Annotated in this window: 48 protein-coding genes, 1 pseudogene and 1 riboswitch (1 of these 50 running past the window's edge); of the genes and pseudogenes, 22 read left to right on the top strand and 27 right to left on the bottom strand. The window is 72.1% G+C overall.

Annotated elements, in window-relative coordinates:
- The coding region (locus FMEAI12_RS00610) for a transposase (RefSeq protein ID WP_235013554.1) at nt 1-175 on the bottom strand (175 nt) is incomplete at its 3' end.
- A 158-nt stretch (nt 176-333) separates the two neighbouring features.
- Here FMEAI12_RS00610 and FMEAI12_RS00615 point away from each other — a divergent pair.
- Nucleotides 334-2,037 carry an HNH endonuclease signature motif containing protein gene (locus FMEAI12_RS00615; RefSeq protein ID WP_235013546.1) on the top strand — a complete coding sequence of 568 codons (1,704 nt, stop codon included), beginning with the start codon at nt 334-336 and terminating at the stop codon, nt 2,035-2,037.
- On the top strand, nt 1,967-3,154 hold the full coding sequence (locus tag FMEAI12_RS00620; RefSeq protein WP_071060264.1) for a PLP-dependent aminotransferase family protein: 1,188 nt from the start codon (nt 1,967-1,969) through the stop codon (nt 3,152-3,154). Before FMEAI12_RS00615 ends, FMEAI12_RS00620 begins: the two co-directional genes overlap by 71 nt.
- Before the next feature lie 25 nt (nt 3,155-3,179).
- Here FMEAI12_RS00620 and FMEAI12_RS39600 read toward each other — a convergent pair.
- Nucleotides 3,180-4,179: pseudogene (locus FMEAI12_RS39600) on the bottom strand (NAD(P)/FAD-dependent oxidoreductase).
- Nucleotides 4,180-4,291: 112 nt separating this feature from the next.
- Between FMEAI12_RS39600 and FMEAI12_RS00630 the strand changes: the two are divergent.
- Complete coding sequence (locus tag FMEAI12_RS00630; RefSeq protein WP_165938616.1) at nt 4,292-4,918, top strand: XRE family transcriptional regulator; 627 nt, start codon at nt 4,292-4,294, stop codon at nt 4,916-4,918.
- Here the strand turns inward: FMEAI12_RS00630 and FMEAI12_RS00635 are convergent.
- Complete coding sequence (locus FMEAI12_RS00635) at nt 4,905-6,896, bottom strand: ABC transporter ATP-binding protein (RefSeq protein WP_112104631.1); 1,992 nt, start codon at nt 6,894-6,896, stop codon at nt 4,905-4,907. The genes FMEAI12_RS00630 and FMEAI12_RS00635 overlap by 14 nt on opposite strands.
- A gap of 76 nt (nt 6,897-6,972) precedes the next feature.
- The gene (locus FMEAI12_RS00640) at nt 6,973-9,786 is read right to left on the bottom strand and encodes an alpha/beta fold hydrolase (RefSeq protein WP_112104600.1); all 2,814 of its coding nucleotides are present in this window, start codon (nt 9,784-9,786) and stop codon (nt 6,973-6,975) included.
- 208 nt (nt 9,787-9,994) lie between these two features.
- On the opposite strand from FMEAI12_RS00640, the gene FMEAI12_RS00645 reads away from it, so the two are divergent.
- Genes FMEAI12_RS00645 through FMEAI12_RS00655 form a run of 3 tightly spaced genes read left to right on the top strand, consistent with a single transcriptional unit; the run spans nt 9,995 to nt 13,061 of the window.
- Nucleotides 9,995-11,089, top strand: coding sequence for a 3-dehydroquinate synthase (locus FMEAI12_RS00645; RefSeq protein ID WP_112104601.1), 1,095 nt, complete (start codon nt 9,995-9,997; stop codon nt 11,087-11,089).
- A gap of 5 nt (nt 11,090-11,094) precedes the next feature.
- The gene (locus FMEAI12_RS00650) at nt 11,095-11,961 is read left to right on the top strand and encodes a shikimate dehydrogenase (RefSeq protein ID WP_235013555.1); all 867 of its coding nucleotides are present in this window, start codon (nt 11,095-11,097) and stop codon (nt 11,959-11,961) included.
- The gene (locus FMEAI12_RS00655) at nt 11,958-13,061 is read left to right on the top strand and encodes an ROK family protein (protein ID WP_112104603.1); all 1,104 of its coding nucleotides are present in this window, start codon (nt 11,958-11,960) and stop codon (nt 13,059-13,061) included. The genes FMEAI12_RS00650 and FMEAI12_RS00655 overlap by 4 nt, the downstream gene beginning before the upstream one ends.
- Nucleotides 13,062-13,149: 88 nt before the next feature.
- On the opposite strand, the gene FMEAI12_RS00660 is transcribed toward FMEAI12_RS00655, so the two are convergent.
- The 3 genes from FMEAI12_RS00660 to FMEAI12_RS00670 form a co-directional block, all read right to left on the bottom strand.
- Entirely contained in the window at nt 13,150-13,794 is a 645-nt protein-coding gene (locus tag FMEAI12_RS00660) for an HAD-IA family hydrolase (protein WP_020459272.1), read from the bottom strand.
- 51 nt (nt 13,795-13,845) lie between these two features.
- Nucleotides 13,846-14,940: a Gfo/Idh/MocA family protein gene (locus FMEAI12_RS00665; protein WP_112104632.1), complete on the bottom strand. Its 1,095-nt coding sequence runs from the start codon at nt 14,938-14,940 to the stop codon at nt 13,846-13,848.
- A 260-nt stretch (nt 14,941-15,200) separates the two neighbouring features.
- Nucleotides 15,201-16,367: a DegT/DnrJ/EryC1/StrS family aminotransferase gene (locus FMEAI12_RS00670; RefSeq protein WP_112104604.1), complete on the bottom strand. Its 1,167-nt coding sequence runs from the start codon at nt 16,365-16,367 to the stop codon at nt 15,201-15,203.
- Between the two features lie 337 nt (nt 16,368-16,704).
- Here FMEAI12_RS00670 and FMEAI12_RS00675 point away from each other — a divergent pair, with 337 nt between their 5' ends.
- The 3 genes from FMEAI12_RS00675 to FMEAI12_RS00685 all read left to right on the top strand — a co-directional run bounded on the left by FMEAI12_RS00675 (nt 16,705) and on the right by FMEAI12_RS00685 (nt 21,393).
- Entirely contained in the window at nt 16,705-17,142 is a 438-nt protein-coding gene (locus FMEAI12_RS00675; protein ID WP_071060259.1) for a type II 3-dehydroquinate dehydratase, read from the top strand.
- Between the two features lie 480 nt (nt 17,143-17,622).
- Entirely contained in the window at nt 17,623-19,074 is a 1,452-nt protein-coding gene (locus FMEAI12_RS00680) for a glycoside hydrolase family 6 protein (RefSeq protein ID WP_235013550.1), read from the top strand.
- 318 nt (nt 19,075-19,392) lie between these two features.
- Nucleotides 19,393-21,393 (top strand): DUF6461 domain-containing protein, encoded by a 2,001-nt coding sequence (locus FMEAI12_RS00685; RefSeq protein WP_235013551.1) that lies wholly within the window; start codon nt 19,393-19,395, stop codon nt 21,391-21,393.
- A 15-nt stretch (nt 21,394-21,408) separates the two neighbouring features.
- Here FMEAI12_RS00685 and FMEAI12_RS00690 read toward each other — a convergent pair whose 3' ends face one another.
- The gene (locus FMEAI12_RS00690; protein ID WP_112104607.1) at nt 21,409-23,838 is read right to left on the bottom strand and encodes an ABC transporter permease; all 2,430 of its coding nucleotides are present in this window, start codon (nt 23,836-23,838) and stop codon (nt 21,409-21,411) included.
- Nucleotides 23,835-24,623, bottom strand: a complete 789-nt coding sequence (locus tag FMEAI12_RS00695) for an ABC transporter ATP-binding protein (RefSeq protein ID WP_112104608.1) — start codon at nt 24,621-24,623, stop codon at nt 23,835-23,837. The genes FMEAI12_RS00690 and FMEAI12_RS00695 overlap by 4 nt, the downstream gene beginning before the upstream one ends.
- Before the next feature lie 311 nt (nt 24,624-24,934).
- Here FMEAI12_RS00695 and FMEAI12_RS00700 point away from each other — a divergent pair, with 311 nt between their 5' ends.
- A complete protein-coding gene (locus FMEAI12_RS00700; protein ID WP_235013552.1) occupies nt 24,935-26,350 on the top strand; it encodes a sensor histidine kinase in 1,416 nt (471 codons plus the stop codon).
- Complete coding sequence (locus FMEAI12_RS00705) at nt 26,347-27,015, top strand: response regulator transcription factor (protein WP_083390750.1); 669 nt, start codon at nt 26,347-26,349, stop codon at nt 27,013-27,015. The genes FMEAI12_RS00700 and FMEAI12_RS00705 overlap by 4 nt, the downstream gene beginning before the upstream one ends.
- Here the strand turns inward: FMEAI12_RS00705 and FMEAI12_RS00710 are convergent.
- Together FMEAI12_RS00710 and FMEAI12_RS00715 are read right to left on the bottom strand one after the other, a co-directional pair.
- A complete protein-coding gene (locus FMEAI12_RS00710; RefSeq protein WP_112104610.1) occupies nt 26,993-28,933 on the bottom strand; it encodes an MFS transporter in 1,941 nt (646 codons plus the stop codon). The genes FMEAI12_RS00705 and FMEAI12_RS00710 overlap by 23 nt on opposite strands.
- Nucleotides 28,933-29,412 (bottom strand): MarR family winged helix-turn-helix transcriptional regulator, encoded by a 480-nt coding sequence (locus tag FMEAI12_RS00715; protein WP_071060176.1) that lies wholly within the window; start codon nt 29,410-29,412, stop codon nt 28,933-28,935. Before FMEAI12_RS00715 ends, FMEAI12_RS00710 begins: the two co-directional genes overlap by 1 nt.
- A gap of 109 nt (nt 29,413-29,521) precedes the next feature.
- Between FMEAI12_RS00715 and FMEAI12_RS00720 the strand changes: the two genes are divergently transcribed.
- Nucleotides 29,522-30,205, top strand: coding sequence for an alpha/beta fold hydrolase (locus FMEAI12_RS00720; protein ID WP_112104611.1), 684 nt, complete (start codon nt 29,522-29,524; stop codon nt 30,203-30,205).
- A gap of 63 nt (nt 30,206-30,268) precedes the next feature.
- Here the strand turns inward: FMEAI12_RS00720 and FMEAI12_RS00725 are convergent, their stop codons facing one another.
- Nucleotides 30,269-31,507, bottom strand: coding sequence for a DUF2252 domain-containing protein (locus tag FMEAI12_RS00725; protein ID WP_368672039.1), 1,239 nt, complete (start codon nt 31,505-31,507; stop codon nt 30,269-30,271).
- A 35-nt stretch (nt 31,508-31,542) separates the two neighbouring features.
- Nucleotides 31,543-32,622, bottom strand: coding sequence for a YafY family protein (locus FMEAI12_RS00730; protein ID WP_112104613.1), 1,080 nt, complete (start codon nt 32,620-32,622; stop codon nt 31,543-31,545).
- A gap of 129 nt (nt 32,623-32,751) precedes the next feature.
- On the opposite strand from FMEAI12_RS00730, the gene FMEAI12_RS00735 reads away from it, so the two are divergent.
- From FMEAI12_RS00735 to metH, 4 genes are all read left to right on the top strand, one after another.
- The gene (locus FMEAI12_RS00735; RefSeq protein WP_112104614.1) at nt 32,752-33,168 is read left to right on the top strand and encodes a VOC family protein; all 417 of its coding nucleotides are present in this window, start codon (nt 32,752-32,754) and stop codon (nt 33,166-33,168) included.
- A 215-nt stretch (nt 33,169-33,383) separates the two neighbouring features.
- Nucleotides 33,384-35,252: a lytic transglycosylase domain-containing protein gene (locus tag FMEAI12_RS39430; RefSeq protein ID WP_304598609.1), complete on the top strand. Its 1,869-nt coding sequence runs from the start codon at nt 33,384-33,386 to the stop codon at nt 35,250-35,252.
- 218 nt (nt 35,253-35,470) lie between these two features.
- Nucleotides 35,471-36,301, top strand: coding sequence for an alpha/beta fold hydrolase (locus FMEAI12_RS00745; protein WP_071060282.1), 831 nt, complete (start codon nt 35,471-35,473; stop codon nt 36,299-36,301).
- A 61-nt stretch (nt 36,302-36,362) separates the two neighbouring features.
- Nucleotides 36,363-36,439: riboswitch (S-adenosyl-L-homocysteine riboswitch) on the top strand.
- Between the two features lie 16 nt (nt 36,440-36,455).
- Nucleotides 36,456-40,229, top strand: a complete 3,774-nt coding sequence (metH, locus tag FMEAI12_RS00750) for a methionine synthase (protein WP_112104616.1) — start codon at nt 36,456-36,458, stop codon at nt 40,227-40,229.
- A gap of 124 nt (nt 40,230-40,353) precedes the next feature.
- Here the strand turns inward: metH and FMEAI12_RS00755 are convergent, their stop codons facing one another.
- Both FMEAI12_RS00755 and FMEAI12_RS00760 read right to left on the bottom strand, forming a co-directional pair.
- Complete coding sequence (locus FMEAI12_RS00755; protein WP_112104617.1) at nt 40,354-41,739, bottom strand: permease prefix domain 1-containing protein; 1,386 nt, start codon at nt 41,737-41,739, stop codon at nt 40,354-40,356.
- Complete coding sequence (locus FMEAI12_RS00760) at nt 41,736-42,110, bottom strand: PadR family transcriptional regulator (RefSeq protein ID WP_071060168.1); 375 nt, start codon at nt 42,108-42,110, stop codon at nt 41,736-41,738. Before FMEAI12_RS00760 ends, FMEAI12_RS00755 begins: the two co-directional genes overlap by 4 nt.
- 251 nt (nt 42,111-42,361) lie before the next feature.
- On the opposite strand from FMEAI12_RS00760, the gene FMEAI12_RS36900 reads away from it, so the two are divergent.
- Together FMEAI12_RS36900 and FMEAI12_RS39605 are read left to right on the top strand one after the other, a co-directional pair.
- Nucleotides 42,362-42,847: a hypothetical protein gene (locus tag FMEAI12_RS36900; protein ID WP_200835118.1), complete on the top strand. Its 486-nt coding sequence runs from the start codon at nt 42,362-42,364 to the stop codon at nt 42,845-42,847.
- A 99-nt stretch (nt 42,848-42,946) separates the two neighbouring features.
- Nucleotides 42,947-43,195, top strand: coding sequence for a hypothetical protein (locus FMEAI12_RS39605; RefSeq protein WP_368672040.1), 249 nt, complete (start codon nt 42,947-42,949; stop codon nt 43,193-43,195).
- On the opposite strand, the gene FMEAI12_RS00770 is transcribed toward FMEAI12_RS39605, so the two are convergent.
- Nucleotides 43,173-43,508, bottom strand: coding sequence for an EthD family reductase (locus FMEAI12_RS00770; RefSeq protein WP_112104618.1), 336 nt, complete (start codon nt 43,506-43,508; stop codon nt 43,173-43,175). The two genes, FMEAI12_RS39605 and FMEAI12_RS00770, sit on opposite strands and share 23 nt — an antisense overlap.
- Nucleotides 43,509-43,564: 56 nt before the next feature.
- On the bottom strand, nt 43,565-44,386 hold the full coding sequence (locus tag FMEAI12_RS00775; protein ID WP_235013553.1) for an AraC family transcriptional regulator: 822 nt from the start codon (nt 44,384-44,386) through the stop codon (nt 43,565-43,567).
- A gap of 176 nt (nt 44,387-44,562) precedes the next feature.
- Here FMEAI12_RS00775 and FMEAI12_RS00780 point away from each other — a divergent pair, with 176 nt between their 5' ends.
- Nucleotides 44,563-45,039: a ferritin-like domain-containing protein gene (locus FMEAI12_RS00780; RefSeq protein WP_112104620.1), complete on the top strand. Its 477-nt coding sequence runs from the start codon at nt 44,563-44,565 to the stop codon at nt 45,037-45,039.
- A gap of 22 nt (nt 45,040-45,061) precedes the next feature.
- Here FMEAI12_RS00780 and FMEAI12_RS00785 read toward each other — a convergent pair whose 3' ends face one another.
- Nucleotides 45,062-46,612 carry an NAD(P)/FAD-dependent oxidoreductase gene (locus tag FMEAI12_RS00785; protein ID WP_112104621.1) on the bottom strand — a complete coding sequence of 517 codons (1,551 nt, stop codon included), beginning with the start codon at nt 46,610-46,612 and terminating at the stop codon, nt 45,062-45,064.
- Nucleotides 46,613-46,742: 130 nt separating this feature from the next.
- Between FMEAI12_RS00785 and FMEAI12_RS00790 the strand changes: the two genes are divergently transcribed.
- Nucleotides 46,743-47,423 carry a TetR/AcrR family transcriptional regulator gene (locus FMEAI12_RS00790; protein WP_112104622.1) on the top strand — a complete coding sequence of 227 codons (681 nt, stop codon included), beginning with the start codon at nt 46,743-46,745 and terminating at the stop codon, nt 47,421-47,423.
- 100 nt (nt 47,424-47,523) lie between these two features.
- Here FMEAI12_RS00790 and FMEAI12_RS00795 read toward each other — a convergent pair whose 3' ends face one another.
- From FMEAI12_RS00795 to FMEAI12_RS00815, 5 genes are all read right to left on the bottom strand, one after another.
- The gene (locus tag FMEAI12_RS00795) at nt 47,524-48,333 is read right to left on the bottom strand and encodes an adenylate cyclase (protein ID WP_112104623.1); all 810 of its coding nucleotides are present in this window, start codon (nt 48,331-48,333) and stop codon (nt 47,524-47,526) included.
- A gap of 228 nt (nt 48,334-48,561) precedes the next feature.
- Nucleotides 48,562-48,756 (bottom strand): ferredoxin, encoded by a 195-nt coding sequence (locus tag FMEAI12_RS00800; protein WP_071060280.1) that lies wholly within the window; start codon nt 48,754-48,756, stop codon nt 48,562-48,564.
- A 122-nt stretch (nt 48,757-48,878) separates the two neighbouring features.
- On the bottom strand, nt 48,879-49,712 hold the full coding sequence (locus FMEAI12_RS00805) for a TauD/TfdA family dioxygenase (RefSeq protein ID WP_071060161.1): 834 nt from the start codon (nt 49,710-49,712) through the stop codon (nt 48,879-48,881).
- 73 nt (nt 49,713-49,785) lie between these two features.
- A complete protein-coding gene (locus FMEAI12_RS00810) occupies nt 49,786-50,358 on the bottom strand; it encodes a carboxymuconolactone decarboxylase family protein (protein WP_112104624.1) in 573 nt (190 codons plus the stop codon).
- A gap of 562 nt (nt 50,359-50,920) precedes the next feature.
- A complete protein-coding gene (locus FMEAI12_RS00815) occupies nt 50,921-51,841 on the bottom strand; it encodes an NAD(P)-dependent oxidoreductase (protein ID WP_235013556.1) in 921 nt (306 codons plus the stop codon).
- Between the two features lie 259 nt (nt 51,842-52,100).
- Between FMEAI12_RS00815 and FMEAI12_RS00820 the strand changes: the two genes are divergently transcribed.
- Complete coding sequence (locus FMEAI12_RS00820) at nt 52,101-53,759, top strand: carotenoid oxygenase family protein (protein ID WP_112104625.1); 1,659 nt, start codon at nt 52,101-52,103, stop codon at nt 53,757-53,759.
- A gap of 13 nt (nt 53,760-53,772) precedes the next feature.
- On the opposite strand, the gene sigJ is transcribed toward FMEAI12_RS00820, so the two are convergent.
- Complete coding sequence (sigJ, locus tag FMEAI12_RS00825) at nt 53,773-54,675, bottom strand: RNA polymerase sigma factor SigJ (RefSeq protein WP_112104626.1); 903 nt, start codon at nt 54,673-54,675, stop codon at nt 53,773-53,775.
- Nucleotides 54,676-54,696: 21 nt separating this feature from the next.
- Nucleotides 54,697-55,392 (bottom strand): NAD(P)-dependent oxidoreductase, encoded by a 696-nt coding sequence (locus tag FMEAI12_RS00830; protein ID WP_112104627.1) that lies wholly within the window; start codon nt 55,390-55,392, stop codon nt 54,697-54,699.
- 277 nt (nt 55,393-55,669) lie between these two features.
- Between FMEAI12_RS00830 and FMEAI12_RS00835 the strand changes: the two genes are divergently transcribed.
- A complete protein-coding gene (locus FMEAI12_RS00835; RefSeq protein WP_112104628.1) occupies nt 55,670-55,888 on the top strand; it encodes a hypothetical protein in 219 nt (72 codons plus the stop codon).
- Nucleotides 55,889-55,999: 111 nt separating this feature from the next.
- On the opposite strand, the gene FMEAI12_RS00840 is transcribed toward FMEAI12_RS00835, so the two are convergent.
- Both FMEAI12_RS00840 and FMEAI12_RS00845 read right to left on the bottom strand, forming a co-directional pair.
- Nucleotides 56,000-57,268 (bottom strand): acyl-CoA dehydrogenase family protein, encoded by a 1,269-nt coding sequence (locus tag FMEAI12_RS00840; RefSeq protein ID WP_071060155.1) that lies wholly within the window; start codon nt 57,266-57,268, stop codon nt 56,000-56,002.
- Nucleotides 57,265-57,671: the final stretch of an acyl-CoA dehydrogenase family protein gene (locus FMEAI12_RS00845; protein ID WP_071060154.1), read on the bottom strand. Its footprint extends 733 nt past the window's final position; 407 of the gene's 1,140 nt are visible here — the last part of the coding sequence; its start codon lies off the right edge, out of view; the stop codon is at nt 57,265-57,267. Before FMEAI12_RS00845 ends, FMEAI12_RS00840 begins: the two co-directional genes overlap by 4 nt.

Genomic DNA, 57,671 nt, shown 5'->3' on the forward strand with positions numbered 1-57,671 from the left:
CATAGAGGATCGCGTCCACGATGTCACGCCGGTCGTGTTTCTCGGGCCGGCCGTCCTTCGACGCCGCCGGCAGCAGCGGCTGCACGTAGGCCCACTCCGCGTCCGTGAGATCCGAGGGATACCGAGGGATACCGAGGGATACCGAGGAGAACGTGCCATCTCCACGACCTACCAGCCCCACCGCCAACCCAAAACCTCCCACCCCCACGTCACTCTCCGCACAGAGAACCAAGATTCAGGACAGGTACTCAGACCTCTTGTCCTGCCCGCCCGCCAGCCATATCGTCGAACACACGTTCGATATTGACGACTTGGCGGACAGGCGGTGACACCATGACCTCCCTTCCCGGCTCGAGGCGTGGCGCATCGCCACGCGGGCAACGCACCGCCGCCAACGCGCCCGACGCCAAGATCGGATCCGCCGCCACATCCACCGGATCAGACGGCCGATCCACACCAGGGGATGAGACCGCCACCGTGGTCGGGAGTCCCCCGACGCACTCGACCAGCTCAGAAGAGGACTCGTGGGCAACCAACGGCGACACCCGCACCCGCGAGGCGCTCGACACGAAAGCCGACGATCTCTTCAGGGAGATCTCTCGCGTCGTCCGCACGATAGCGGCCGGCCACGCGGATCTACTGACCCTGCTGGCTCGGTTCGCGGCCCTCCTGCTCCCGCCAAGCGCCGAGCAATCACTCGTCTCCGACGAGTTCGCGCCCGAAGAGATAGCCACCGCGATGGCGGTCTCGCCCCAGTCGGCCTCCGCCCAGCTGACGTTCGCCTGCACCGTCGCCCGGCGCCTTCCGAACGCAGTCGACGCACTCAGGGCGGGAGTCCTGGATCTCCAACGACTGCAGTCACTGGAGAAAGCGGTCCACCCGCTCGACGACCGCACCGCAGCCAGAGTCGAAGCACACGTGCTCGCCGGAGGAGCACGACCTAACCGGCGCGCCTTCACCGATGCCTGCAGGCGCGCCGTAGCCAGGATCGACCCCGAAGGCACGGCAGACCGCGCGGAGACCCGACGCAAGGACCGACGGGTGTGGATCTCTCCCGACGAGGACGGGACAAGCGCGCTCACAGCCGTCCTTCCCACGGAGGACGCCGAGGCCTGCTACCAGCGGATCGATCAGGCTGCCCGTTCCATCAGTGCCAACAGATCCGACGGTGACGACCGGACCCGCGCCCAGATTCGTGCCGACGTGCTGGTCGATCTACTTACGGGCCGAGGCAGCCACGCCACGCCGATGCCGTGTGACATTCAAGTCGTCGTACCCGCGACGACCCTGATGGGCCTGTCCGACGACCCCGGTGAGATTCCGGGGTACGGCCCGATCCCCGCACGAATAGCCCGGGAGATGGCCAAACGGCCGGGCTCAACCTGGCGGCGCATTCTGACCGATCCACAAGGACATCTGATCGAGGTCGCCGACCGGCGTCTACCAAGCGCCGCACAGGTCCGCCATGTTCGTGCCCGCAACCGGACCTGTGTATTCACAGGCTGCACCCGGCCATCACGCCGCACGGATACCGATCACACCATCTCCTTCTCCGAGGATGGACGGACTCTGACCAAGAATCTCGGCCCGCTGTGCCGTCGACACCACCGGATGAAACATCGTGGCCACTGGCAGGTCACACAACCCCAGGAAGGAACCTTCGTGTGGACCAGCCCACTCGGGCGAACCAGTGTCACCACCCCCGACACATATCTCGAAGTCGATGTCTCACCCGGGACTACGGCCAAGAATCGGCACGCCGAGCACTTGAGGGAAGATCGCGGGCACACGCGATCCCGTCCGAAAACGCCGACCGGAGCGGGAAAGGATCCCGACTGGCAGATGCCATCCCAGACAAGGCCTGACGTGGCCCGGCGTGAGTCATCTGCTTGGCGTCAGGCAGGATCGGGGCGGGACCTGCGCCGGAGGGAACCGGGCGGCAGAGAAATCGAGGGAGTCAACCAACGTGAGGAACACAACCGCGCCTCCGGAGCTCGCGAGCCGAGTCGGATCCGTCCAGACCTCTCCGGTACGTGAGATTCTCGCGTTGACGGAACGACCAGAAGTGATCTCCTTTGCCGGTGGCCTGCCGGCGCCGGAGTTCTTCGACGCGGAGGGCATCCGGGCTGCCTACGACCGAGTGCTGAGTGAGGATCCGCGCCGGGTACTGCAGTACTCGTCGACCGAGGGCAGCCCGTTGCTGCGCGAGACGATCGCCGCACGGCTGGCTGGCCGGAGCCTACCCACTCATTCCGACGATCTTCTGATCACGACCGGCTCGCAGCAGGCGTTGACCCTCCTCATCACCGCGCTTCTCGAACCCGGGGACGCCGTTGTCGTGGAGGATCCGACCTATCTGGCTGTGCTGCAGTCGTTCGGCTACGCCGGCGCACGGGTCTACCCGGTCACCACCGACGAGCATGGCATCGTTCCCGACGCGCTCGCGGAGGTCGCGGCCCGCGAGAAGCCAAAGCTGATCTATCTCGTCCCGAACTTCCAGAACCCGACTGGTCGGACGGTCCCCGCGGAGCGCCGGTCCGCGATTGCCCGGGTCGCCGCCGAGTGCGGATTCTGGATCATCGAAGACGACCCGTACGGCGAGCTGCGGTTCGAGGGTGCCGCCGTGCCATGGATCGCGTCGATCGAGGACGCGGCGGACCGCACCATCCTGCTGGGAAGCTTCTCGAAGACGATGGCACCGGGGATGCGCCTCGGGTGGTTGCGGGCACCGGAAGTACTACGCCGCGCCTGCGTGATCGCCAAGCAGGCCGCGGACCTGCACACCTCAACGATCGACCAGGCGGCCGCGGCTCGGTATCTGATCGACAGCGACCTCGACGCGCACATCACCAGGGTCTGCGCGGCCTATCGGCCGAGGCGTGACGCGCTCCTGGCCGGGCTTCCCCGAGGGCTGCCGGCGGGCAGCACGTGGAACCGGCCGGAGGGCGGGATGTTCGTCTGGGCGCGGCTGCCCGATGGCTATGACGCCACGGCGCTCCTCTCGGCTGCGGTCAGGAGACAGGTGGCCTACGTTCCCGGAGCACCGTTCTACGCCGGGCCCGCGGATGCCGCGACGCTGCGGTTGTCCTTCACGACGCACAGCCCGGCGGAGATCGCGGAGGGGGTGACCAGGTTGGCCAAAGCACTCCGTTGAAGGCGGGTCAGCCGTTGAAGGCAGGTCAGCCGCTCGGAACGTAGCCCGTCCGCCGTGCCGCCACAGCGAGGCGAATCTCTTCGGCGATCAGGTCCGCGTTGAGGGCGGCGGCCTTCACGCCGGCGGCGGACGCCGTGATCACTGAGGCCACCACGTCTGCCACGTTTCCCGCGATCCACACCCCGGCGGCCTGGGTCGCGCCGGCGGGGTCCGACTGCACCTGTCGGCCGATCACGTGGCCGTTCAGGGCCAGGTCGGTTGATTCCAGGCCGAGCGCACCGAGTATCGCGGTGCGGGTGGTGAAGCGCGGCGCGACCGCCAGGGCCCGGCGGGGAACCACCTCCCCGTGGTGCAGTCGGACGGATTCGAGGCGGTCGTTCGCGGTCTCGAGGGCCTCGACGGCACCGGGCACGACTCGGATGCTGCGGGCGGCGAGCTGCTCGGCCTCCTCGGCCGTGGGGTCGGGACCGGTGTGGGTGAACAGGACGACGTCTTCGCTCCGCTGCCGCCAGAGAAGAGCCTGGTGTACCGCCATCGGTGAGCCGCCGAGAACGCCGATCGGCTGGTCACGGACCTTTCATCCGTGGCAGTACGGGCAGTGCAGGACGGCGTGCCCCCACAGGCCGGCGAGTCCGGGTATGTCCGGCAGCTCGTCCACCAGACCGGTGGTCACGAGCAGCCGGCGGGCTGTGGTGACGCGGCCATCGTCAAGCCCGACACGGAACTGGGGCGGTACTCCGGGTCCGTCAACGACGGTCGGTGTTGACGGGAGACGCTCGAGGGAGGTGACCGTGGCGGTGACGATCTCACCGCCGTAGCCGATGGCCTCGGCCCGTCCGGTTGCCAGGAGCTCACTCGGGGGGACGCCTTCCCGGCCCAGGTAGTTGTGCACGCCCGGGGCGGGCGTTGCGGAGCTCGCCCGCGTCGACCGCCAGGAGGGTCCGGCGTGCCCCGGCCAGGGTGAGTGCGCCGCTCAGACCGGCGGGCCCACCACCGACGACCATCACGTCGTAGATCTGCTTCATCCGGATACCGCCCTTCGACTGAGGAGTGTTCCGAGCCCGAATCTTCCACATCCAGGAGCGGGTTTGACAAACATCATTGCCAGAACAGCAACTTTAAGGCGAGCATGGTGGGGTGACTGTGGGAACCGAACAGGGTATCGAGGCCGTACTTGCCGCGGTCGGTCCCCGGCTGCGCGCGCTGCGCAAACAGAACGGGACAACTCTTCCCGCACTCTCCCGGGCCACCGGGATCTCGGTCAGCACGCTGTCGCGGCTGGAGTCCGGGCAACGCCGACTGACGCTGGAGCTGCTACTGCCCCTCGCGAAGGCCTACCAGGTCCCGCTCGACGAGCTCGTCGGCACGCCGCCGACAAGCGATCCACGGGTGCTCCCGCGGCCGTTCGAGCGCGACGGAATGACCGTCGTACCGCTGACGAGACGTCCGGGCGGACTGCGATCATTCAAGATGATCTTCCCGCCCGGGTGGCCGGCCTGTACGAGGGAACTGCAGACACACGAGGGCTACGAATGGATCTACGTGTTGTCCGGCCGGCTGCACCTGTTCCTGGGTGAGCGGGAGGTCGTCCTGACCGCCGGCGAGGTCGCCGAGTTCGACACGCACGTCCCGCATGCATTCAGCAATCCGAGCCCGGAGGCGGTGGAGGCCATCAGCCTGTTCGGGCCGCAGGGGGAACGCCTGCACGTGCGTGCCCGTCCGGCTGGATCCCGCGCGCGGGACGGCGGGCTCAGCCCACCGTGACCGGGCGGTACAGGCGGGCGTAGGCACCATCATCGGCGAGCAGCTCGCCGTGGGTGCCGTCCTCGACCACCCGGCCGTGGTCCATGACGTAGATGCGGTCGGCATCGATCACGGTGGAGAGCCGGTGCGCGATGACCAGGCAGGTCCGGCCGACCGAGAGCCGGTCGAGCGCGGCGCGGACGGCCGCCTCGGAGACGGTGTCAAGCGCCGAGGTGGCCTCGTCCAGGATCAGCACCTGAGGCGACTGCAGCAGGACCCGGGCGATGGCGAGCCGTTGACGCTCGCCGCCGGAAAGCCGGTAACCGCGAGCGCCGACACGGGTACGCAGCCCGTCCGGCAGCTGGTTGAGCAGCGCCGAGAGGTTGGCGGCGTCGAGCGCCTCGCGCAGCTCGTCGTCAGTGGCGTCGAGCCGTCCGTAGCGCAGGTTCGCCGCGATGGTGTCGTGGAACAGGTGCGGCTCCTGGGGAACGACCCCGATCAGCGAATGCAGCTCGGATGACGGAATGTCGTCCAAGGCCACGCCGCCGAGCCGGATGGTGCCGTGCTGGGGGCGGTGGATGCCGCTGGCGATGTAAGTGATGGTCGTCTTGCCGGCGCCGCTCGCCCCGACGACCGCGGTCGTCGCCCCCGGAGCAACCCGCAGGGTGACACCGCGCAGGTTCCACGCCGCGTTGTCGCGATCCGGTGTGGCGGGGCGATCCGGGGCGGTGAGGCGTGGGTCGGAGGTGGCGATGTCGTAGGAGAACCAGACGTCGTCAAGGGTGAGGTCCGGCGCCGAGGCGACGGGGACCCGCGGACGGTGCTCGAGCGTCGCAGGCTGTCGGTCCACCGGGCGCAGCTGGGCCGACGGACGCTGCTGGAGCGGCGGGCGTGCAGGGTCGACTGGGCGGGCTGTGGCCACCGGACGGGCCGCGGCCACTGGGAGGTCGAGCAGGGCGAAGATCCGGCGGAACGACGCACCGGCGCTGGAGAGCTCGGAGCGGAGCTCGACGGCGGAGGCGAGCGGGCCGAAGGAGACCAGGAGTGCGCCGCCGAGCGCGGCGACCGTCCCGAGCGAGGTGTGTCCCGTGGAGACCAGCCAGGCGCCGAGGGTAACGACCACCGTCATCGTCATGACGATGCCGAGGTTGACGACGAGGCGGACACGTGAGGTCAGCCGGGCCTGCTCACGGCTGGCGGCGAGCAGCTCGGCGGCGGCGGCGTCGAAGCGTTCGCATTCATGGTCCGCCCGGTCGAACAGCCGGACGTGCAGCGCGCCCGAGACCGAGGAGGTGTCCGCCACCTGGGCCATGAGCTGGCCGTCCAGCTCTCGTTGGCGGTGGGAGATGCCGGCGAGGCGGCGACGGCCGGACTTCATGATCAGCAGTGTGGCGGGGGCGAAGACCATGACCGCCAGGCTGAGCCGCCAGTCCAGCACGAAGACGACGGCGGTGCCGACGGCGATGTCAGCGACCCGGCAGATCACCGCCTGGACGACCGCGGAGACCGCGTACTGGGCGGTGATGACGTCGGTGGACATCACCGTCATCACCTCGCCCTGCTGGCTGCGGGGGAAGAAGCCGAACGGCAGGCGTTGCAGGTGGGCGTTGACGGCCTGCCGGGTCCGCACCGTGATCACGGCGCCGAGCCGGGCGATGAGCGCCATCCGGGTGGCGAGCACTGCCGACTCGAACACCAGCAGCGCGCACAGGAGGAGCACCGGGACGACGAGGTCGCCGACCTGTCCGGTCGGCAGGGAGTCGTCGATGAGGTGGCGCAGCAGGAACGGGCCGGCCGCGACCGCGACCGAGCCGATGACCGACAGGCCGACCAGGGTAATGATCACCCGGCCCTGGTCGGCGAAGAAGCGCAGGCTGCGGGCGGACTCGTCGACGCCGGTGAGCTTCGCCACCACCCGGGCGTGCAGGCGGGTCACCCTGGTCGACGGGACGTCCACCGGCCCGCCCGACAGACACGGGCCGGACACGGACTCAGGCATCACGCCGAGAGAGACTATGCCGCCCCCCGCGCGAACCGTACGGCCCGTCCCGGTCCGGTCTGGTCTGTCGTCCGGGCTAGAGCTGCATCGACTCTCCGAGGCGGGCACGCATGTCCGCGGCGAGCACCGAGACGTTCGGCTCGTTGAGCATCGTGTGGTGCTCGCCGGGGACGGTGACGATGGTGGAGTCACCGGTCAGGTGCGTGGGCCACTCGTCCCGACCGGACTCGGGGTTGTCCTCGGCGAGGTAGAGGACGGTCCGCCCGGCGTACGGCCGGACCCGGTACGACTGGGTGATGAACCGGGCCTGGTCGAAGAACACGTCGAACTGGACGAGCCCGGGGTAGCGGACGAGCCCGGTCAGCGGCAGGCGTGCCGCCTTGCGTAGCTTGGACGCGTTCGGCAGCGGGAGTCGGTCCGGCAGCAGCCGGGTGATGCGTCCCCCGCCACTGGGGTCGCCGCTGGGACGCGCGCCGCCGGCGGACTGAGCCGAGCGCGGCAGCGTGGTGTCGAGCAGCAGCAGCATCCCCACCTCCTCGCCGGCGGCGGCGAGCATGTGCGCCATCTCCAGGGCGACCAGCCCGCCGAACGAGAAGCCGGCGAGGTAGTAAGGGCCGGTCGGCTGGATCACGCGGAGCACGGCCAGGTGGCGCCGGGCGTGGCGCTCGACGCTCCAGTCGGGCAGCGCCCGGCTTTCCATTCCCTGCGCCTGCAGGCCGTAGACCCGCTGGTCGGAGCCGAGCAGGCGGGAGAGCCCTAGGAAGTTGATGGCGAGCCCGCCCGCGCCGGCGACGCAGAACAGCGGCGGACGCGAGCCGTCGACGTTGAGCGGCACGCAGGTCGGATGGGTCGGGATGCCCCGTTGGGAACCTGCCACCCGGGCCGCGAGGGCGGCGACGGTCGGCGCCTCCACCAGCACCGAGGTCGGCAGGGTCACGCCGAGACGGGTGGCGATCTCGCTGAGGAGCTGCTGGGCGAGCAGCGAGTCCCCGCCGAGCTCGAGGAAGTCGTCGTCGACGCCGACCTCATCGACCTTCAGGATCTGCGCGAACAGGTCACACAGCGCGAACTCCCAGTGGCTGCGCCCGGTGGGACGGCGGGCGGGCGGCCGGGGCGGCGGCGCCGGCAGCGCGGGCCGGTCGATCTTGCCGCGCTCGTTGCGGGGCAGCTCGTTGAGCAGGATCACCGAGGAGGGAACCATGTAGGCGGGCAGCTTCTCCCGCAGCAGGCCGCGGATCGCCACGGTCGCCGACTTCACCGCGGTGGCGCACACGACGTAGGCGACCAGCCGCGGAGGCTCGCCCTCGACGCGCTCGGCGACGACGACGGCCTCGAGGACGTCCGGCGAGGTGAGCAGGACGGTCTCGATCTCGGCGGGCTCGACCAGGTAACCACGGATCTTCACCGCGGCGTCAGCGCGGCCGAGTAGTTCGATGCACCCGTCCGGGCGTCGCCGGGCCAGATCCCCGCCGCGGTACACGACCTCGTGGGACCCGAGGTCACCGAGGACGATCTCACCGGTGACGGTGACGCCGGAGACGGGCAGGTCGTGGTCCGGGCCCGCGGAGTCCGCCGGGCTCGCCGGGCCCGTCAGGGCTTCGTCACCGGAAACCAGCGCACCGGAATCCCGCAGGCCGTCCGCCGGAGAATCGACACACAGGTGAACCGGCCGAAATCGCTGCGCGGTCATCTCGGGGGCGTTCCAGTAGCCGCCGGAAAGGTACCTTGACGTTACTGATATTTCGCCGGTGGCACCATCCGGTACGGGTTTGCCGTGCTCGTCGACGATCTCGATGTCCTTGCCGTCGACGGCCCATCCCGCCGGCAGTGGACCAGCCGGAATCTCGTCGCCGGATCCGACCGGGAAGAAGGCGAGCGAGGCGGTCTCGGTCGAGCCGGACCAGTTGTAGAACGTACACGTTGTAGGCAGCAGCTCGCGCAGAGCGGCGACATCCCGGCCGTACACGGCCTCACCGGAGCTGGTGACCGCGCGCAGGTCGCCCAGGATCAGCCCGGGCTCGGCGGCGCCGGCCAGCGCACGCATCAGCGACGGGGTCAGGTGCAGCGTGGTGATGCCGCGGTCGACGAGCCAGGCGGGCATCGCGCCGATCCCGCGGGCCCGCGGGTCGAACGGGTGCAGCGTGGCGCCGCAGAGCAGCCCCCAGAACATGACGGTGATGCCGGCGGCGAACGCGGTCGGCAGCACGAGGGCGATCTGGTCGGCGGCGTTCATCCCGACCCGCTCGATGCCCGCGTCCAGGTCCTTCATCACGGTCCGGTTCCGCCAGACGACGCCCTTCGGGACGCCGGTGGAGCCGGAGCTGAACACCAGGAAGGCCGGGTCGGTGGGCAGAGCCCGACGGCCCGGCAGCAGGTCGTCGTCGATCCCGGCGGTACCGACCGGCGGCCCGTCGTCAATGATCAGGGTGTACTCCGAGCCCGGCACCGTTCCGGGCTCGGGACCAGGCGTGGGACCGGTGTCGGCCGCTTCCAGCCGGGCGGCGGCGAGCAGCTCGGTGTGCGCGCTGTCGGTCACGCAGGTGGCGACCCCCGCCAGCCGCAGGATCTGCCCCAGCCGCGCCGCGGGGAGCATCGGATCGAGCGGCACGAACGGCCGCCCTGCCTTCAGCGCGCCCAGCATCGCGACGATCGCGGGCGCTCCCTGCCCCAGCAGGATCCCGATGTTGCTGTCGTCCCCCTCGACGACAAGCGAACGAGCCAGCGCGGATGAACGCGAGTCCAGCTCGGCATAGCTCAGTACAGTTTTCTCATCGCGTACCGCAATTACGTTGGCACGCGCTGTGACGATCCGAGAGAACCGCCCCACGATTGTCGGGTCGGGTTCCGCGAGATTCGCCGCCAGCACGGCCAACGGATGCGTTCCGACCATGTTTCGACCCCCCAGGCCGCTCTCGCTCCGTTTCTGGCTATCCGGAAGCATCGCCGATGATACGACCGGACAACTGCCGCCACTCCCCCACTCGGGCCATCAGAGATGCCAGGGTGGAGACTCGTCCCCGAATATCGCCACGTGACTCAGCCGGCGTGTCATGTCCCTGACATCCGTGTCCGGCAGAGCAGACACCGGAAGGACCGTGATGACGGCACCGTCCGCGACACCCGGGTACGACGACCGTGCCGGCGGGCCCGGGACGCACCGGGTGTGGGTCGAGCTCGGCGACCGCGGCTATCCCGTCGACATCGGGCCCGGCGTCCGGCGCACGCTGCCGGAGGTCGTCGCCCGGATCGACGCGTCCCGGGTCGTGATCGTCTCGGCCCGGCCAGAGGACGACGCGGTACCCGATCCCGGGGTCCCGGCGCTGCGCGTCGCCGCCCGCGACGGCGAGCCGGACAAGAACCTGGCCAACGTCCAGGCGCTCTGCGAGCGGTTCGCGGCGTTCGGCCTGACCCGCACGGACGCGGTGGTCTCCTGCGGCGGCGGGACGACGACCGACGTCGTCGGGCTCGCGGCGGCGCTCTACCACCGCGGTATCGCGGTCATCCACCTCCCGACGTCGCTGCTGGCGCAGGTCGACGCGAGCGTCGGCGGCAAGACGGCGGTGAACCTGCCGGCTGGCAAGAACCTGGTCGGCGCCTACTGGCAGCCCAGCGCCGTGCTGTGCGACACCGACTACCTGGCGACGCTGCCCGCGCGCGAGTGGACCAACGGCTACGGGGAGATCGCGCGGGCGCACTTCATCGGCGCCGGCGACCTGCGCGGACGTCCCGTCGAGGAGCAGATCGCGCGCAGCGTGGCGCTCAAGGCCTCGGTCGTGGCCCGGGACGAGCGCGACTCCGGCCTGCGTCACATCCTCAACTACGGGCACACCCTGGGCCACGCGCTGGAGATCGTCACCGGCTTCGAGATGCGGCATGGCGAGGGCGTAGCGGTCGGGACGGTCTTCGCCGGCCGGCTCGCCGCCGCGCTGGGCCTGATCGACGACCGGCGCGCCGACGAGCACTTCGAGGTGGTCTCGCACTACGGACTGCCGACGGCGCTGCCCGCCGGGGCCGACACGGCGGCGCTCGTCGCCGCCATGCGGCTGGACAAGAAGTCCACGAACACCGGCAAGTCCACGAACACCGGCCTCACCTTCGTCCTCGACTCGGTGGACGGCCCCCGGCTGGTTCCGGACGTCCCGGCCGACCTGGTGGTCGCGACGCTGGGCGCGATGGAACGCGAGGCGGCATGACCAGCATGGCGCGGGGGTCGGTGACGCTGGCCGCCCCGGATCCGGATCGGCGGGAGCCGGCGCGGCCGCGGGAGATCACCGGGACGACCCGGCTGTACGCCGTCGTCGGTGACCCTGTCGAGCAGGTCCAGGCGCCGATGCTGGTGAACCCGGTGTTCGCCGAGGCGGGCCTGGACGCCGTCCTGGTGCCCGTGCACGCGCGCCCGTGTGACTTCCCGACGGTGCTGGCCGGGCTGTGTGCCATGGCCAACCTGGACGGCATCCTGATCACGATCCCGCACAAGGTCGCAGCTGCGGAGCTGGCGGACGTCCGCTCCGCCGCGGCGCGGATAAGCGGCAGCGCGAACGCCCTGCGGCGCGAGCCGGACGGGCGGTGGCTGGCCGACAACTTCGATGGCGCCGGCTTCGTCCGCGGCCTGGCCCGCGCGGGGCATCGTGTGGCGGGGGCCCGGGTCCACCTGGCCGGTGCGGGCGGGGCCGGCAGCGCGATCGCGGTGGCGCTGCTCGAGGCCGGCTGTGCGAGCCTGGCCCTCCACGATCCCGACACCGCCCGTTCGGGCGAACTGCTGGGACGGCTGGACGCGCACTGGCCCGGTCGGGCTGGTGCGGCGGCGGCACCCACGCCGGCCGGGCAGGTCGATCTGATCGTGAACGCCACGCCGCTCGGGCTGCGACCGGCCGACCCGTTGCCGTTCGACCCCGCGATGCTGCCGGCGGGCTGCGTCGTGGCGGACATCATCATGAAGCCGGCGCGCACCCGGCTGCTGCAGGCGGCGGCCGAGCGCGGTCTGCCCGCCCATCCGGGCATCCACATGCTGGCCGAACAGGTCGACCTGTACCGCACCTTCTTCAGCCTGCCGGGCGCGCGGTGAGCCCCGCCGGCGCGGCCGACGCTGCCAGCCCGCCCAGCGCTGCCAGCCCAGCCGGCACGGTCTGCCATCTCGGCATCGACGTCGGTGGCACCAAGGCCGCGCTGCGGCTGGTGCCGGTCGGCGGCGCGCCCCGTGAGGCGAGCTTCCGGTGGTCGGCGGACGTGCCGGCCGAGACCGACCTGCGCGATCTCGGGGCGGGCGTGGCGGCGCTGCTCGGCGAGTGGGGCGGGCGGCTGGCCGGCGTCGGCGTCGCGATGCCGGCGACGGTCGACCCGTCCGGTCGGGTCACGGCCTGGCCGAGCCGGCCGTCGTGGACGGGCCTGGACCTCGGTCAGGCGGTTCGCGAGCTCGCCGCGGGCGCGCCGGTGGCCCTCGGCGACGACGGTGACCTCGCCGCGCTTGCCGAAGCGGACCATGCCGGCAGCGCGAACCTGGTCTACGTGGGGGTCGGCACGGGCATCGGCGGCGGCATCGTGCTCGACGGACGGCTCTGCCCCGGCACCGCGCGCGGCTCGTGCGAGATCGGCCATCTCATCGTGGCGCTGGACGGGCCGCGGTGCCGATGCGGGCGGGACGGCTGCCTGCAGGCCCTCGCGTCCGGACCGGCCACGCTGCGCCGGGCCACCGAACTACGCGCCACCGCCCGACCGGGCGCGTCAGACGAACCAGGCGCGTCAGACGAACCGGCCGCGGCCGCCGAGGTGACCTATCCGGAGCTGCGCGAGGCCTGGGTGGAGGGTGCGGGCTGGGCCCGCGCCGCGGTCGGGACGACGGCGCGCGCGATCGCGGGCGCGCTGGTCGGGCTGACCGAGCTGGTGCGGCCGGATCTCGCGGTGGTCGGCGGCGGGTTCGCGGACGGGCTGCCCGGGCTCGTCGACGCGATCACCGTGCAGGCCCAGGCGATGGCCCGGCCGGGCCATCCGCCGGTGCCCGTCCGGGCGGCGGCGCTGGGCGGGCTGTCATCGCTGGCGGGCGCGGTGATCCTCGCCCGCCACGCCGATGAGGGACGCGGCGACGGCCGCGACCTCGACCGGGAACGCCGCACCGACCACCTCGGTCTCGACCTCGACCCGGCCCGGAGCGTGCTCCGGACGGGGTGAGCCAGCCGGCGACCGGCGGGGCCCGACGCGAAAACCCGGGCCCCGCCGACGGCCATCCACACACCGCGCCGTCCGCACAGCGCAGCGTTCACACCGCGCGGTGGTCACCGAGCAGGCCGAGGAGCTCACGCGGGGAGCGCAGCACCGAGTCGGGGCCGGCCGCCAACAGCTCGGCCTCGTCGGTCTCCCCCCACATCGCGGCGACCGCCCGCACCCCGGCGCCGCGGGCGCTCTGGATGTCGGTCACCGCGTCGCCGATCATCATCGCCTCGCCGGGCGCGGCACCGAGCACGTCGAGGGCGAGCAGGACGATGTCCGGGGCCGGCTTGGGGTGGGCCACCTCGTCGGAGCCGATGACCCGTTCGAAGTAGTCAACGATCTCCAGCTCGGTGAGCAGCGCGCGGGCCCGCGGGCCGCTCTTGCCCGTCGCCACCGCGAGCCGCAGGCCGCGCTCGCGCAGGTCGCCGAGCAGCTCCCGGACGCCCTCGAAAAGCAGGACCTTGCGGGAGAGCCGATAGCTCTCCCGGACGAAGGGCTCCTCCATCTCGAGCGGCAGGCCCATGATCCGCATGATGTCCGGGAAGTACCGTCCGAGGTGGCGGTTGTACTCCTCGAACGGCGCGGGGCCTGGCCCGACCACCTCGGCATAGGCGATCATGAACGCCTCGCGCATGACGGCGTGGCTGTCGACGATCACACCGTCAAGGTCGAAAACGATCGCGTGGGTGCCCATCGGTTCCCCCCCAAGGCTCGGCGTTGCGGTCGGCGGTGGGTGCTCGCGGCGTCAGAACGCGACCCGGGCGGCCGGGATGGCGTGGTTCCGCGGTCGCGCGGAGTCGTAGACCCGCTCGATGGCGGCGATCGTCGACCGGGCCTGGGCGACGGCCCGGCCGCGCTGCCCGGCGTCGGCGAGCAGCGCCGGGAGCTCGTCGAGCTGGCGGCGGTACTCGGCGCCGATCGGCTCGGTGACGACGTCGACGGCGCTGTCCACGCCGTCCTTCGTCCAGGTCAGCGTGGACGCGGGATGCCGGTTCGGGCTGAAGCCGAAGGTGCAGCGCAGCTCGGCCGTGCCGGCGCTGCCCTCGACCCGGATCACCGTCGCGTCGAGCGCCTGGTGCGACGCCCAGCTCGCGCGCAGCGACACCGACACGCCACTGCCCGCGACGAGGAACGCGCGGACCGTGTCCTCAACGTCGCCTCCGGCCCGGGACTGGGCGGCGTCCTCGTGCCGCCAGGCCGCGCCCCAGGCGGCGTTGGCGACGAAGTCGCTGGAGACGGTCCCGACGGCCTGGACGAAGCCGTCCGTGCCCACGAACGGCGCGACCGCGTCGAGCAGGTGCCAGCCGAGGTCGACCAGCGCCCCGCCCCCGGCGAGGCTGCGCTGGGTGAACCAGCCGCCGGCGTCGGGAACACCGCGGGCGCGCACCCACGAGACGTCCACGTGCCGGATCTCACCGAGCCGCCCGGCGAGGTCGTAGAGCGCGCGGGTATCGGCCCGGAAGCGGGACGCGCTGCCGGCCAGCAGCATCGCCCCGCCGGCCAGCTCGGCGGCGGCCAGGGTGTCGGCCTCGGCGGTGCTGAGGCAGACGGGCTTCTCCAGGAAGACCGGAACCCCGACGTTTAGCAACCGTGCGGCTACAAAGCTGTGCAGGTGGTTGGGGACCGCCACGACGGCGAGGTCCACCTCGGCCCGCCGCAGCGCGTCGGGGTCGTCGAACAGCCCGACCGGTGCCTGGCCGTCCAGCGCCGCGGCCAGCTCGGCCCGGGCCGCCGCGTCGGGGTCGACCAGCGCGACCACGTCGTACGCGGCGTGCTCGCGCAGGCGGGGCAGCCAGATCGACCGCCCGGCCCAGCCGAGCCCGACCACGGCGACGCGCACCCGGCCCGGGGCCGCGGAGACCACGGTCACCGAGGACGCGACGGACGGCGGGGCCACCGGCGCCGCCAGGGCCTCAGCGGAGGCCAGAGCCTCCGATGCCACCAGAGCCTGCGACGCCACCAGAACCTCGGACGACGCCAGGGCGCTCGCGGAGACGAGGGCCTCCCCGGACCCGAGGGCCTCCGCGGGCACCGGGGCCGCCGACGGCGCCACAGGCGTACTCGGAGCGGCCGGAGCGGCCGGCGAGCTCACGGTCGTCGTCACGCGTCCGCCAGCGTCTCGGCGATGATCGCCGCGATGTCGTGCATCTGCTCCTCGGTGCCGAGCAGCGTGCGGTGGTGCAGCCAGATGCCGTCCGCGCTCAGCGCCTCGACGTTCGGGCAGCGCGCGGCGATCTGGTCCACGGTCTCGTCGGGCGCGCCGGTCTCCCAGAAGCCGTCCGAGCGGTAGATCGAGCGGAACGCCGCGAACGCCGGCAGGCCGCGCTCGATCAGCGCGTCGACGAGGGCGTTGCGCCGCTCCTCGCCGAAGCCGGGCACCCGGAACATCGCCATGTAGTGCGAGTTGCGGTCACAGCGCGGGTCGCGGCTCTGCGGGACCACGCCGGGGATCTCGGCGAGCAGGCCGGACAGCACCGGCCAGCGCTGCTCACGGGTGTCGATCTGGCCGCCGAGCCGGGCGAGCTGCGCGCGCAGCACGGATGCCGAGAACTCGTTCATCCGGAAGTTCGAGCCGGACGTCTGGTGGAAGTAGCGGCGATCCGTCCGCGGACGGCCACAGCTGTGCCGCAGGAACGCCTGCTCGTACAGTTCGGCATCCGGGAAGGTCACCGCACCGCCCTCGCCGGCCGTCATCAGCTTGCCGTTCTGGAAGCTGAAGGCCGCGACGCTGCCGTGCTCGCCGACCTTGCGGCCCTGCCACTGCGTGCCGTGGGCGTGCGCGGCGTCCTGGATGATCGGGACACCGGTGTTCGCGGAGATCTTGGCGAGCGCGTCCATGTCCGACAGGTGACCGGCCATGTGGACCGGCATGATCGCCTTCGTCCGCGGTGTGATCGCGGTCTCCACCGCCGCCGGGTCGATGCAGTAGGTGTCGAGGTCGACGTCGACCGGGACGGCGACGGCACCGAGCCGCTGGGCGGCCTGCGACGAGGAGATGAACGTGAACCCGGGGACGATGACCTCCGTGCCGGGGCCGACCCCGAGCACCTGCAGCGCCAGCTCGAGCGCGTGGGTGCCGTTCGTCACCGCGAGGGCGTAGGGCGAGCCGTGGTACTCGGCGAACTCCCGCTCGAACGCGTCGACCTCGCCACCGCCCATGCGCCACCACTGACCCTGTTCCAGCGCGCGGATCAGTCCGTCACGTTCCGCGCCGTCGAACTGCGGCCAGGCGGGAAACTCGGGCGCCGGGCGTCGACTGTCGCTCATATACCTAACCCTTCATGACGGATACAGATGCCTGCGAGGCTGCGGCGATGTCGACAGCCCCCCCATGCCGGCCTTCGGCGGACGAAATCCATCGAACCCGGTGCGCAAAGGACGGTACTACGGGAACACCAGGCAACCGGCAGCGCTCTCCCGGATGTCCGCGGACGACGCTGTCACCACCCCGACACCACGGGTCCCCACCACCATCGAGCTTGCGAATCCGGCCGAGAGCGGGTAGGAGCAGCGCCACAGAGCCGGACCCCGACCGGGAGAGAAGCGCGGGCCCTGTTATAAACACCGTGCCCGGACATCCGCTACACCCTTGCAGAGGTACGCTGTGAGCAATCTTCTCCTGCTGAACGGCCCGAACCTCGGGATTCTCGGCAGGCGCCAGCCCGAGATCTACGGAACGGCCACACTCCGCGACATTGAGGAGGCCATGGCCGCGCGGGTCGCCGCCCGGGGCTGGAAGATCGTGTCGGTCCAGCGCGAGTCCGAGGGCGAGCTGATCCACGCCATCCAGGACAACTACGACTCCGTGGGTGCGGTCGTCAACCCGGGTGCGCTCATGGTCGCCGGCTGGAGCCTGCGCGACGCGTTGGCCAACTACCCGCGGCCGTGGATCGAGGTGCACCTGTCGAACGTGTGGGCTCGTGAATCGTTCCGGCACGAATCGGTCATCTCGCCGCTGGCCGCCGGAATCATCGCCGGGCTCGGCCCGCTCGGCTACGAACTGGCCGCCGACGCGCTCATGAAGACCGTCACAGCACCCTGAATCTGCGGCACCGCCGGGATGCGGCGCAATGCGCCGATGCCTACTCGCGCAACAGGCGTCACTGTGACGGCTACCTCACGTTGAAGCTCACGCCCGGCATCGGCGGTGGGCGGACCGGTGCCGCCGCGAACCGCCCCGCCCGGCACCTACGGGCTACCCCCGGACGACGATTACCGGCGCAACGGAATTCGCTGTGGGCCGGCGGCCCACCCCGGTCGGACCAGACCTGGACCGGCCGCCGGGTATGAGCCAGACCAGCAGTCACGTAAGAGTGGATCCGTGCACGGGTACGAACCCGCCGGGCACCCACCGGTCGGGCACGTTGGGGCGGAATTGGATTTCCCGACACAGGCTGTTGCCTAATTCTCGATGAGCACGGTCATGTTCCCGCGCCCGGCACTGCTACAGTTCTGGGCGGGAGGGGACCCACCGAGGCAACGCATTGTGAAGACGGGAGGGCACGTGCCCGCGGCTCGCCCCATGAGGAATCCCGCCGCCCGGCCGCGCACCGTCGAATACGGCTTCGGCGACGACGCCGCCGCTGGCGCGGACACCGATCACCAGACGTCGATTCACCCGGTGACCACTCACCCGGAGACCAATCACCCGGCGAGCGCTCACCGGACCACGACTCGCCCGGCCACGAGTCACTCAACCGCGAGGCGCCCGGCCGCGGCACGCGCGACCGGCGCGCGCTCGAGCGGCGCGCACGGATCGCGGCGGCCGCCGCTCGATGGCCGGCTCGCCCGCACGGCGTTCGCGGTCACCGCGGCGCTGACGCTACTCGGTGGGGTCGGTCTCGGCCGGGGCCTCGCAGGCCCCGACGGCTCCGACTCCGCGGTGGACGCGCTCGCGGCGACCGGGGCCGGCCGCGTGCCCCCGCCCGCCGCCGTCCACACGACCGGGCCCACCGTCACCGCACCCGCGCGGCCGGCTGCCTCCGGGCTCACCGCGGTACAGGTGCCCACGGCCGCGCTCACGAGCGCTCCGCCGCCCGCCGCCGCGCAGGCCCTGCCGGTGGCGGCGCCGCCGGCGCCCGCCGCCGCGGCCGCGGGGAACCCGTTCGCCGGCGCCCGGTTCTACATCGATCCCGCGGACCAGGTCGCCGCCGCGATCAACGCGCTGCGCGGCGGGAATCCCTCCGCCATCGCGGCGCTGGAGAAGATTCTGCGTGGCGCGCACGCGGACTGGTTCGGATATGCCGATCCGGCCACGACCCAGCGCAAGGTGGCCGGCCGGGCCGGCACCATCAGGGGTAACGGCGCGCTGCCCGTCTTCGTGGCCTACGCGATTCCGAACCGCGACTGCGGAAGCTATTCCGCCGGCGGCGCCGGTGGCGCGCAGGGTTATCGCGACTGGATCGCCGGCTTTGCCGCCGGGATCGCCGGCGGGCCGGCCGCGGTCGTGCTCGAGCCCGACGCCATCGCCCAGATCGACTGCCTCTCCCCCGCCGACCAGCAGACGCGCTACGGGATGCTGTCGAACGCGGTCGACGTCCTGAACGCCGCCGGGGCGACCGTCTACCTCGACGCCGGCAACGCCGGCTGGCACAGCGCCGTCACCATCGCCGCCCGGCTGAAGTCGGCGGGCGTCGACCGGGCGCGCGGATTCGCACTGAACGTGTCGAACTTCGGTACCACCGCCAGCGAAGTCGCCTTCGGTGACGCGGTCAACGCCGCGCTGGGCGGCGGAGCCCACTTCGTCGTGGACACCAGTCGCAACGGCCTGGGCCCGGCGCCGGACAACGCCTGGTGCAACCCGCCCGGCCGCGCGCTCGGAACGCCGCCCACCGCCGCGACGGGCGACAGCGACGTCGACGCATTCTTCTGGGTGAAGATCCCCGGGGAGTCGGACGGCACCTGCAACGGCGGCCCCGCCGCCGGCCAGTTCTGGCCGGACTACGCCGTCGGCCTGGGCAGCCGGGCCGGCTGAGGAACGCTGATCAGGGCCGCTGCCTGGCCCGATGGTGGAACGGCCGGCGCCATGCCCGGTTGGGCACGGCGCCGGCGGCGGGCGGCGGCGGCGTTGTCGGTTTCCGCGCCGCCACAGTCCGGATCATTTCCGCGCCGTACCAGTTCAAGCAGGGTGCCACCTGCTTCGACACAAACATCTGACCGCGGCCACCGGTGTCAGAAATACGCGAGGCCCCGGTACCTGCGGCCGATCCCCACGAATGTGTGTTGCCTGATCGTCACGCTGTCAGAGCGCCGATCAAGCCGAAAAGAGCAGCCGGTCAGTAAAGTTTCGTGGGTGTTTCGACCGGACCTGGAAAGCCGTCAGATTTCCCTCCCCGAGCAGACCGTCGAGCTTCCGGCGGACCTCCTGGATCCGCTCGCGCACGTCGTCGCGGAGGTATTTCCGCAGCTGGTGGCCCATATTCCGCCCACCCCCGCGGCTGAGCTCGGCCGGCTCGGCGCGACGGCGCCCGCTCCGGTCCCGCTCCCACCCGCACCCGCCGGACCGGTGTTGACCGCGTTGCGTTCGGCCGGGCCGCGCCTACCGGAACGACTGCTCGGCGCGCTCGAGCTCGCCATCGACGAGCTTCCGCTGCGCGCCCCCCGCGGCCTGGCCAGGGGCCTGGTCGACGCCCCGCCGAACGGGCCGCGCGGCGGGAACGGATCGCGCGCGTCCGCGGCCGCCGCAGGCGAGTCCGAGGCGGTCCAGGCGGTCGCGATCCTGGATGAGGTCCATCCCGGGGTGTCCGATCTGATCCACAGCTACCTGCGCACGCTGGTCGAGCATCCCGCCGTGGCCCCGCTGCTGGCGGCGGACGACCCCGCCGCGGCCGGCCCGCTCGACGGCCGCGGCTCGGACGGCCGCCCGCTCGACGGCACCGCACTCGGCAGCACCGCGAACGGCGAATCCGCGAACGGCGGGTCCGCGTTCGGCGGGAGCCTGTTCGGGCCGCCGGACGAGCTGGCCGACGAGCCCACCCTGGCCGCCCGGCACGGGGCCGCCCACCTGGCACTCGCGGTCACCGTCGCCGCCGCCGTCCTGCGGGAGCTGGACCCGCCGATGATCGGCACCGGCGCGCCGGGGATCGTCGGCACGGCCGTGGGGTCCGTCGCGCTGGTGCTGCCGGGCCGGCCGATGCCACTCGCCTACCCGGCCGCACTGCTGGCCCGGCGCCGCGCGGAGTACCGGCTGCCGCGGCAGGCCGCCGGCTGCGTCACCGTCGACGGGCACTGCTTCGGGCTGGTGGAGGGCGAGCTGCCGAATCCGCCGAGCTTCGCCCGCAACGGCCTGGTGGAGGCCGTCTCCGGCGGTGTCCTCGTCCGGACCGGCATGGGCACGGGCCGGGTACGGGTGTCGCTGCGGGTGCTGGCGACACCGCCGGCCCCGCCGGTCCCCGCCGACGCCGTCCGCTGGGACGAGATCGTCGACGTGAGCTGGACGGCCGCGAACGGCGCCGCCGCGGTGGCCGGCGCCGGAGCGAGCGCCGCCGGCGGCGGCGGCACCACGACAACGGGCGTCGGCGCCGGGGCCGGCTCGGCCGCCGACCTCGGCCACCTGACGACACCGCCCTGGCCCGGGGACTACCGGCTGCGGGTTTACGCCCACGGCCGGGACGGCGCCGGCGAGGACGAGACCTACGAGCTGGTGGTGTGGAGCGCCCCGGCCGCGCCCGAGACCGTCCACCGGCGCACCGACCAGCTGGGGCACCGGCTGCGCGGCGAGGAGCTTCCGCCGGTCGTGACGGTGCCGGAGACCCGCTACCGGTGGGTGCGCCGGCGCAGCGCCTTCCGCGAGGCCGCCACGTTCACCATCGTGGTCGGCGCCTCGCCCGAGGACGTCGTGCGCTGCTTCGACGCCGATCCCGGCGCGCCGTGCTCGCTGTCCCGGCTGCGCGCCGACCGGCGCACCGACCCGTACGTGCTGGTTCTGCCGCTCGACGGCGACGACCGCGCGGTGCTCGCCGTCGAGGACAACGGCTTCCAGGGCTCCCGGCACCCGGTGCTGTCCGCGGTCTCCCGGCACGGCCTGGCGGCGAGCATGTTCTGGAACATCAACGCGCTCACCCGGCTCTCGCTCGCCCGGGACGGCGAGGTGCTCGCCGCGTTCGAACCGGGGCCGGACGCCGTCCCCGACGCGGTCGTGCCGCTCCTGCGGGACGTCGACCTGGCCGGTGCGACGGACCGGGTCGCCAAGGGCCTCGTCGTCGTCGAACGGTTCACCGGGCATCCGGTCCTCTCCGAGCACCTGGACCGGATCATCGAGAACGACGTGGCGTACCTGATCAACCAGCACTGACCGGGCGGATCCACGTCATTCGGCCCGCAGCGCGGTCGTGGCCCTGGTCCCGGCCGCCCAGCCGGCCGGGACCAGGGCGCCGAGCACCGCGATCAGCAGGCCGCCGAGGACCAGCAGGGCGGCGGCCACCGGGCCGTACACGTCGATGTACGCCCGTGGCATGCCGGTCCTGGCGGCCGTGCCCATCAGCGGGACGACGCGGTGGTGCAGCGCGACGCCGGCCGGCACCCCCATCGCCGCGGCGCAGACGCCGATGCCCCCGGCCGAGGTCAGCACCATCGCGAGGACCTGCCGCGGCGTCATGCCCACCGCCTTGACGACACCGAGGTCGTGGACACGCTCCCGGGTGTCCAGGACGACGGTGTTGAGCACGCCGAGGCCCGCGACGACCACCAGGAGCAGCGTGAGCGAGGCGATCAGCGCGTCCATGACCGCGATCACCTCGGAGCCCTCCTCGAGGTTCGCCCGCACCACCGCCGGGTGGGAGGCGAGCGCGTCCTGCAGGGTGTCGACGTAGCGCACCAGGTCGGTCCCCGGCTGGAGATCGATGCTGAAACTGTCGACGGCCAGGCCGAGATCGAGACCGCGCAGCGAGGTCTCGTCGGTGGCGAGGTCGACAGTGTCGTCATCGAGATCGAAGACCTCGCCGACGATCCGCAGGGCCACCGACACCCCGTGGTCGGTGACGGTCACGGTGTCGCCGATCCCCGCGCCGGTCTCGTCCAGGAACCGCGTGTCGGCGACCGCCTCGCCCGGCCCCCGGAACCAGTCACCGGAGATCATCGGACGTGCGCCCCAGGATGAGTCGCCGGTGTGGGCGGTGACCGTCACCGGCCCGACGATCCCGAGCGCGTACACCTCGGCGTGCGCGCTGGTGAAGAAGCGGGCGGTACCCGGCTGCGCCGCGATCACCTTGGCCACGTCCGCGGCATCGCCCGCGTCCGCCACCTCACCCGCCGCGACCGGTGCCTGTGCCGGGCCCGGTGCCGCGACTCCCGACTTCGGGCCATGCGCCACCCGGACGTGGGTGCTCACGACGACCTCTCCGGCCTCGTCCCGGCTGTTGTCCGCCGCGATGGAGTCGAGTGTCGAGGCCAGGCCGACCGCGAACGAGACCCCCAGCGCCCCGAAGCCCACCGCGACGGCGAGCACGCCCGAGCGGGCGGGACGGGCGAACGGATGGGCGAGCCCCAGACTCAACGGCCGTGGCAGCGGCAGCCGGGCGGCGAGCCGGCCCGCCCACCGACCGCGGCCCGGTCGGGGCACGCGCCCGAGCCGCATCGCGTCGACGGGGCTGCGTCGCCCGGCGTGCAGGGCGGGCAGCAGCGCGGCGACGGCGACGAGCGCGAGCGCGCCCGCGCCGACGGCCGCGTCGACCCAGAGCGGCACGGACGGCGCGACGGCGCCGTAGGCGGCCGCCGACCCGTCGAAGACCACCATGGCGAGCAGGTTGCCGCACAGGATGCCGAGGCCGACACCGCCCGTGGCCGGGACGAGCACCTGGGCGACGTGTGCCCCGGCCGCCTGGGCCGGGGTGAGCCCCAGCGATCTCAGCACCCCGGTGCGCCAGATCGTCGCGCCGACGCCACCCGCGACGACGGTGCCGACGATCAGCACGGACATGGCCAGGCCGAGCACGCCGAACGCGGCCACGAACGGCGTGAACACCGCGGTCCGGACGAGCGCGCCCGCCCGGACGTCCAGGTAGGACCTGGTCCCGGTCACCGCGCCGGCGGGCATCCCCGCCGAGATCGCCGCCCGGCCGGAGTCGATCGCGTTCTCGGTGCCGGCGGCGGTGAGCCGGTAGAGCATCTGGAGGCCCGCCGGAACGTCCCGCGAGACGAACGCCGCCAGGGCGTCCGGCGCGACCCAGGCCCGGGCGCTGCCACCGGCCGAGTGAGCGAGACCCACCACGGTCAGCACGGGGGCTCCGGGCAGGTCGGGCAGCTGGAGGCGGGCGCCGAGCAGCGAGGGTGGCAGGGAGTCCGGGTCGAGAACGATCTCTCCTCGGTTGGTGGCCCATCGGCCCTCGATGACAGCGACCTGGTCGATCGAATCGGGGCCGCTGTCCGGCTGGTTCCGACCGACCACGGTCAGGGATGGCAGTCCGAGCCCGACGGGCAGTCCCGGCGGGCCGCCGACGATCCGGGGCCGCAGCTCGGCGACGGGGAACGGGCCGGCAGCCTGCGCCACCGGCGCCGCCGACCCGGTGGCGGCGAGCCGCGCGGCCGTCACCTTCGTCGCGTCGAACTGGACCGTGAGGTGCGCGCCGTGCTGGGCTGCGAACGCGCGGTCGAACGGTGCGCGTGACCCGGCGATCAGACCGAGCGCGAGCACCGAGGCCGTCACGGCGAGCAGCGTGGTCAGAGCCACCACCGACGCCTGCGCCCGGCGCCGGCTGACACCGGCGAGCACGACCCGTGCCAACGGCCCGGCGGGGTTCATCGGGACACCGGCGCCGGGCCACCGGTCACGGTCCCGCCGGTCCCGCCGACGGCGGACCCGTCGGTGCCGCAGGCTGCTGTCGTCTCAGCGTCCCGGGCGACGGACCCGTGGGTGTCCCGGGCGACGGTCCCGTCCGCCAGCTCGACGGTGCGGCTCGCGCACGAGGTGGCGAGCGCCGCATCGTGGGTGACCAGGAGAAGTGTCTGCCCGTCGGCATTGACCGCGGCCAGCAGGTCCCGGACCTGGGCGGCGGCGACGCTGTCCAGCGCACCGGTCGGCTCGTCCGCGAGGAGAAGCGCGGGCCGGTTCATCAGTGCGCGGGCGACGGCGACCCGCTGGCGCTCGCCGCCGGACAGCCGTCCCGGGTAGGCGCCGCCGTGCCTGGCCACACCGAGGTAGCCGAGCAGCTCGTCGGCCCGGGCGCGCGCCCGGGCCGACGGTGTGCCGGCGAGCTGGGCGGGCAGCAGCACGTTGTCGAGGACCGTCAGGTCATCCAACAGGTTGAAAAACTGGAAGATCATTCCGATCCGCGCGCGACGGAACTTCGCCGCGGCGGTCTCGTTCAGCCGGTCGACCCGCACGCCGTCGACCGTGACACTGCCGGTACTCGGCCGGTCCAGCCCGGCCACCATGTTGAGCAGCGTCGACTTGCCACTGCCGGACGGCCCGACGATTGCCAGCGATTCGCCGGGTGCCACGGTGAGCGAGAGCCCGGCCAGCGCCGACGCGGCACCGTCGTATCTCTTGGTGATGTCGTGGATGGCGATGGCTGGGGGCGCGGGCATGGGTCCTCCACAGGTCTGAGTCGGTCGGCCACGACGCGGCCCGCGGCCGGTCACCCGTGCGGTGTCACCGCCCGACGTCCCGACCGGCGGCGCCAGCCCCCGGGGTGGGCTGTGCCGGCGAGTGATCCGGGCCGCGTCGGTCGGGACGCTAGGGGCCGGCGCGGGGCGGGCGCGTCGGCCGTCGCGCCGATGTCCGCTCCTCCGCCCGGCGCACCGGGCGCGACGTCATCCCTGCGAGGTAGGCCGGCGATGTACGGCCACTGCGCACCTCAGCGGATGTGGACGGACGCCGCTCTTGCCAGACTGGGCCGGTGATCTGGGCGGCGATCCGGCGGCATCGGGAACGGGCCGGCCCGGCCAGCCTCACCGTCTGGGCGTGGGTGGCCGACGCGATCCTCGCCCTGGTGCTGGCCCTGGGCGTGGTGACCGCCATCAACGGTGACCGCCTCCTCGCGGTGCCCGCACCGGGGACCTCGCAGTCGGCACGCGTCGAACGGCAGAGTCGACCGGTCCTCCCGCTCACACGGGTGACCCCCGTACCACCGGTGGAACCGGTACCACCAGTGGAACCGGTACCGCCGGCAGCACCGGTACCGCCGGTGGCCCCGGAACCGCGGGAGGTGCCGTCACGCGCGGGCCCGGCTCAGGTGTTCCCATCGCAGTTCGTCGCCGTCCAGACGCCGGTCGCCGACTGGCAGCTGGCGCTGGCCGTCCTCGCCGCGCTACCGCTGGCCGCGCGGCGGCGGTTCCCGCTGGCGACCTACGGGTGCGTCATCGCCGCCGCGTCGTTACTCCAGCTGGACGTGCACATCGATGACCTGACGACGTTCACCTTCACGGCCTGCCTGATAGCCGGGTACAGCGCGGCGATGTACAGCCCGCACCGGGCGTGGGCGGCGGCGGGCATCGCCGGTGGTGCCGTGCTGCTCACGCTCGGCCACCACACGACGATCCCCAGGATCAGCTCTGACTACTTTCCCTTCCTGGTCCTGATCCCGCTCGGCCTCGCGGCGAACGCCGCCCACACCCGCACTCAGCGCGCGCGGGTGCAGGAGGCGGAACGGGCCGCGGCGAGCCGGCAGGCCACCGATCAGGAGCGGGCCCGCATCGCACGCGAGCTGCACGACGTCGTCACCCACAATGTGAGCGTGATGGTGATCCAGGCCGGCGCCGCCCGCAAGGTGCTCGACGCCAACCCCGATCTGGCGCGCGAGGCCATCCGTGCGGTCGAGACCAGCGGCCGCAGCGCGATGACCGAGCTGCGTCACGTGATGGGCCTGCTGACGATGAGTGGCGGTGCCCCGGATGGGGGGGACGACGGCCCGGGCCCCAGCCCACAGCCGGGGCTCGGCCGGGTCGACGAGCTGGTGCGGCGCGTTCGCGACACCGGAGTGGACGTCGAGCTGAGTGCGACGGGAACGCCGGTGCCGTTGCCCGCCGGCGTCGACCTGGCCGCGTTCCGCGTGGTGCAGGAGGCCCTGACCAATGCCGTCAGGCACGCCGCCGGGGCGCGGGTCCGGGTCGCCGTGGTCTACGCACCGGGTCTGGTCCGGGTCGAGGTGACCGACAGCGGCGGCGTCCGGGCGGCGGCCGCCGGGGCGGGCAGCGGCGCCGGGCTGCTCGGCCTGCGGGAACGGCTCGCCGTCTACGGCGGCACGCTGGCGGCGGGCCCGCGCCCGACCGGCGGGTACCGGGTGCTGGCCGAGATCCCGCTGGACGGTCCGTGACCCCGCCACGGGTGGTCGTCGCCGACGACCAGGCGCTGGTCCGGGCCGGGTTCCGGATGATCCTCACCGCCGACGGGATCGAGGTGGCCGCCGACGCCGCCGACGGCGCCCAGGCCGTCGACGCTGTCCGGCGGACCCGCCCGGACGTCGTGCTCATGGACATCCGCATGCCGGTGATGGACGGGCTGGAGGCCACCCGCCGGATCCTGAGCGGCACGGCGGAGGCGCCCCGGGTGATCATCCTGACGACGTTCGACGTCGACCAGTACGTCTACGCGGCGCTGACCGCCGGGGCCAGCGGCTTCCTGCTCAAGGACGTCAGTCCCGAACAGCTGGTGGCCGCCGTCCGGCTGGTCCGCGCGGGGGACGCGCTGCTCGCGCCGACGATCACCCGCCGGTTGGTGGAACGGTTCGCATCACCGGAGCGGGTGGCCGCCGCGACGCACCGCGACCTGGCGACGCTCACCCCGCGGGAGCTCGAGGTCCTCCGGTTCCTCGCGCGTGGTCTGAGCAACGCCGAGCTGGCCGCACGTTTCCAGCTCAGTGAGGCCACGGTGAAGACTCATGTGGCCCGGATCCTCGGCAAACTGCGGCTGCGGGACCGGGTGCAGGCGGTCGTCGTCGCCTACGAGACGGGACTGGTCACCCCGGGGGGCCGCCCCTGAGCGGTCCGGTCGCGCCCGGACCCGGCCCGGCCGGACCCGACGCTTCGGGCCCGGGACCGGCCGCGTCGGCCCCGGGCGAGTCCGCCCCGGGCACCTCGGCCCCAGCTACGTCGGCCCCAGCTACGTCGGCCCCGGCAGCACCGGTCCCGACCCGATCACGGCCCGACGCCTCGAGGAGGACGGGCTCCGCCGGCACCGACTCGAGGAGGCCCACCGCGAGCGGGACCGGCTCGAGCGGGTCCCGCTCGACATGGTGGGCACCGCGCAGCACCGACGCCGCCGCGGCGATGAGGCCGAGCAGGGCCGAGGCCACGAACACGACGACGAGGCCGTCGTGGAACGGCGTCGAGATGAGGTGGGGGAAGAACTCGCGGCCGGTGACGGTCGCCCGGTGGTCCGGCGTCAGGTCGTCCAGCGTGCCGGTCGAGCTCAGCAGGTGCTCGACCGGGTTCAGGCCGAGCACCGCGGCGAACAGCGACGCGACCGGGGGCAGGGAACCGACCTGCTGGGCGACGTCGGCGGACACGCCCTCCGCCCGCAGGCCGGCGGAGAAGGCTCCCGGCAGGCTGCCCGCCAGCCCGGCGACCATGAGTGAGAAGAAGAGCCCGATGGACAGCGCGCCACCGGCGTTCTGGAAGGTCGAGCGCATCCCGGATCCGACCCCGCGCAGGTGCGCCGGGACGCTGCTCATGATCGAGGACGAGTTCGGCGCGGCGAACATCCCGGCGCCGATGCCGTTCACGGTGATCAGCAGGCCGAACGCCCAGTAGGAGAAGTTGACGGGCAGCAGCATGAGGCCGACGAAGCTGCCCGCGAACACCAGCATCCCGGTGGTGGCCAGGCCGCGGGCGCCGGAGCGGTCGGACAGGAACCCCGACAGCGGGCCCGCCACGAGGACACCGGCGGTCAGTGGCAACAGGTAGATTCCGGCCCAGAACGGGGTGTCGTCGAAGTCGTAGCCGTGCAGGGGCAGCCAGATCCCCTGCAGCCAGATGATCAGCATGAACTGCAGACCGCCGCGCGCGACCGACACCGCCAGGCCGGCCGCGTTCCCGGCGCTGAAGGCCCGGATTCGGAACAGCGAGAGCTCGAACATCGGCGACTCGAACCGCTTCTCGATCACGACGAAGGCTGCCAGCAGCGCCACTCCCCCGATGAGCAGCACCAGGACCTTGGGGCTGCTCCAGGCCATCGCGTGGTTCTTGTAGGGCTGCAGGCCCTCGGTGACGGCGATCAGCACCGCCCCCAGGCCCACCGAGAAGGTGATGTTGCCCCACCAGTCGAAGCGGCCCCGTTCCGGGCGGTCCCGGCGCTCGGGCTCGCGCAGCGTCCGGTAGGCCCAGATGGTGCCGAAGACACCGACGGGCACGTTCACCCAGAACACCGCCCGCCAGTCCAGGACCGCCAGCACCCCGCCGGCGACCAGGCCGATGAACTGCCCGGCGAGCGCGGCGACCTGGTTGATGCCGAGCGCCAGACCGCGCTGGTCGGGCGGGAACACGTCGGTGAGGATCGCGGCCGAGTTGGCGGCCAGCATGGAGCCGCCGACCGCCTGCAGCACGCGCCAGCCGATCAGCCACATCGCGGCGCTGCGCCCGTGGAAGGGATCGAAGGACAGCAGGATGGAGGCGACGGTGAAGACCACAAAGCCGGCGTTGTAGATCCGCACCCGGCCGAACATGTCGCCCAGCCGCCCCAGCGGCACGACGAGCACCGCCTGCACCAGGCGGTATCCCATGATCATCCAGAGCAGATAGCTCACGTTACCGGGCGCCAGCGGATCCAGGTCGATGCCGAGGAAGATCGGCGGCAGGGCGATCAGGACGATGGAGCCGTCGAGCGCCGACATGAAGACCGCGGCGGTCGTGTTCGCCAGGACGGCCCAGCGGCGATCGCCGTGCTTGGTGACGGCCGCCATCAGATGCGCTGCGCCAGGCGCTCGAGCAGCGGCGCGGCGGCCTTCAGGCAGGCCAGCTCGTCGTCGTCGAAGCCGCTGGACAGCGCCCGCGCGAGCTGCTCGCTGCGGGCGTTTCGCCTGTCCCGCAGCGCCTCGCGGCCGGCGTCGGCGAGCGAGAGGATCACCCGGCGGCCGTCGTCGGGATCGGGCCGGCGTTCGACGAGGCCACGCTCCTCCAGGCCGCCCAGGGTCGCCCCCATCGACTGCGGGCTGATCGTCTCCTGCTTCGCGAGGGCCGCGGCGGTGGTCGGGCCGCCGCGCTCAAGGCGCACCAGGGCCGCGATCTCCCCGACGGTCAGCTCACCGTCGGGCTGCACCAGACGCAGCCGCCGCCCCAGCAGGCTCATGCTCAGCCGCAGCCCGGCCGCGATCTCGAGGAGGTCGGCGAGTTCGACGGGCCCGGCGGCGTCCGCCTCGACGATCTCAGCGTCAGCGAACATTCCGTCAGCCTAGACTTACAAGTCCAGCCTGACCAGATGTGTCCGGGTCAGTGGGCCGACGTCACGGAATCGGAAGCGCCGGCCGGTGATCTGGGCTTACTGTTCGGGCATGGCTGACATCGCGCCGGTGGTTCTCGTCCACGGCCTCGCGTCGTCGAGCGAACACGGCTGGCGTGCAGCCGGCTGGATCGACCTGCTCCAGGAGACGGGCCGTGAGGTCGTCGCGGTCGACCTGCCCGGACACGGCCGCTCCCGCCGGGACACCGATCCGGCGGCCTACCCCGACGCCGCCGCCGAGATCGCCGAGGCGTTCGCCGGGCGCGGCGCCGTCGACGCCGTGGGCTTCTCCGCCGGCGCCCACCTGTTGCTCGAGTGCGCGGTGCGCGGGCTGGCGCCGTTCAACCGGCTCGCCCTGATGGGCGTCGGCCCACGGCTGCTGGAGCCCCGCCCGCAGCGGGGCCCGGTTCTCGGTGCCACACCGTCCGAGGACGACGGCACCGACATCCTGGCCCGCCTGATCCGCGGGCTCGCCCGGCGCGCCGGCAACGACATGGCGGCGGTGGACGCGTTCGCCCGCCGGCCGAGGCGGACGCTCACCACGACCGAGCTGGCCACCGTCGGCTGCGAGGTCCTGATCGTCACCGGCGAGCGGGACGAGGGGGCGGGCTCACCCGAGGAGCTGGCCGCGCTGTTCCCCAAGGCCACCGGACGGACCATCGAGGGCGCGGACCACTATTCCGTGCAGGCCAACCCGCGGGCGATGAACGCCGTGCTGGACTTCCTCGGCGTCTGACCGCCCCGGCGGGCAGGCGCGCGGCCAGGCGCCGACGGGTCGGCGCCTGGCCGGCCCGCGGTCTCAGTCGACGTCGATGATCTGCCCGTTGCGGAACATGTCGACGAACAGCGCGTGGTCGTGGTGGACCTGGGCGCCGTAGTCGTGCGCGAACTCGACCAGGGACGCCGTGAACGCCTTCTCGTCCGCCGAGATCGCCTCGTGGATCGCGTCCTCGGTGGAGAAGCTGACCAGGTCGTGCTCGCTCTCGTCGTCGGCGACGGCGTGCATCCGCGCGGTCGACCGGCCGAGGTCGGCGACCAGGGCGAACATCTGCTCCCGCTCGTTCACCTCGGACCAGTCCAGATCCTGGGCGTACGGCGACACCTCGGCGACGAGCTGGCCGACGCCGTCGACCTCGGTGTGGCCGAGCCAGGTGTCGCTGTCGGCCTGCAGCGCCCGCTGCGAGACGGCCGTCCGATGGCCCTGGTGGTGGAAGTACTCCCGGATCCGTTCGTCGGAGACGAAGCGGCTGACCGCCGGGACCTGCCCCTGCTTCATGTACAGGACGACGTCGTTGTCGAGCGCCTCGGTCTGGCCCTCGACCAGCAGGTTGTAGGACGGCAGGCCGGCGCTGCCGATGCCCACCCCGCGCCGGGCGACGACGTCCTTGACGGTCAGCGACACCGGGCGGGTGCGCCGGCCCGGCGGCACCGTCGCCAGGTAGCGGTCGAACGCCTCGAGGACCTTCGCGCGGGTCTCCTCGTCAACCGCGGTGACGCCGTCGACCCGCGCGAAGCGCCGGTCGTAGTGCTCGACCACCGTGAGGTCGTCGAGCAGGCCGACCCGGGTGGAGCGCCGTGCCTGCTGCAGGAACGCGTGCACCACGCCCGAGGTGGACGTCCGGGTCAGCAGGTCCGCCGACGACCCGCCCTCGGCGAGGTCGCGGATCTTCTCCCGGTAGGCGTCCGCGCAGGCCTCGACGAGGCCCGTGATCACGGCGTCGCTGAGCGCCTTGGCGCGGCCCAGCAGCGCGAGGCTCGCCACCAGCCGGCGCAGGTCCCAGCGGAACGGCCCGACGTAGGCCTCGTCGAAGTCGTTGACGTTGAAGACCAGCACGCCGTTGCTGCTCATGTAGGTGCCGAAGTTCTCCGCGTGCAGGTCACCGTGGATCCACACCCGGCTCGTCCGCTCGTCGAGGAACGGGTCGTCGATGTCGTGGACGTCGGCGTAGAAAAGCGCGGCCGAACCCCGGTAGAACGCGAACGGCGAGGCCGCCATCTTCCGGAACTTGCGCCGGAACGCGCCCGGCTCGGCGGCCATCAGCTCGCCGAACGCCGCCGTGAAGACGTCCCCGATCACCTGGGCGCGCTCGGATTCGGGGGCGGGCCGTAGAACGCCGTCAGGCCCGCGACCGCGTCCGCCATCGCCGCCCGCAGCTCCGGGGGATCGAGCACCTCCAGCTCAGGGCCGAGGACGAGCAGGTCGCCTCGGGCGTGCCGGACCGACTCGATCGGGAGCTCGGCGCGCACCCAGCCGTCGGCGTCGGGGTCGCCCGCGGTCTGCTCGACGGCCCGCGCCACCGCCGGGGCGAGCCGGAAGGGAACCATCCGCCGGCCCTCCGGCGACAGGCGCACCGTGGCGGTCCCCCGGTAGACGCCGGCCTCGTACCTGGCGGTCCACTGCTCCCAGTAGGCCGCCAGGTCGAACCGCTCCGGCCGTTCGAACGTCTCCGGCATCGCCTCGAGACCGAGAATCCTCGCGACCCGGTACACCCGCACGGACGCCTCGAACGCCTCCGCCGTCTCCGGTGTCTCCGGTGTCTCCGCGGGTGGAGCGTCCGCGATGTCGGCCCGGCCGTCGCCGGGGCAGGCGGCGGCTACGACATACCAGGTGCCGCTCTTGAGGACCACGCCGAGCGGCTCCAGCTCGCGGACGACCCGGCGCGGTGCGCGCCAACGCAGGTAGGTGATCCGGATGCGCCGCCGCCCCCACACCGCACCGGCGACCTCGGCGAGCAGCGGCACCGGCTCGGCGGCGCGGAACCAGCCGGGCGCGTCGAGGTGGAACAGCTCCCGCACCCGAAGTGCCCGCTCACGGGCCTCGGCCGGGAGCGCGGCGAGCAGCTTGAGCTCGGCGGCGGCGGCGACCGCGCCGAAACCGAGCTCGGCGGCGGCGTCCGGGAGCCCGGCGAACAGCAGGGAGTCGGCCTCGTCCGAGGTCAGCCCGGTCAGCCGGGTGCGGTAGCCGGCGAGCAGCTCGTAACCGCCGGTGGCCCCACGCTCCGCCAGCACCGGGACGCCGGCCTCGGCGAGCGCGTCCAGGTCCCGGTAGACCGTGCGGACCGACACCTCCAGCTCGGCGGCCATCTCACGGGCCGTCAGCCGGCCGCGGGTCTGCAGCAGCAGGAGGACGGAGAGGAGCCGGCTGGCACGCACGACCGAATTCTCCCCCGTCTCCCTCTGTCATCTCCCGGCGATACCTGACAGGAGAAGTCAGTTATCGACGCCAGGATGGGTGTTGACAGCGCACCGACGCGTGGAACCAACGAGCGAAGGAGTTCGACCATGGCAACCACGGAGATCGCCCAGCCCAGCCAGGCCGTGCCCGTGACCTGGGCAGGGCTGATGCTCGACTGCCCGAACGCGAAGGATCTGGCGGCCTTCTACGGCGAGCTGACGGGCTGGGGCGTCGGCGGCGCGGACGAGGAGGGCGCCTGGGCGTTCCTGAGCCCGCCGGGCACCGAAATCATGATCGGCTTCCAGCGCGTCGAGAGCTACCAGCCGCCGAGCTGGCCCGACCAGTCCGCGCCCCAGCAGGTCCACCTCGACTTCCGCGTGGCGGATCTGGAGGCCTCGATCAGCCTCGCGGAGAAGCTTGGGGCGACGCAGGCCGAATTCCAGCCGGGGGGCGAGCGCTGGCGGGTGCTGCTCGACCCGGCCGGCCACCCGTTCTGCCTCTGCCCGCCGGCGCAGGAGGGCTGAGCGCGGCGTCCGCAGAGCGGCGGATCGCGTTCATGTCACCTGTTCTTCGCCCGATGGTCGCGCTGGGCAGCCACAATTGTACGGATGTGGTACTTCCCGGCGGATCCTGACCCTCGCCCGATCCGATGACACCGGCGGATGGCGACACGCCGGGCGGCCGCCACCGGCGGCCCCGGCAGCAGCCCCGTAACGGCCGCGTCCGGACGGCGTTGCCAGTGGTCGCCACGGCGGGGCTGCTGCTGCTCTGCTCCGGCGCGGCGGCCCGGCCGGAGTCGGAGCCGTTGCCATCCGATCAGGCCGGCCGGTGGAACCTGGCGGATTCCAAGCCGCCGGGCACGGCGCCGACCGACGTGGCGAGCCTCACCGAGATCCCCGCGGGCCTCGACCCACTCGGAGAGGACTCTGGTGCGGCCGGCGATGGCGGTACCGACGCGACGACCGCCCCGGGGGACGAGACCGGCGGGGACGGGAGCGCCGGCCGCGGGAGCGGGAGCGACGACGGCTCGGGGCCGGCGGGCACTGTCATCACGGGTGGGCGGGGCGTCCCCGACCGCGTCCTCGACGCCTACCGCCAGGCCGCCGGGCGCGTCGAACGGGAGCTGCCCGGCTGCCACCTCCCGTGGGAACTCCTCGCCGCCATCGGGAAGATCGAGTCCGGCCACGCGGCGGGCCGGCCGATGGCCGACGACGGCACGGTGACCCGGCCGATCCTCGGTCCCGTCCTCGACGGCCGGGATGGGCGCGCGCTGATCCGCGACTCGGACGACGGCGTGTTCGACGGCGACACCACGCTGGACCGCGCGGTCGGCCCGATGCAGTTCATCCCGACCACCTGGCGGACGTCGGGCCGGGACGGGTCGGGCGACGGCCGCCGCGATCCGCAGAACATCCACGACGCGACGCTCGCCGCGGGCGGCTACCTCTGCGCCCACGGGCGGGACGTGAGCCGGCCGGACCAGCTGCGCGCGGCGATCTTCTCCTACAACCCGTCGACGTCCTATGTGAACGCCGTGCTGACCTGGATGACCGCCTATCGGGAGAAGGGCGCGACCGCGCTGCCCGGCGAGCCGGCGCAGGCCGGTGACCCGGAGCCGGCTGTCCCGGAGCTGACCGCCCCGGAGCCGGCTGGCGGCCCCCTGGTCCCAGCCGGGCCCACGACGCCGGCTGAGCCCACCGCGCCAGCTGAGCCCACCGCGCCGGCCGAACCGGGCACGCCGGCCCCCAGTGAGCCCCCGGCCGGGCCGGGGCCGTCGCTGCCTGCCGGCGGGGACGGAGGGCCCCGCGTCGAGGTCGTCCCGGAGGAGCACCGGCCGGGTGACGGGGGCGGGGTCGGCGAGGAGCCGGTGTCCGCGGCACTGCGCGACCTTGGTATCGCGGTCACCGATCTCGCCGTCACACCGGTCGAGCTCGACGGCACCGCCGCCGGCTTCGAGGCGCTGGACCTGACCTCGGCGCGCCGCCCGGCTCCGGCCGGACCACTGCGGGTGGTGGCCACCGCCGCGACGGAGGCCGGGCGCCCGATCGCGAGAAGCGAGATCACGATTCCCGCCGAGCCGGACCGGCCCGCGCAGGCAGCGCCCGGGGGCACGGGAGCGGCGTCCGGGGCCGCTGGAACGACGCCCGGGGAGGAGAAGCCGACCCTGCTCGCGCGGCTCGCCGGCGGGGACCTCGCCGCGGCGGGCCTGCCCGCGGGAAGGTTCGTCCTCACCCTCGAGGCGCATGCCGAGTCCGGGCGCGTGTACACGGTGCGGCTGCTGGTCAGCCAGGTGAACGTGAAAGCCTTCGTCGCCCGCCCGGCGGCCACCGGCACTCCGCCCACCGGGCACGCGCCGTCCCCGAAGCCGCCGGCGTCCGCACCCGGGCCGTCTACCGGATCGCCCGCCGGCACACCGAGAACTCCCGTCCGGGCCGCCACTCCACCGGCCGCCTCGCCGCCAGCCACGTCGACACCGGCCACCTCAAAGCCGGCCATGTCTCCACCGGCCACCTCGCAGCCGGCCACCTCGGCGCCAGCCGCGGTGGGGTCCGGCCCCGCGACGCCCACGGCGACTCGGACGGGTGACCCGGCGTCCGCGGCGCCGTAGGGCGCGTGTGCGGCGCGGCGCCACCGGGATGAGCACCGTGGAATGAGCATCGCCGGGATGGCGGCCGCGGCGGGCCCGCTCGTCGAGGCGGCCGTGCGCGGGGCGTGGGCCGGGGACGTCCACGATGGTGGATGTCGGAACGTGGGTGTCGGAACGGGTCGGGAAAGCGGGTGTCGGTGAGGGCACGGACGAACGGGCGGGCGCCGGAGGTGCGGGCGGTGGGCGCCCGAGGTGCCGTGAACGAGGTGCTCGTCGTAGGCGACGGGGAGCCGGTGGTGCTGGTCGCGCACGCGTGGGGGGCGTCGGCGCGGGTCATGCTGCCGACGGTGGCCGGTGTCCCCGGGACGCTGGTCGCGGTGAACTTCCGCGGCTACGGGGGCTCGTCGCCCCGGCCGAACGGCTGGACGTACGCCGACCTCGCCGAGGAGCTGGCCGGCGTCGCCCGCGCGGTGGGGGCCAGCGCGGCGGTCGGGCAGAGCATGGGCGCGGGCGCGCTGCTCGCCCTGGCCGACGGCGAACCGGACCTGTTCACGGCGATGGCGCTGCTGCTGCCCCCGGCCGTCGACGAGCCGATCCCGGCCGAGATCCACGAGATGTTCCGGCGCGTCCACGTCGCCAGGCTGGCCGGTGACCCGGCGGAGCTGCGGGCCGAGATCGCGCGGTGCATGTCCCCGGAGCTTCGGGACGCCCGCGGCGGCGCCGTCTACCTGCGCGCGTACGCGCTCATGCTGATGGCCTGCTCGGCGCCCACCGAGCGGCCGGGGAACGCGCCCGTCCCGGACCGCGCCCGGCTGGCGCGGGTGCGCGCGCGGACGCTGGTCGTCGGCCAGGAGGGCGACCTCATCCACCGCACGGAGACGGCGCTGGCCCTCGCCGCGGCTCTTCCCGCCGCCCGGTCACATGTGTTCCCGGCGACAGCACCGATGTGGAGCGAACGGCTCGCGCTGCGCACGCTGCTGACCGACCACCTGGCCCCGGCTGACACCCCGGCGCTGGCGGGTCATCGGGCGGTGACCGACCCGCCGGGTACGGCCGATCCGCTGAGCTGACCGTTCACCCGGCCGGTCGAGCCCCGCCCCGCGGCGCGCGGACGGCACGGTATCGTCGATGCCGGTCGAGGGGCGCTGCAACGGACCGAGGTCCGCCACGCTCGATCGGAACCTCATCCGCAAGGGCGCCTCCCACAACCGGGAGGTGTGCGCGATGGCAGGATCCGGATCGCTCGACGAGGTGTCGGTCCCCGCCGGCGCTGTCGGAGGCGAGCAAGCCGAGGCCGGCGCCGGCGCACGGCCCGAAGGCGGCGGTGCCGTCCGGCCGGCGGCCACCGGCAGCGAACAGGCGCTGCGGGAGCTGCTGGAGCAGCGGGTCGTCGTCCTCGACGGGGCCTGGGGCACGATGCTGCAGAACGCCGGCCTCACCCCCGCCGACTACCGCACGGAGCGGTTCGCCGACCACCCGAAGGACGTCAGCGGCGACCCGGACCTGCTGAACCTGACCCGGCCGGATGTCATTCTCGACGTGCACCGGCAGTACCTGGCGGCCGGCGCGGACATCACGACCACGAACACGTTCACCGCGACGAGCATCGCCCAGGCCGACTATGGCCTGCAGTCGCTCGTGCGGGAGATGAACGTGCGGGGCGCGCAGCTGGCCCGCCAGGCCGCCGACGAGGCGGGCGGGCGGCGGTTCGTCGCCGGGTCGATCGGGCCGCTGAACGTCGCGCTCTCGCTGTCGCCGCGGGTCGAGGACCCGGCCTACCGGGCGGCAACCTTCGACGAGGTCCGGGACTCCTACGCCGAGCAGATCGAGGCTCTCGCCGAGGGCGGGGTCGACCTGCTCCTCATCGAGACGATCTTCGACACGCTCAACGCGAAGGCCGCGATCGCCGCCGCCCGCGATGTCGCGCCCCAGCTGCCGCTGTGGATCTCGGTGACGATCGTCGACCTGAGCGGGCGGACGCTGTCGGGGCAGACCGTCGAGGCGTTCTGGAGCTCCATCGCGCACGCGAACCCGCTGGTCGTCGGGGTGAACTGCTCGCTGGGCGCCGACGAGATGCGCCCGCACGTCGCCGACCTCGCCCGCCTCGCCGGGACGTACACGGCCTGCCATCCCAACGCCGGCCTGCCGAACGCGTTCGGCGGCTACGACCAGTCCCCGGAGGAGGCCGGCCGGCTGATCGGCGAGTTCGCCGAGGCGGGCATGGTCAACATCGTCGGCGGCTGCTGCGGGACGACCCCGGCGCACATCGCGCGGATCGCCGCCGCGGTCGCCGGCGCGGCACCGCGCCCGGTTCCGGCGCTGCCGCCGCGCACCCGGTTCAGCGGGCTGGAGCCGTTCGAGATCGGCCCGGACACCGGGTTCGTCATGATCGGCGAGCGCACCAACGTCACCGGGTCGGCGCGGTTCCGCCGGCTGATCGAGGGCAACGACTTCCAGGGCGCCATCGACGTCGCCCTGGAGCAGGTGCGCGGCGGCGCGAACCTGCTCGACGTCAACATGGACGCCGACCTGCTCGACAGCGAGCGGGCGATGACGACCTTCCTGAACCTGCTGGCCACCGAGCCGGAGGCGGCCCGACTGCCCATCATGATCGACAGCTCGCGCTGGAGTGTGCTGGAGGCGGGGCTGCGCTGCGTGCAGGGCAAGGGCGTGGTCAACTCGATCAGCCTCAAGGAGGGTGAGGAGCCCTTCCTCGAGCAGGCCCGGCGCATCCGCGACTTCGGTGCCGGCGTCGTCGTGATGGCCTTCGACGAGCAGGGCCAGGCCGAGACCGCCGAGCGCAAGGTGGCCATCTGCGGCCGCGCCTACGACCTGCTCACCCAGCGGGTCGGGTTCCCGGCCGAGGACATCGTCTTCGACCCGAACGTGCTCGCCGTCGCCACCGGCATCGCCGAGCACAACGGCTACGCGAAGGCATTCCTCGACGCGCTGCCGCTGATCAAGCAGCGCTGTCCCGGGGTGCACATCAGCGGCGGCATCTCGAACCTGTCGTTCTCCTTCCGCGGCAACGACGTCGTCCGCGAGGCGATGCACTCGGCGTTCCTCTTCTACGCCGTGCAGGCCGGGCTCGACATGGGCATCGTGAACGCCGGCCAGCTCGCGGTCTACCAGGACATCCCCGCGGACCTGCTCGAGCTCGTCGAGGACGTGCTCTTCGACCGGCGCGACGACGCCACCGACCGGCTCGTCTCGTTCGCCGAGACGGTGACCGGCAGCGGCACGAAGCGCGTCGTGGACCTGTCCTGGCGCGAGGGGCCGGTGGAGCAGCGGCTCTCCCACGCGCTCGTGCACGGCATCGTCGACTTCATCGAGGCCGACACGGAGGAGGCCCGCGCCGGCGCGGCCCGCGCCCTCGACGTGATCGAGGGCCCGCTGATGGACGGCATGAAGATCGTCGGGGACCTGTTCGGCTCCGGGAAGATGTTCCTGCCGCAGGTCGTGAAGAGCGCCCGGGTGATGAAGCGCTCCGTCGCCTACCTGGAGCCGTTCATGGAGGCCGAGAAGCAGCAGGCGCTGCTGGACGGCACCGCCAACACCGACCGCAGCGGTAACGGCAAGGTGGTGATGGCGACGGTCAAGGGCGACGTCCACGACATCGGCAAGAACATCGTCGGCGTGGTCCTGGGCTGCAACAACTACGAGGTGATCGACCTGGGGGTGATGGTCCCCGCGAAGGTCATCCTCGACACGGCGGTGGCCGAGAGCGCCGACGCGATCGGCCTGTCCGGCCTGATCACCCCGTCACTGGACGAAATGGTCTCGGTGGCCACCGAGATGCAGCGCCGCGGGCTGAAGCTGCCGCTGCTGATCGGCGGCGCGACCACCTCACGCCAGCACACCGCCGTGCGCATCGCCCCCGCCTACGACGCCACCACCGTCCACGTGCTGGATGCCTCCCGTGTCGTCGGTGTGGTCTCCGACCTGCTGGACACCGACCGGGCCGCCGACCTCGCCGTCCGCAACCGGGACGAGCAGCAGCACCTGCGCGAGCAGCACGAGAAGCGCCAGCAGCAGCCGCTGCTCACCCTCGCCCAGGCGCGGGCGAACCGCGAGCAGGTCGCCTTCGACGAGCTGCCCGTGCCGGCGTTCACCGGCGTCCGCGTCGTCACGCCGGAGCTCACCGCGCTGCGCGAGATGATCGACTGGCAGTTCTTCTTCCTCGCCTGGGAGCTGAAGGGCAAGTACCCGGCGATCCTCGACCAGCCGGTCGCCCGCGAGCTGTTCGACGAGGGCAACACGCTGCTCGACCAGATCATCGCGGACGGCTCCCTGCGGGCCGAGGGCGTCTACGGCTTCTGGCCGGCCAACTCGGACGGCGACGACATCCTGATCGATCTCGGTGGTGGCGCTGACGCTGGCCCCGGTGCCGACGCGGCGGGCCGGCTGCGGGTGCCGATGCTGCGCCAACAGACCGCCAAGCCCGCGGGACGCCCGAACCGCAGCCTCGCCGACTACGTGGCCCCGGCCGGCGACCACCTCGGCGGGTTCGCGGTGGCCATCCACGGCGCGGACACGCTGGCGGCCGGTTTCGAGGCCCGCCAGGACGACTACCGGTCGATCATGGTCAAGGCCCTCGCCGACCGGCTGGCTGAGGCGTTCGCCGAGTACGTCCACCTCGAGGCGCGCCGCGCCTGGTTCGAGCCGGGGTCCGAACCGGCGCTGGCGGACCTGCACGCCGAGCGGTTCCGCGGCATCCGCCCCGCCTTCGGCTACCCGGCGAGCCCCGACCACAGCGAGAAGCAGGCCCTGTTCGACCTGCTGGACGCCGGCCAGGTCGGCCTGGGCCTGACCGAGTCCTTCGCGATGACCCCGGCCGCGGCCGTCAGCGGGCTGATCTTCGCCAGCCCGGCGTCGCGGTACTTCACCGTCGGGCGCATCGGCCGCGACCAGGTTGAGGACTACGCCACGCGACGTGGCCTGACGGTCGGCGACGTCGAGCGCTGGCTGCGCCCGAACCTCGCCTACGACCCCGAGTAGGGATCTCGTCCCGCGCGGCCGGCCAGAACCCGGCCGCGCGGGGCGCACCCCGTCTCTCTCCCCGCCTTACCTCGTCCTGCCTTCCCTTGTTCCGCCTTCGACGGCGGGCCCGGCGATGCCTCGGTCAGGCATAGCCGAACAACGGAGGAAAGGCGAGGACCACGATCCAGGCCCAGACGGCGTACACCGGCAGGTAGGAGGTCTGCCAGCGTTCGAGCGCCGCGAATGGCGTGTGCCGGCGGACCAGCCTCAGCAGGAGCCACGCCGACCAGGCGAGGTTCGCCAGCAGGATGACGTTCTCCCCGAGTGCCGCGGCCTTGTTGGGCGTGGTGCCGTACTCGGTGATGCGCCCGGTGATTGCCAGTAGGACCAGCACGTCGATGGCCAGCGCGCTTACCACCAGGGCGAGCTGCATTTTGTCGAACAGGTCGGGCGGGGCCAGCGGATCGCGGGCTGACATCGAGTAGAGCAGCAGCCCCAGGACGACGACCAGCAGCAGGTCGAACAGGATCAGCGCGTCACGCTCGACGTCAATGCCGGTGCTGGTCCAGCAGACGGCGACGAGGAAGGCCAGCAGGACTACCGTGAACAGCGGTGTGAACAGCCTGGTGAGCACCGGGGCGATGTTCTCGACCACGCTCTGCTTCGCCTCGACGAGCCACCCGGCCACGATGACCCCGGCTGCCGCTCCACAGGGAAGGAGCCACTGCGAGATGAAGTCGTCCGAGACGATTCCGATGGCTTCGAAGGTGCCGGCCGTGAACACGGTGAGCACACCGCCGCCGAGGGCGATGAGGACGAAGTAGACGAACCATTCGCCGGTGAAGCGGATGAAGTCCATACGTCTACGGGACGAGCGCCAGTCGTCCGCGGCGTAGGCCAGGCCCACCACGAGCCACAGTGCGATCGGGAGGTGGATGCTGGTGAGGGCCAGTGACTGCGAGTTGTCGGCGACGGGATAGACGTTGGCCGCCACCGCGCCGAGCGCGAACAGCGCCCCCATGATCCCGATCAGCGGGCGTCGGGCCTGGCGGCGCCAGGCGAGGAAGCCGGCCAGCCAGGGCAGCACGAACAGGCCGAGGTTCGGCCCGTAGAACGAGGCCGAGCCGTCATCGGTCATCCGTATACCGAACAGCTCCGGCGCCTTGACGGACGCCGCCGCACCCGCGGCACAGAGCACCATCACCCGCAGGTCCCGCCGCGACCGCGTGTCCGCGTCCGGGCCGCCGGTCAGGACCAGCTGCTTCCACAGCCGTTCCGAATGCTCCCGGGCGAACTCGCGGGACAGCTCGTCGAGGCTGCCCATCCGCTTGACCGCGACCAGGAACGCCTCGTCGGCGCTCAGGCCGGCCATGACGAGCTCGTCGACGGAACCGCGGAGATGGTCCTCGAGCTCGTCCGCGTCGGAGGACTGTAGCTCCCGGCGGCGCTGCGCGTAGTGCCGCCACTGCGCGAACTGCGCCTCCAGCGCCTGCGTCTCCACTGCCTCCTGGCCTTCCTGTGCTGTCATGCGTGGCCCTCCACTGGGATCACCGGCAGCGCGGCGCGGTCACCGAGGCCGGTCCAGATCTCCTTGAGCGCGTCGACGACGGTGTCCCACTGGCGGCGCTGCTCGGCCAGTTCAGCCAGGCCCCGGTCGGTGATGCGGTAGTACTTGCGCCGACGTTCGCCGGTGGCCGACCGCCAGCTGGACTCCACGTGCCCGAGGCGCTCGAGCCGGTGCAGCAACGGGTAGAGCAGGCCCTCGGTCCAGTCCAGCTCGCCACCGGACAGCTCGTTGATCCGCTTGAGGATCGCGTAGCCGTAGCTCTCCTCCTCCGCCAGGATGCCGAGCACGATCGGGGTCGCCGAGGCGGCCACCAGATCCTTGGCGACCTTCACGCTGCTTCCCCCCTCGGTAACCTAGAAGCTCGATGCATAGTACTGCCAGGTAATCATGGAGCACCACCGGGCCCGACGGCTGCGCTACGACCTGCGGTTCGAGATGGCCGGGGTCCTGGCGAGCTGAGCGGTCCCCCGCGGCCCGACCCTCGACCCCGCCGTGCGCCGGATGGCCGTCCACGTCGAGGACCATCCGATCGAGTACCTCGACTTCGAGGTGTCATCCCGAAGGGGCGGTACGGCGGGGGGACGTGATCGTCTGGGATCTCGGCACCTGGGCGCCGCACGGCACCACCGACCCGGTCGCGGCGGTCGCCGCCGGCGAGCTGCATGCCGACGTCTTCGGGCACAAGCTGCGCGGCCGCCTGGTGCTGGTCCGCGGCGACGGTGAGCAGTGGCTCCTGCTGCACACACGGGACGCCCACGCGGTGGCCGGCTGGGACCCGGAGGAGCATCCACGCCCGGCGCTCAGCGGCCGGACCAACGAGGAGGTCCGAGCCGATCCCGACCGGATGTGGCGCTCGGACCTGCCACCGGCGCTCGCGTCCGTGCCGGCTCGCGCGCCGTCACCCGGCGACACCGCGCGCGGCGCGATCGGGCCGCCCGGCACTCTCGAGGCGCTCGACGCGCTGGGCGCGGGCGGGGTGTGGGAGGTGTTGGCCAGCGGGTCCGGCTCACCAACCTCGACAAGACGCTGTTTCCGGGCCGGCCGGGCGAGCACGGCGAACCGGCGGTGACCAAGCGGGATCTGGCGCGCTACGCCGCGCTGGGAGAAACCGGATGCCATCCCCGGCCGGACCAGCACCCACCTGGTGGTCGACACCCCGGCCACGCTGGTGTGGGCGGCGAACTTCGGCGCCCTCGAATGGCACGCGTGGACGTCCACGGTCACCGAGCCGCGCCAGCCTTCCTACGCGCTCATCGACCTGGACCCAGGGACGGAGACAAGCTGGGCGGACGTCCTGGCGAGCACCTCGGGGTGCGGGCCAGTCCAAGGTCACCATCCGCTCGGTGCTGGCCCGGCTGGCAGACGCAGGGCCGACAGAGGCAGGGCTGACGGGGTCAGCTACTCACAATTTCGCTGATCTGCATGACGGGGGTGATCGTCGTGTAGTTCGACAGGTCGGCGCTGATGGCTGTGCTGTCGGCGCTCATCGCCGCCTGGAGCACCTCCGCCGACTCGAAGAGGAAGTGCGACGCCGCCACGTACGGCCCGCGGATGCCCTGGTCGACCTCGACCTCGGTGAGCCCCCACATCCGGCAGGCCATCGGGATGTGCTTGTTCACGTAGTAGTCGAGGTCGAACGTCGCGCCTTCGGTCCTCGGGTAGAACACGCTCAGCCGGATCACGGCCTCGACCTCCTCGTTCGCCGCGCCTGCCGGATGAGACGCGTTCATCCCAGCTTCTCCCAGAACACACCGCCCACGCACCCGTTGGCCGGAAACAGCGACGCTTACGTACTCGTCAGATGGCTGGGGTCGTCCAGGGCGGCGGTCGTGAGCCATCGGTCGCGGTAGGCGGACGGACTCTCTCCCGTCCACGCCCGGAAGGCACGTGCGAGCGCGCTCGCGCTACCGAAGCCCACCTCGGTGGCGATCTCGCCGACCGAGGTCGTCGGCGTGCTCAGCAGTGCCATGGCCCGGATCAGCCGGACCTGCCGCAGGTACTCCCGCCACGACTGCCCGAGGACGGCCGCGAACCGCCGGCGCAGCACCCGCTCCGAGATGCCGACGGCCCGGCACACCCGGGCTGCTGTGGCATCGGCCAGGTGGTCCGTGGTGTAGGCCATCACGTCCCGGACGACGGGATCGTCCGCGGTGGGCAGCGACAGGGGTGCCTCGTGCGCGAGCTGGCCGCGGACCACCGCGGCCAGCGCCCTGAAGAAGGTGTCGGCCTCGGCGTCGTCCTCGCCCCGGCCGATCGGCCATCGGGTCGCGTACCGCATCATCTCCCGCAGCACCGGCGGCACGGGAATGACGGCGGCCCGCGAATACGGGAAGTCGAAGACCGCGGGGTCGAAGAACACCGCGATCGTGGTCACGTTCCTGAGCAGGGGCGAGTGCTCCACCCCGGCCGGCACCCACGCGGCGTAGGACGGCGGCATCAGATAGTGGGTCGTCGGTGTGCGGATCTCCGCGAGACCGGAGACGGCGTACTCGACCTCGTGCAGGTCGTGCCGGTGCCAGTAGGAGATCAACTCGTCCGCCCGGTGCTCCACCGTGCCCGCGCCGACCGTCACGCACCGGCGCATGGGGAGAAATGGCACTGCCGTCACGCTGGAATCGTAGGCGACCAGCCGGTCCGGGCGGGGCCGCCGCGTACGCGGGCAGGCCGGTCCGAACTGGGCCGCCGCGGTACGTGGGAAGGCCGCTGCGGTCGCGCGCCGATGCCCGCGGCGTCCCTACAGTCAGGCCGGTCCGATGGCCACTGTTGCCGAGGAGGCGACGAAGAATGGACGAGCGGGACTTCGGTGCGGCCGCGCAGGCGCTCGCGAAACTGGACCACCTGGGTGTGCCCGAACTCGAGATCCTCTACAAGCTGGAAAGGACGTCGGGGCAGCTCTATTTCCATCTGGCGGACAACATCGGCAACGAGGAGGCCGCCGAGCTGCTTCGCCGCAACGGCCGCGAGGAACTGGGCCACGCCAACCGAATGGGACAGGCCATCGGCATCAAACTCGGACGCGCCTACGAGGCCTCGGCGGACCTGAAGGCGGGATATCCCGTCGCCGCGCCCACCGCCGTCGACGCGGCCCTGCTGAACGCCATCGTGCGCGGCGAACGTGCCGGCGACGCCGACTACCAGCGGTGGGCGGCGTCCGAGGCGGACGAGAAGGTCGCCCGCCTGCTCCGGATCAGCGGCACCGAGGAGTCCGCGCACGCCGACCGGGTGGCCCGCGCGATCACTCTGCTGGATTCGGCCGGCTGACGGCCGACGATCCGCAGGTGTTTCAACCGCGGCCGACGGAGCGGGGGGCTGAGGCCGGGCCGGCCACCGGACGGGGAATCACCGGCGCGTCCCGGCCGGTCCCCCCACCGCCGGCCCTGCCACGCTCACTCACCTTCTCCTCGTGGTATTCCTCCTCGACGTTCACCGTCCAGATGTCGTGCCCGGCGTCGTCGAGGATGTTCTCCACCGTGAGCATGGCGGTCAGCATCGAGTGATCGGCGTTGTTGTAGCGGTGCATGCCGTTCCGGCCGACCGGATGCACATTGGGAACATGTAGCGCCAGCCATTCCCGCATCACCTCCACGTTCCGCCGGTAGAACTGGTCGTAGGTCGGATACGCCTTGGGGACGCGGACGACGTAGCCCTTCTCGACCGCGCCGGGGCGGACCAGCCCGAGGGCCTCGAGCTCGGCGGTGCCCAGAGCGACCAGCTCGTCGTCCGGACGAACCCACATGTCGTCGCCCTCGAAGACGAAGAACTCGAGCCCGAGGCAGGTCCGGCCCTCCTTGACCAGGTACGGGGACCACGACCCGTAGTTCTGGATGCGCCCCACCCGCACCCCGGGGTCGTGGATGTAGATCCAGTTGTCCGGGAAGCTGAACTCCTCCGGCACGATGAGCGCGACGGTCAGGTAGTCGCGGTAGCGCAGATCGTTGGCCGCGTCGAGAACATGCGCGGGTGGCGGCGGATCCATGCTGGTGAGCAATGTCGACATCGGCATCGACGAGATGACGTGATCGGCCGGCACCCGCGAGCACTCACCGGACCGCGTCCGCACGGTGACCGCGACGGCCCGGCCGTCCTCATGGTGGATCCTGGTCGCGGACGTGTTCATCACGACCCGTCCACCGAGCTTCTCGACCTTGGCCACGGCCGCCTCCCACATCATTCCCGGCCCGTACTTGGGGTAGCGGAACTCCTCGATGAGGCTGGTTATCTTCTTCTGGTTGCGCTTCGGCAGCACCGCGTTCACGATGGCGGCGGGAAGCGACAGGCCTTTTACCCGCTGGGCCGCCCAGTCAGCCGGCATCTGGCTGACCGGTATTCCCCACACCTTCTCGGTGTAGGTCTTGAAGAAGGTCCGGTAGAGGCGCCATCCGAACCGCGCCACCAGCCATGCCTCGTAGTTCGTCGCCTGCCCCTTCGGCGGTCGGACGCACGCCCACAGGTACGACGCGATGGCGAGCGATGCCTCGGCCAGACCGAGGTTGACGAGCGCGTTGAGCGCCTTCAGCGGGTAGTCATAAAGCTTCCCGTTGTAGTAGATCCTGCTCATCCGGGGGCGTAGCAGAAAGTCCTCCTCGGGCAGGATCTCCCGCCAGAGTGCGTCCACCTGCGAGACCTTCGTGAAGAAGCGATGGCCTCCGATGTCGAAACGCCAGCCGTCACGCACGACGGTGCGGCTGATGCCGCCGACCACGTCGTCGGCCTCGTAGCAGGAGACCGGCGCCCCCCTGGTCACGAGCTGGTAGGCGGCGGTCAGTCCCGCCGGCCCGGCCCCGATCACGACGGTGTGCGGGTGGTCGCTGGGCGGGGTGTCGGGGTTGGGCACTCATCTCTCCTTGATCGGGAGCTGGGCCGGCGTGGGCGGCCGTCCCGCCCGCCGCGCGCGAGCCGGAAGGCAGGTTTGGACGTCTACGCCTAGAAAGTTGGACAACAGTGTCCAAGGTTAGCCTGACCCGATGCCAGGCAACGAAGGCGGGCCCCCGCGAGCGCGGCGCGGCCTTCCCGCCAAGCGCGAGGCGATCATGGCGGCGGCGCTCGAGCTCTTCGTCCGCCAGGGGTACGCGGCCACGACCCTCGACGACATCGCCACCGCGACGCCGGTCTCGAGGCAGACCGTCTACAACCACTTCGGCGACAAGGAGACGCTGTTCCGCGCGGTCATCGACACGCACCTGAACGCGACCCTCGAGGCGTTGCACGCCCCAACCGACCGGCCGACCACCGGCCCGGCCGAGCGCCCGGTGGACGCCGAGTCGCAGCTGAACGATCTCGCGAGACGCCTGACAGCGATCTTCCTCAATCCCCGGACCGCGTCGCTGCGGCGACTCCTCCAGTCGGAGGGCCCTCGCCAACCACATCTGCTCGAGCTGTGGCGCACCCGCGTCGCCGGCCCCGTCTGGTCGGAGGTGATCAGCCAGCTGACCCGGCTCACGCACGCCGGCGCGCTGCGCATCGACGATCCCGTCAGGGCCGCGAGCCAGTTCATCGTCCTGGTCACCGGCACGGCCTGGCAGATCACCGAGGTGGGCGTCTTCCTCTACCCGCCCCCGCCGGGCGTGGACGGCGAGCAGTTGGACACTGCGGTCCGCTCCTGCGTCGCGCTGTTCGTCCGCGGCTACCGGCAGACGCCCCAGTGACCCACTTGGCGTGAAGCTCCCAGAACCAAACCCGTCAGTACAGTGAATGCTCGTCGGCCACCCGCGAGGGAGCGCCCGCCCGCCGCCGGGCCGGCCGCCCTCACCGCCGGGGGCCGGTCAGCTCGCCGGCGAAGAAATCCAGGGTGGTGCGGGTCTTCGTCTGCTGCGGCCCGCTGAGATCGACACCGTGCCGGCGCAGGACGTCCGCCGTGCGCCCGGCGACACGCAGCGCCTCGGCGGGCCGGCAGCGGGTGGAAAGCTCGAGGATGCGCGAGCCGTCCGGATACGTCCACCGCTCCGCGAGCAGCGCGCGGTCGTGACCGGCGGGGATGATTTTGACCCGGCGGGCGTCCACCGGGCCGAACACCGCGAGATCGTCGACGTTGAGCCGGGCCGGCAGGCGGGTGGCGAGCAGCCGCAGCTGCCGCGGGGTGAACAGCCGGTGCAGCGCCCGCCGCCGGGCCATCACCCGGTCGACGTCGGCGGCGTCCAGCCGGGCCCGCAGCGCCCCGGAGCAGACGTACCGGCCGGGCATACCGTCGATCTCGACGATGAAGTTGCGGGAGCGGCGCAGCCGCGGCGGGACCTCGGCCGGGACGACGGGCCGCAGCTTCACCACCGCGTCGTCGGCGCGGCCGGCGATGCTGCGGACCCGGGCCACCACACCGTTGCGGTGCAGCGCGCGCTCGGGAGTGTCCAGGTAGAAGACCCGCAGCACCCGGGCGCGGGTGAACTCGATGCCGAGCGCGGCGCAGGTCGCCTCGTGCGCGGCCACGGGCACGACCAGCTTCAGCTCGACCCGGTCGGCCTCGCCGGTCAGCGCCAGGAGGTCGTCGAGATCGGTGTCGGAAAGCTGCCAGAACCGCTGCGCGGCGTGCCGATGCCGGGCGGATCGGGCCCCGCCGGCCACACCCTCCTCGCCGACCCCAAAGCGGGTCCGGTCACGGGGACTGGAGTGAGCGCGGGACATCAACCGCCATGATAAGAGAAGGCGGCGTTCACTTGCCGGCCAAAAATCGTCCGCGTAACCGTCACCCCCCGTTCACGACACCGTGTCACGCCGCGGCGCCGCGGCCCGGGGACGGAACGCGGCCGACGCGCCGGACGGTCAGTGGCCGCCCGGCGCCGACCTGTGCGCTCAGTCGTCGACGAGCTTGATGGCCTGCTTGGGGCAGGCGGTGACGGCCGCGCGGACGTCCTTGACGAGGTCCTCCTCGGGGTGCTCGTCCAGCACGTTCAGATAGTCGTTGTCGTCGAGCTCGAACACCGTGGGAGCGAGCCCCACGCACAGCGCGTTGCTCTCACAGAGCTTGAAGTCCACGACCACTCGCATGCTGACCTCCATCGGGCAGTTCGGACAGTGCGGACGTCCGTCGTCCCGCCGGCCTCGGCCTTGCCCGCGGGCCGACCGTCCGATGGACGTCAGAATTTCGCGCGGGGTGCCGCGCGCGGAGGTCAGGCTACGACTTCTTCGCCCACGAGGGTCGTTCGGTGCATCAACCGGTGCGACGTCGCCGTGTACGGGATCGCCCGGTGCAGCATGCCGGTGTTGTCCCAGATCACGAGGTCGCCGGGGTGCCAGTGATGGCGCAGGACGAACCGCGGCTGGGTCGACCATTCGAGGAGCCGGTCGAGCAGGGCGCGGCTTTCGTCCGCCGGCCAGCCGACGACGTGGTCGGTCGTCGCGCCGACCAGCAGCGACCTGCGGCCGCTGCGGCGGGTCCAGACCAGCGGGTGCTCGCGGGCCGGCACCCGTGCCCACAGCGCGCGGGTCCGCTCCGACGCGTCGGGCTCGGCCAGCGACTGCGAGGCCGCGAAGCTGTGCACGACGCGCAGCTTCGCGAACTGCTCCTTCTCGGCGTCGGAGAGCGCCTCGTAGGCGGCGTAGGTGTTGGCGAACTCGGTGTCGCCGCCCTCGTCGGAGACCTGGCGGGCCGTCAGCAGCGTGGCCTTCTGCGGCAGCTCGTCGTTGGCCCCGTCGATGTGCCAGAAGAAGGTTCCCCGCCGGTAGGCGGCCAGGACACTCTCGGCCGGGTCCAGAGTGATCTTCGAGATCTCGGGGTGGGTGTCCGTGCCGCCCACGGGGGCGACGACCACCTGGCCGAGCAGGCGGCTGAAGGCGACCAGGTCGTCGTCGCCGACGTGGGTCTCGCGGTAGACGACGACGCCGTGGCGTTCCAGCAGGGCCTGGCAGTCGGCCGCGACCGCCGGGTCGGCGAGCTGATGGCCGGCGAGGCCGGCGATCTCGACGCCGACCTCCGGGCTGATCTCGGTGACGGTCACGGCCATGACTACTCCTGTCGGGTCTGGGTGTGCCACCACCCCGTGGGGACGGCGCCGTGCCGGGTCGCTCGTCCGGCGGTCAGGTCTGGGTGAGGTCGTCGTCGAGCTCGAGCTCGAACGAGCGCATCATCAGCGCCAGGGTCTCGTAGGCGCCGACCGTGAAGATGATGTCCAGCAGCTGCTGGGTGTCGTGCTTGGCCGCGAGGGTCTCCCAGCTGCCGGCGCCGATCGCGCCCTCGGTGAGGAGCTCGTCCACCGCGCGGATCAGCGCCGCCTCGACCGGGTCCCAGAAGGGCGCGTCCGGGCCCAGCGCGATGCGGGTGATCTCGTCGTCGGTCAGGCCGATGTCGTGGCCCATGACGACGTGCTGTGTCCACTCGTAGTAGCACTTGCGCAGTGCCGCCACCCGCAAAATGATGATCTCCCGCTGGCGCAGCGTCAGCGTCGTCGCACGCTGGATGTGGCCGTTGAACGTGAAGAAGGCGTGCGCCAGCGTGGGGTGGTGGGCGAGCGTCCCCAGCGTGTTCAGTGCCTTGGGCTTGCCCTCGGAGGGCATCGGAGGGTGCAGCGGCACGGGCGGCGTCAGGGCTGCCAGGGCCGGACGCATCTCCTTCGGCCATTCCCTGAGGGGAAGCGGGTCGATACGTGCCATATCAGAGGTTCCTCCGCCCTTGAACCGGTAAACACCCGGCAACCGATAGTGATACCGATCACACAGCAGGTCAATAGTACTGTGATAACCGGTGCGAGCCGTCCGAACCGAACGAATCCCAAAAAATGCCTATCACCTGACGTTGGTCCGGTCAAGACCCGCAGATCAATTCCGGCCGGCCGATCACCGCCTCCGACACCGCGTCACGGACGGTATTCGACCTCCCGGAATGCCGGCGCCACCACGAGGCCCGGAAAACCTTATATGGCGTACCCGAGAACCACCTTACCGCCCACAACCCCCCCCCTGGTGATGCCCCAGGACAGGACCCGACCTCCGACCTGGCCTGGCCTGGCCTGGTGGGCGTGAGCGCCGCCAGCCGTCGATTGCACTTTTTAGTAATCATCCTCTCCTCAACAGAGAGGATGATTTTCGATCATCAGCGATAACCAACCCGGCCCGGATTAGTTTCTGAACACCCGATTTACAAGACCCCGGCCCCAGGAGGCTCCCCGGCCGGGAGACAGTGCGGAGATACTCGGAGCAGGCGTCCGGCGGGCAGTCAGGTTCCCTTCACGAAGGGATAGATCCGGGTGAAGTCGGCACCGGGTGCCGCGGCCGCGAACCGCTCCCACACCGATGCCGTGACCGCCCCGATCCGCGAGCTCCGCGAGTTCGGTGAGTTCTGTGAGTTCTGTGGGCTTCGCACGGCGCCGTCGCGCTCCTGGACGGCCGCCAGATAGAGCGCGACGTCCTTCGCCATCAACGAGTTGGTGAAACCAGCCGCGTAGCGTTCGGTGAGTACGTGGTTGGGGAACTTGTCGGCGGTCGCCGAACTCCGGCCGCTCGCGCCGTTCAGCACGTCGAGCATCGTGGCCATGTCGAGCCCGGCCGAGGTGCCGAAGGCGATCGCCTCGCTGGTCGCCGCCAGCGCCGTCGCGGAGAGGAAGTTGTTCGCCAGCTTCAGCGCCTGGGCCAGGCCCGGCTCGTCGCCCACTCTGGTCCGGCGGTCACTCAGGCCGGCCAGGACGGGCGTGACCGCCGCGCAGTCGGCGTCGGACCCGGCGAACATCACCGCGATCGTGCGCGCCCGGGCGCCCGCCACACCACCCGACACCGGCGCGTCGACGTAGCCGACACCGGCGCCGGCCAGCCGGCCGGCGATCCGGCGCGCGGCGGCCACCCCGACCGTCGAGGTGTCGACGACGTACGCCGCCCGCCGGCCGGCCAGCGCGACGATCTCACCGGCGACCTGCTCGGACACCGCCCCGTCGGGCAGGCTGAACACGACGGTGTCGGCCCGGCCGGCGACCTCGGCGACGTCGGCCGCGCCGACCGCTCCCACCGGGACCCGATCCGGGCCGGCCGCGTCGTGGGCGACGACGTCGAACCCGGCCGCGACCAGGTTCGCCGCCAGGGCGCCGCCCATGCTCCCCAGGCCCACGAATCCGACCGTCGCCCTCGTGCCCGCCATCATGCCCATCCTCGTCACCGCGACCGCCTCGCCCGGGCGGCGGCGGCCCGGTCGGGCCCGGGACCTTCCCCCGGCGCCGCCACGAACGGTAGCTTCGCAGAAAGTAGACTGATGCGTCTACTTGATTCACCGGCGCGATCGAGCCATGGGCACAAACCCGGCGGGGGCGCTTTCCCGCGGCGTTCACCCTGAGTCCACCGCCCGGCAGCCGCAGGCTCCGAGAATTTCTCTCAGCCGCTCCTCCGACGGGTCGGCGGGAGGTTTTCTCGTGGACCACGCGGTTTACCACGTGCTCGAGCAGAGTCGGGAATACGAGGTCGATCTTGTCGTCACCGCCGGCCAGTGGCCGGACGGGCTGACCGGGTTCGCATTTGTCGTCGGGCCGGCCCAGCCGACGGTGCTGGACTTCGCGCCGAGCGGGCCGGGAATGCTGACCCGGGTCGATCTGGCGAAACGCGTCTGGCGGACCCGCCGGGTGGTCACCCCGGACCTGGCGATGCTGGGCGGGCTGCGTGCCGCACTGGCTCCGGAGGAGCTCCAGCGGCTGCTGACCGGCGCCCGCCCGTCACTCAGCCACACCGCGCCGCACTTCTTCGGCGACCGGCTGCTGCTCACCGCCGACCGACAGCGGCCGGTGGAGCTCGACCCGGTCACGATGACCTACCGGACGTTCCTCGGCGCGGTACAGGAGTATCCCCAGGTCGGGGCGCATCCGCTGTTCCCCGGGGTGCAGACGACGTCCCACCCGGTGGTCGACCCCGACGAGGGCTGCCTGTGGTGGAGCAACATCCACCTGCGCCCGCGCGGCCGGTCGACCACCGACGCGGAGGGCCCACTGTCGGTGGTGCGCTGGGACGGCCACGGCGAGCTGGAGACCTGGGAGGTCCCCGGGGCGCGCATCACCCAGGGCACCCACGAGATCGCGGTGACCCGCGACTACGTCATCTTCACCGAGATCGGCTTCCAGCCGGAGCCCGGCAGTGTCGCCGGCCGCGGCCGCACCAAGCCGCACCTGCCGTTCACCGACATCTACCTGGTCGCCAAGCGGGCGCTGACCCGCGCCCGGGTCGGCTCCGCGGTGCCGGTGACGCACGCGCGGGTCCCGTACGAGTCGTTCCACGAGTTCGCCGACTACGGCCAGGACGGCAACGACGTCACGATGTACGTCGCGCACTCGAACGGCTGGGACATGAACTACGCCATCACCCGCTCGGACATCGTGTGGCGCACCGGGGACAGGCTGCGCAGCTGCCTGTCCGGGTTCATGCCGACGCCGGTCGACGCCGCACCGGTCGGGCGGCACGTCATCGACGGCCGTACCGGGCAGGTGCGGCAGAGCAGGTACTTCCTCGACCCGCAGCGGCACTGGGGAACCCTGCTCTACGCCCGCGACACCCGCCCGGCGGCGCTCGAGCGGGGCCGCCACCTGTGGCAGGCGTACTGGGGCGCCACGCCCGACACGATGGTCTCGGCGATCGTCGAGATGTACGCCGACCATCCGTTCCGGGTGGTCGACGTCGACGACCTGCCCACGACCGAGATCCCGTCGTCGCTGGTCTGCATCGACCTGGAGTCGATGACCGAGCAGTCGGCGTGGACGTTCCCGGCCGGGACGATCTGCGAGTCCCCGGTCTTCGTGCCGGACAAGGCCGGCGGCGACGGCTGGGTGGTGGTCTTCGTCAAGCATGCGGACCGCACCGAACTGCAGGTCTTCGACGCCCTGGCGCTGGATCTCGGCCCGTGCGCCGTGGCGACGGCGCCAGGCCTGCGAATGCCCGTGCTGTTCCACTCGGGCTACACGGAGACCATCCGCTCCCCCGGTACCGACTACCGGCGCTCGTTCGCCGCCGACCTCGGCACCGGATGGCGCGACCTCTCCCCGGCCGCGCGCGCCATCGTCACCGAGATCGTGGAGGCGTTCGGCTAGGACGCGCATCGCATCAGTCGTTGACTTTCACGGCGGCCAGCCTGTCGGGGTCGAGAATGAGGTCGATCTCGCTGATGCGGCCGTTGACGACGATGAATCCCACGACTGCGATCAGCCCGGCTCTGCCACGCGCGATCATGCCGGCGGCGCCGTTGACGAGGGCGGGTTCCCAGGGGCCGGCGAAGCGTGGGCCCTGGACGGCGGCGTGGCTGGCGACGTCGCGTGCTCCGGTGAGCAGCGGTGGGGCGAGCCAGGTGCGGGGCCCGGTGTCGACCCGGAGTCTGACGTCCGGGTCGAGGAGTTCGACGAGCGCGGCGAAATCACCGTTGCGAGCAGCGGCGAGGAAGGCTTCGGCCACGCGACGTTGGGTGGGGAGGTCGGGATCCGGCCGGGTGCCGCTGCCCTGGACGCGACGACGGGCGCGACTGGCCAGCTGCCGTGTCGCCGCCGGACTCTTCTCGAGGATGGGAGCGATGTCGTCGAACGGGACGCCGAACATGTCGTGCAGCACGAACGCGAGCCGCTCCGCCGGTCGAAGACTGTCCAGGACGACGAGGAGCGCCAGGCCGACCGAGTCGGCCAGCAGGACGCGTTGTTCGGGATCGGGGGTGTCTGCCTCGGTGATGACCGGGTCGGGCAGCCACGTGCCGGGCAGGTCCTCGCGCCGCGCCCGGCGGGCGCGCAGCATGTCGACGCAGACGCGCCCGACGACGGTGGTCAGCCACCCGGCCAGGTTGTCGATCGCCGTCTCGTCTGCTCGGCTGAGCCGCAGCCAGGCTTCCTGCACTGCGTCGTCGGCGTCCGCGAAGGATCCGAGCATGCGGTAGGCGACGGCGCGCAGCTGGCGACGTTGGCGTTCGAACTGTTCGGCGTACCAGGCGGCGCCGTTCGCGGGGGACGCGGGCTCGAAGGTCATGACAGGTGGTCGGCGGCGGGGTCAGTCACGGCCGAACGCCTCCCGCCGGATCACCTGTAGGAGTGTCGGGGCGTTCTCGCTGGTCGTGATCTCGACCGTCCGGCCGACGAACCGCTTCCCGGTGGCCTGCGTCAGCAGGCAGTGGGCCAGGTCGGCACGGCTGGTGAAGACTCCGTCCAGCGGGCCGTCGCTGACGGTGTAGCGCGAGACGTGGTCGGCATCGAACAGCCCCGAGGATCGGATGATCGTCCATTCCGCGTCACTCTCGCGGACGATCTGCTCCATGGCCCGCATGTCCGCGTACGTGGTCCTGCCGATCGTCCTGACGATCATCGGCTGCATGACCCGGTTGAGCAGGAACCCGCCCTCGCGGTGGGGGTGGGGTTCGACCGCCGTCGAGCTGACGACGGCCAGCCGTTTCACACCGTGCCGCGTCATCGCCTCGAGAATCTTCGCGGCGCCGCGGCTGTAGACGGTGATCGGGCCACGGATGAACGGCACCCCCAGGCTGGACAGCACCGCGTCGGCGCCCTCGATCGCCGGCGCGAGGGCGGCCCCGTCGGACACATCGCCCCCGATGACGGTGAGCTGCTCACCGGCCAGCGGGAACTCCGCCGGGCAACGCGTCACCGCCGTCACGGCGTGGCCCGCGTCGAGTGCCTGTCGCACCACGAGGCGCCCCGTGGCCCCACTGGCTCCGAAGATCGTGATCTTCATACGCTTCCGTCCTTCGCCTGTGCTCGCGTCCGCGTGGCGGCGCGGTCTGGTTCCTGCGCGCTGCAGGCACCCTGCGGATACGTCGAATCCAGGCAGGTCGGATGTGACAGATTCGCGGTGGATCGGCACTCCACCGCGCTGAGCGTCCCCGCGGACGCCAGCGTCGCGGACCGGAACCCGCGCTACCCCGACCACCTGCAGCGGCGGCTGCTCGGCGCCGGCATCCCGGTCTCCGTCGTCAACGCCGGGATCAGCGGGAACATGCTCCTGACCAGCGGTGAGCCGTCGCAGGCGGGGCGCAGCGGGCTGCAGCGCTTCGACGATCACGCCCGCGTCCAATGCCGTCATCGACGGCACCGGCACCGCCCCCGACAGCGAGAACTACCGCCAGCGGATCAACTCCTGGATATGCGGCCAGCGCCTCGCCGACGGGTTCGTGGACTTCGACGCGGCGGTGCGCGACCCCGCCGACCCGTCCGCCGGCTGCCAGCGCTGAGCCTCCCAGCCGAACGAGAGCAGACGAGCGATAGCCGGACGAGAGAGCCGGACGAACGACAGCGGCCGGGCGCGTGGGTACGCGCCCGGCCGCTGTCACGGATCGGTGGGGTCAGCCCCGGTTCGAGGCGCCCCGCGGGACGTCCCGGAAGGCCACCCCGCGGTCCTTCGCCGGCTCGCGGGGCATGCCGAGCACCCGCTCGCTGACAACGTTGCGGGCCATCTCGGTGGTGCCGCCGCCGATGCAGCTCACCTGCCGCAGCAGGAAGTCGTTGCCGCACTCGGCGGTGGCGCCGTCGTCGTCCGTCCAGGCCGCGCTCGCCCCGCCGGCCAGGTTGAACGACAGGGTCGTGGTCCGCGCGGCCGTCACACCGGTGAACAGCCGTCCGATGGCCGCCGACTGGTCGGGCATCCGGCCGGACCGCAGGCCACGGGACAGCCGGCCCTGCAGCGCGTGCGTGACGAGGTCGAGCATGCGGCCCTCACCGATGAGGTCACGGGCCAGCGGGTCCTCGAGCCGGCCGGCGTCGCGCGCGATCTCCACCAGGTGGGTGGCGCGGATCGTGCCGCGCGCCCCGTCGGCGGGAATGGTGACCAGCGGCGAGTTGTGCAGCATCCGCTCGTGGAACATCCACCGGGTGCCCACCGTCCAGCCGTCGTCGACCTCGCCGATGCGGTCGGTGTCCGGGACCCGGACGTCGGTGAGGAACTCCTGGCAGAACTCCTTGTTGCCGTTCAGCATCTCGATGCGGTGCACCTCGATACCCGGCTGGTGAATCGGCAGGATGAACACGGTCAGCCCACGGTGCTTCGGGACGTCCCAGTTCGTCCGGGCCAGGACGAGGCCCCAGTCCGACCACCAGGCGCCGGTCGTCCAGATCTTGGACCCGTTCAGGATCCAGTCGTCACCGTCGCGGACGGCACTGGTCAGCGCGGCGGCGACGTCCGAACCGGCGCTCGGCTCGGACAGGAACTGCATCCACAGCTCCTCGCCCTTCAGAATCGCCGGGATGTGCTGGCGCTTCTGCTCCTCGGTGCCGAAGTCGAGCAGCACCGCGGCACACGGCGAGAATGTCGGGGCCTGGATGTCGGCGGGATACTCGTAGCCCGAGATCTCCTCGCTGAAGGCCTTCTGGTGGTCCGCGGTGAGCCCCTGGCCGCCGTATTCGCGGGGAAAGGCGATCCCGGCGAAACCCGCGTCGTAGAACATCCGCTGGATCTCGCGCTGGCGCGCGACCGCGGCGAGCTCCGCCTCGTCGCTTTCACCCGCGCGCATCACGCCGATCCCGCTGCCCGCCGGGAGCGGCGCCAGGTTGCCCCGGATCCAGTCCCGCGCCCGCTGGCGGAAGGTCTCGACGTCCTCGATGTCGCCCGTGCTCATGCCCGCTCCTTGAGATGTTCGACCACGCCGGCGATCCGCTGCCGGTGCTCGGCGGGGGTGCCGTACAGCGCGCGGTCGAGGACGACCCGGCGCAGGAAGAGATGCAGGTCGTGCTCGAAGGTCACGCCGATCCCGCCGTGGATCTGGACGCAGTCCTGGAGCAGCTCGGTTCCGTACTCACCGATGAACGCCTTCGCGGCGCTGACCAGCTCGGGGGCGTCCGGCGACTCCGCGTCGACGGCGCTCGCCGCCGTGTCGCTGATGGCGTGCGCCGCCTCCAGCCACGACTTCATGTCCGCGAACCGGTGCTTGAGCTCCTGGTAGGAGGCCAGCGGCCGGCCGAACGAGTAGCGCTCGAACGCCCACTGCACCGTCATGTCGAACGCGGCCTGCATCGAGCCGA

It is taken from the genome of Parafrankia sp. Ea1.12 (genome assembly GCF_900465275.1).
Classification (GTDB): domain Bacteria; phylum Actinomycetota; class Actinomycetes; order Frankiales; family Frankiaceae; genus Parafrankia; species Parafrankia soli.

Bases quoted from the DNA above. Each gene is read 5' to 3' on its own strand.
- FMEAI12_RS00615 (WP_235013546.1), top strand. From the start codon at position 334: ATGACCTCCCTTCCCGGCTCGAGGCGTGGCGCATCGCCACGCGGGCAA.
- FMEAI12_RS00635 (WP_112104631.1), bottom strand. From the start codon at position 6,896: ATGCCTGAGTCCGTGTCCGGCCCGTGTCTGTCGGGCGGGCCGGTGGAC.
- FMEAI12_RS00640 (WP_112104600.1), bottom strand. From the start codon at position 9,786: ATGGTCGGAACGCATCCGTTGGCCGTGCTGGCGGCGAATCTCGCGGAA.
- FMEAI12_RS00645 (WP_112104601.1), top strand. From the start codon at position 9,995: ATGACGGCACCGTCCGCGACACCCGGGTACGACGACCGTGCCGGCGGG.
- FMEAI12_RS00650 (WP_235013555.1), top strand. From the start codon at position 11,095: ATGGCGCGGGGGTCGGTGACGCTGGCCGCCCCGGATCCGGATCGGCGG.
- FMEAI12_RS00660 (WP_020459272.1), bottom strand. From the start codon at position 13,794: ATGGGCACCCACGCGATCGTTTTCGACCTTGACGGTGTGATCGTCGAC.
- FMEAI12_RS00670 (WP_112104604.1), bottom strand. From the start codon at position 16,367: ATGAGCGACAGTCGACGCCCGGCGCCCGAGTTTCCCGCCTGGCCGCAG.
- FMEAI12_RS00680 (WP_235013550.1), top strand. From the start codon at position 17,623: ATGAGGAATCCCGCCGCCCGGCCGCGCACCGTCGAATACGGCTTCGGC.
- FMEAI12_RS00690 (WP_112104607.1), bottom strand. From the start codon at position 23,838: ATGAACCCCGCCGGGCCGTTGGCACGGGTCGTGCTCGCCGGTGTCAGC.
- FMEAI12_RS00695 (WP_112104608.1), bottom strand. From the start codon at position 24,623: ATGCCCGCGCCCCCAGCCATCGCCATCCACGACATCACCAAGAGATAC.
- FMEAI12_RS00710 (WP_112104610.1), bottom strand. From the start codon at position 28,933: ATGGCGGCCGTCACCAAGCACGGCGATCGCCGCTGGGCCGTCCTGGCG.
- FMEAI12_RS00715 (WP_071060176.1), bottom strand. From the start codon at position 29,412: ATGTTCGCTGACGCTGAGATCGTCGAGGCGGACGCCGCCGGGCCCGTC.
- FMEAI12_RS00720 (WP_112104611.1), top strand. From the start codon at position 29,522: ATGGCTGACATCGCGCCGGTGGTTCTCGTCCACGGCCTCGCGTCGTCG.
- FMEAI12_RS00725 (WP_368672039.1), bottom strand. From the start codon at position 31,507: ATGGCCGCCGAGCCGGGCGCGTTCCGGCGCAAGTTCCGGAAGATGGCG.
- FMEAI12_RS00735 (WP_112104614.1), top strand. From the start codon at position 32,752: ATGGCAACCACGGAGATCGCCCAGCCCAGCCAGGCCGTGCCCGTGACC.
- metH (WP_112104616.1), top strand. From the start codon at position 36,456: ATGGCAGGATCCGGATCGCTCGACGAGGTGTCGGTCCCCGCCGGCGCT.
- FMEAI12_RS00755 (WP_112104617.1), bottom strand. From the start codon at position 41,739: ATGACAGCACAGGAAGGCCAGGAGGCAGTGGAGACGCAGGCGCTGGAG.
- FMEAI12_RS00770 (WP_112104618.1), bottom strand. From the start codon at position 43,508: ATGAACGCGTCTCATCCGGCAGGCGCGGCGAACGAGGAGGTCGAGGCC.
- FMEAI12_RS00780 (WP_112104620.1), top strand. From the start codon at position 44,563: ATGGACGAGCGGGACTTCGGTGCGGCCGCGCAGGCGCTCGCGAAACTG.
- FMEAI12_RS00790 (WP_112104622.1), top strand. From the start codon at position 46,743: ATGCCAGGCAACGAAGGCGGGCCCCCGCGAGCGCGGCGCGGCCTTCCC.
- FMEAI12_RS00800 (WP_071060280.1), bottom strand. From the start codon at position 48,756: ATGCGAGTGGTCGTGGACTTCAAGCTCTGTGAGAGCAACGCGCTGTGC.
- FMEAI12_RS00805 (WP_071060161.1), bottom strand. From the start codon at position 49,712: ATGGCCGTGACCGTCACCGAGATCAGCCCGGAGGTCGGCGTCGAGATC.
- FMEAI12_RS00810 (WP_112104624.1), bottom strand. From the start codon at position 50,358: ATGGCACGTATCGACCCGCTTCCCCTCAGGGAATGGCCGAAGGAGATG.
- FMEAI12_RS00815 (WP_235013556.1), bottom strand. From the start codon at position 51,841: ATGGGCATGATGGCGGGCACGAGGGCGACGGTCGGATTCGTGGGCCTG.
- sigJ (WP_112104626.1), bottom strand. From the start codon at position 54,675: ATGACCTTCGAGCCCGCGTCCCCCGCGAACGGCGCCGCCTGGTACGCC.
- FMEAI12_RS00830 (WP_112104627.1), bottom strand. From the start codon at position 55,392: ATGAAGATCACGATCTTCGGAGCCAGTGGGGCCACGGGGCGCCTCGTG.
- FMEAI12_RS00840 (WP_071060155.1), bottom strand. From the start codon at position 57,268: ATGAGCACGGGCGACATCGAGGACGTCGAGACCTTCCGCCAGCGGGCG.